This is a genomic window from Pseudomonas sp. PB103, assembly GCF_009764635.1.
Lineage (GTDB): Bacteria > Pseudomonadota > Gammaproteobacteria > Pseudomonadales > Pseudomonadaceae > Aquipseudomonas.
On sequence record NZ_RWIL01000002.1, the window covers coordinates 1 to 57,671 of the forward strand.

Annotated in this window: 42 protein-coding genes (1 of these 42 running past the window's edge); 28 read left to right on the forward strand and 14 right to left on the reverse strand. The window is 59.6% G+C overall.

Features of this window, described 5'->3' with window-relative positions:
* Positions 1-299 precede the first annotated feature (299 nt).
* The 5 genes from mrdA (at position 300) to EJA70_RS00100 (ending at position 7,942) form a co-directional block, all read left to right on the forward strand.
* Complete coding sequence (mrdA, locus tag EJA70_RS00080; RefSeq protein ID WP_008085945.1) at positions 300-2,192, forward strand: penicillin-binding protein 2; 1,893 nt, start codon at positions 300-302, stop codon at positions 2,190-2,192.
* Positions 2,193-2,360: 168 nt separating this feature from the next.
* Positions 2,361-4,265 carry a sigma-54-dependent Fis family transcriptional regulator gene (locus EJA70_RS00085; RefSeq protein ID WP_158828778.1) on the forward strand — a complete coding sequence of 635 codons (1,905 nt, stop codon included), beginning with the start codon at positions 2,361-2,363 and terminating at the stop codon, positions 4,263-4,265.
* Positions 4,265-5,983, forward strand: a complete 1,719-nt coding sequence (locus EJA70_RS00090) for an ABC transporter ATP-binding protein (protein WP_158828780.1) — start codon at positions 4,265-4,267, stop codon at positions 5,981-5,983. Before EJA70_RS00085 ends, EJA70_RS00090 begins: the two co-directional genes overlap by 1 nt.
* Positions 5,973-6,650 (forward strand): S8 family serine peptidase, encoded by a 678-nt coding sequence (locus tag EJA70_RS00095; RefSeq protein WP_158828782.1) that lies wholly within the window; start codon positions 5,973-5,975, stop codon positions 6,648-6,650. Before EJA70_RS00090 ends, EJA70_RS00095 begins: the two co-directional genes overlap by 11 nt.
* A complete protein-coding gene (locus EJA70_RS00100; protein ID WP_158828784.1) occupies positions 6,647-7,942 on the forward strand; it encodes a tryptophan 7-halogenase in 1,296 nt (431 codons plus the stop codon). Before EJA70_RS00095 ends, EJA70_RS00100 begins: the two co-directional genes overlap by 4 nt.
* Positions 7,943-8,076: 134 nt before the next feature.
* On the opposite strand, the gene EJA70_RS00105 is transcribed toward EJA70_RS00100, so the two are convergent.
* Together EJA70_RS00105 and EJA70_RS00110 are read right to left on the reverse strand one after the other, a co-directional pair.
* Positions 8,077-9,567 (reverse strand): aldehyde dehydrogenase, encoded by a 1,491-nt coding sequence (locus tag EJA70_RS00105; protein ID WP_158828786.1) that lies wholly within the window; start codon positions 9,565-9,567, stop codon positions 8,077-8,079.
* A gap of 226 nt (positions 9,568-9,793) precedes the next feature.
* Positions 9,794-10,534 carry a hypothetical protein gene (locus EJA70_RS00110; protein ID WP_158828788.1) on the reverse strand — a complete coding sequence of 247 codons (741 nt, stop codon included), beginning with the start codon at positions 10,532-10,534 and terminating at the stop codon, positions 9,794-9,796.
* 368 nt (positions 10,535-10,902) lie between these two features.
* On the opposite strand from EJA70_RS00110, the gene peaA reads away from it, so the two are divergent.
* The 4 genes from peaA (at position 10,903) to peaD (ending at position 15,469) form a co-directional block, all read left to right on the forward strand.
* On the forward strand, positions 10,903-12,483 hold the full coding sequence (gene peaA / locus EJA70_RS00115) for a quinohemoprotein amine dehydrogenase subunit alpha (RefSeq protein ID WP_158828790.1): 1,581 nt from the start codon (positions 10,903-10,905) through the stop codon (positions 12,481-12,483).
* Between the two features lie 82 nt (positions 12,484-12,565).
* Entirely contained in the window at positions 12,566-13,996 is a 1,431-nt protein-coding gene (gene peaB / locus EJA70_RS00120; RefSeq protein WP_158828792.1) for a quinohemoprotein amine dehydrogenase maturation protein, read from the forward strand.
* Between the two features lies 1 nt (position 13,997).
* The gene (qhpC, locus tag EJA70_RS00125) at positions 13,998-14,321 is read left to right on the forward strand and encodes a quinohemoprotein amine dehydrogenase subunit gamma (RefSeq protein ID WP_158828794.1); all 324 of its coding nucleotides are present in this window, start codon (positions 13,998-14,000) and stop codon (positions 14,319-14,321) included.
* A 29-nt stretch (positions 14,322-14,350) separates the two neighbouring features.
* Entirely contained in the window at positions 14,351-15,469 is a 1,119-nt protein-coding gene (peaD, locus tag EJA70_RS00130; protein WP_158828796.1) for a quinohemoprotein amine dehydrogenase subunit beta, read from the forward strand.
* A 139-nt stretch (positions 15,470-15,608) separates the two neighbouring features.
* Here peaD and EJA70_RS00135 read toward each other — a convergent pair whose 3' ends face one another.
* Positions 15,609-16,013, reverse strand: coding sequence for a lysozyme inhibitor LprI family protein (locus EJA70_RS00135; RefSeq protein WP_158828798.1), 405 nt, complete (start codon positions 16,011-16,013; stop codon positions 15,609-15,611).
* 57 nt (positions 16,014-16,070) lie between these two features.
* Positions 16,071-16,991, reverse strand: coding sequence for an ADP-ribosylglycohydrolase family protein (locus EJA70_RS00140; RefSeq protein WP_158828800.1), 921 nt, complete (start codon positions 16,989-16,991; stop codon positions 16,071-16,073).
* Between the two features lie 186 nt (positions 16,992-17,177).
* Here EJA70_RS00140 and EJA70_RS00145 point away from each other — a divergent pair, with 186 nt between their 5' ends.
* Together EJA70_RS00145 and EJA70_RS00150 are read left to right on the forward strand one after the other, a co-directional pair.
* Entirely contained in the window at positions 17,178-17,666 is a 489-nt protein-coding gene (locus EJA70_RS00145) for an SRPBCC family protein (protein WP_158828802.1), read from the forward strand.
* A 1-nt stretch (position 17,667) separates the two neighbouring features.
* Positions 17,668-18,468 carry an aminoglycoside phosphotransferase family protein gene (locus EJA70_RS00150; protein ID WP_371924486.1) on the forward strand — a complete coding sequence of 267 codons (801 nt, stop codon included), beginning with the start codon at positions 17,668-17,670 and terminating at the stop codon, positions 18,466-18,468.
* A gap of 339 nt (positions 18,469-18,807) precedes the next feature.
* Here the strand turns inward: EJA70_RS00150 and acnA are convergent, their stop codons facing one another.
* The gene (gene acnA, locus EJA70_RS00155) at positions 18,808-21,549 is read right to left on the reverse strand and encodes an aconitate hydratase AcnA (protein ID WP_158828806.1); all 2,742 of its coding nucleotides are present in this window, start codon (positions 21,547-21,549) and stop codon (positions 18,808-18,810) included.
* A 221-nt stretch (positions 21,550-21,770) separates the two neighbouring features.
* Between acnA and rlmM the strand changes: the two genes are divergently transcribed.
* Both rlmM and tusA read left to right on the forward strand, forming a co-directional pair.
* Positions 21,771-22,844: a 23S rRNA (cytidine(2498)-2'-O)-methyltransferase RlmM gene (gene rlmM / locus EJA70_RS00160; protein WP_008087427.1), complete on the forward strand. Its 1,074-nt coding sequence runs from the start codon at positions 21,771-21,773 to the stop codon at positions 22,842-22,844.
* 165 nt (positions 22,845-23,009) lie between these two features.
* Positions 23,010-23,258, forward strand: coding sequence for a sulfurtransferase TusA (tusA, locus tag EJA70_RS00165; protein ID WP_008089007.1), 249 nt, complete (start codon positions 23,010-23,012; stop codon positions 23,256-23,258).
* Positions 23,259-23,306: 48 nt separating this feature from the next.
* On the opposite strand, the gene EJA70_RS00170 is transcribed toward tusA, so the two are convergent.
* A complete protein-coding gene (locus EJA70_RS00170) occupies positions 23,307-24,716 on the reverse strand; it encodes an MATE family efflux transporter (RefSeq protein ID WP_008089009.1) in 1,410 nt (469 codons plus the stop codon).
* Between the two features lie 211 nt (positions 24,717-24,927).
* Between EJA70_RS00170 and pdxB the strand changes: the two genes are divergently transcribed.
* A complete protein-coding gene (gene pdxB, locus EJA70_RS00175; RefSeq protein WP_158828808.1) occupies positions 24,928-26,070 on the forward strand; it encodes a 4-phosphoerythronate dehydrogenase PdxB in 1,143 nt (380 codons plus the stop codon).
* Between the two features lie 184 nt (positions 26,071-26,254).
* On the opposite strand, the gene EJA70_RS00180 is transcribed toward pdxB, so the two are convergent.
* Complete coding sequence (locus EJA70_RS00180; RefSeq protein ID WP_158828810.1) at positions 26,255-26,434, reverse strand: PA1571 family protein; 180 nt, start codon at positions 26,432-26,434, stop codon at positions 26,255-26,257.
* 256 nt (positions 26,435-26,690) lie between these two features.
* On the opposite strand from EJA70_RS00180, the gene EJA70_RS00185 reads away from it, so the two are divergent.
* A complete protein-coding gene (locus EJA70_RS00185) occupies positions 26,691-28,475 on the forward strand; it encodes an ABC transporter transmembrane domain-containing protein (RefSeq protein WP_158828812.1) in 1,785 nt (594 codons plus the stop codon).
* Between the two features lie 154 nt (positions 28,476-28,629).
* Here the strand turns inward: EJA70_RS00185 and EJA70_RS00190 are convergent, their stop codons facing one another.
* Positions 28,630-30,558: a transglycosylase SLT domain-containing protein gene (locus EJA70_RS00190; protein WP_158828814.1), complete on the reverse strand. Its 1,929-nt coding sequence runs from the start codon at positions 30,556-30,558 to the stop codon at positions 28,630-28,632.
* 214 nt (positions 30,559-30,772) lie between these two features.
* Between EJA70_RS00190 and EJA70_RS00195 the strand changes: the two genes are divergently transcribed.
* Positions 30,773-32,695, forward strand: coding sequence for an ATP-binding cassette domain-containing protein (locus EJA70_RS00195; RefSeq protein WP_158828816.1), 1,923 nt, complete (start codon positions 30,773-30,775; stop codon positions 32,693-32,695).
* A 141-nt stretch (positions 32,696-32,836) separates the two neighbouring features.
* On the opposite strand, the gene EJA70_RS00200 is transcribed toward EJA70_RS00195, so the two are convergent.
* Positions 32,837-33,274, reverse strand: a complete 438-nt coding sequence (locus tag EJA70_RS00200) for a universal stress protein (protein ID WP_007910454.1) — start codon at positions 33,272-33,274, stop codon at positions 32,837-32,839.
* A gap of 103 nt (positions 33,275-33,377) precedes the next feature.
* On the opposite strand from EJA70_RS00200, the gene EJA70_RS00205 reads away from it, so the two are divergent.
* The 7 genes from EJA70_RS00205 (at position 33,378) to EJA70_RS00235 (ending at position 41,783) form a co-directional block, all read left to right on the forward strand.
* Positions 33,378-33,815, forward strand: coding sequence for a hypothetical protein (locus tag EJA70_RS00205; protein WP_158828818.1), 438 nt, complete (start codon positions 33,378-33,380; stop codon positions 33,813-33,815).
* Between the two features lie 522 nt (positions 33,816-34,337).
* Positions 34,338-36,485, forward strand: a complete 2,148-nt coding sequence (fadB, locus tag EJA70_RS00210; RefSeq protein WP_129394799.1) for a fatty acid oxidation complex subunit alpha FadB — start codon at positions 34,338-34,340, stop codon at positions 36,483-36,485.
* 32 nt (positions 36,486-36,517) lie between these two features.
* Entirely contained in the window at positions 36,518-37,693 is a 1,176-nt protein-coding gene (gene fadA, locus EJA70_RS00215) for an acetyl-CoA C-acyltransferase FadA (protein WP_158828820.1), read from the forward strand.
* Positions 37,694-37,792: 99 nt separating this feature from the next.
* Positions 37,793-38,029 carry a DUF1653 domain-containing protein gene (locus tag EJA70_RS00220; RefSeq protein ID WP_007910467.1) on the forward strand — a complete coding sequence of 79 codons (237 nt, stop codon included), beginning with the start codon at positions 37,793-37,795 and terminating at the stop codon, positions 38,027-38,029.
* A gap of 114 nt (positions 38,030-38,143) precedes the next feature.
* Entirely contained in the window at positions 38,144-40,774 is a 2,631-nt protein-coding gene (gene topA / locus EJA70_RS00225) for a type I DNA topoisomerase (RefSeq protein WP_158828822.1), read from the forward strand.
* A gap of 144 nt (positions 40,775-40,918) precedes the next feature.
* Positions 40,919-41,443 carry a DUF6586 family protein gene (locus EJA70_RS00230; RefSeq protein ID WP_158828824.1) on the forward strand — a complete coding sequence of 175 codons (525 nt, stop codon included), beginning with the start codon at positions 40,919-40,921 and terminating at the stop codon, positions 41,441-41,443.
* Positions 41,444-41,549: 106 nt separating this feature from the next.
* Positions 41,550-41,783 (forward strand): hypothetical protein, encoded by a 234-nt coding sequence (locus EJA70_RS00235; protein WP_008082203.1) that lies wholly within the window; start codon positions 41,550-41,552, stop codon positions 41,781-41,783.
* A 97-nt stretch (positions 41,784-41,880) separates the two neighbouring features.
* Here EJA70_RS00235 and sulA read toward each other — a convergent pair whose 3' ends face one another.
* Positions 41,881-42,354, reverse strand: a complete 474-nt coding sequence (gene sulA / locus EJA70_RS00240; RefSeq protein ID WP_158828825.1) for an SOS-induced cell division inhibitor SulA — start codon at positions 42,352-42,354, stop codon at positions 41,881-41,883.
* A gap of 10 nt (positions 42,355-42,364) precedes the next feature.
* Positions 42,365-42,973 carry a transcriptional repressor LexA gene (lexA, locus tag EJA70_RS00245; protein ID WP_008082195.1) on the reverse strand — a complete coding sequence of 203 codons (609 nt, stop codon included), beginning with the start codon at positions 42,971-42,973 and terminating at the stop codon, positions 42,365-42,367.
* Positions 42,974-43,202: 229 nt separating this feature from the next.
* On the opposite strand from lexA, the gene EJA70_RS00250 reads away from it, so the two are divergent.
* From EJA70_RS00250 to EJA70_RS00265, 4 genes are all read left to right on the forward strand, one after another.
* The gene (locus tag EJA70_RS00250; protein WP_007910473.1) at positions 43,203-43,910 is read left to right on the forward strand and encodes a TetR/AcrR family transcriptional regulator; all 708 of its coding nucleotides are present in this window, start codon (positions 43,203-43,205) and stop codon (positions 43,908-43,910) included.
* Between the two features lie 158 nt (positions 43,911-44,068).
* The gene (nagZ, locus tag EJA70_RS00255) at positions 44,069-45,079 is read left to right on the forward strand and encodes a beta-N-acetylhexosaminidase (RefSeq protein ID WP_158828827.1); all 1,011 of its coding nucleotides are present in this window, start codon (positions 44,069-44,071) and stop codon (positions 45,077-45,079) included.
* 12 nt (positions 45,080-45,091) lie between these two features.
* Positions 45,092-45,829: an S-methyl-5'-thioinosine phosphorylase gene (locus EJA70_RS00260; protein ID WP_158828829.1), complete on the forward strand. Its 738-nt coding sequence runs from the start codon at positions 45,092-45,094 to the stop codon at positions 45,827-45,829.
* 9 nt (positions 45,830-45,838) lie between these two features.
* Positions 45,839-49,132, forward strand: a complete 3,294-nt coding sequence (locus tag EJA70_RS00265) for a DEAD/DEAH box helicase (protein WP_158828831.1) — start codon at positions 45,839-45,841, stop codon at positions 49,130-49,132.
* 147 nt (positions 49,133-49,279) lie between these two features.
* On the opposite strand, the gene EJA70_RS00270 is transcribed toward EJA70_RS00265, so the two are convergent.
* The 3 genes from EJA70_RS00270 to mfd are packed head-to-tail and all read right to left on the reverse strand — an operon-like array spanning position 49,280 to position 56,008.
* Complete coding sequence (locus tag EJA70_RS00270) at positions 49,280-51,970, reverse strand: DEAD/DEAH box helicase (RefSeq protein WP_158828833.1); 2,691 nt, start codon at positions 51,968-51,970, stop codon at positions 49,280-49,282.
* Positions 51,971-51,981: 11 nt separating this feature from the next.
* Positions 51,982-52,548 carry a CsiV family protein gene (locus EJA70_RS00275; RefSeq protein WP_158828835.1) on the reverse strand — a complete coding sequence of 189 codons (567 nt, stop codon included), beginning with the start codon at positions 52,546-52,548 and terminating at the stop codon, positions 51,982-51,984.
* Positions 52,549-52,558: 10 nt separating this feature from the next.
* Positions 52,559-56,008: a transcription-repair coupling factor gene (mfd, locus tag EJA70_RS00280; RefSeq protein ID WP_158828837.1), complete on the reverse strand. Its 3,450-nt coding sequence runs from the start codon at positions 56,006-56,008 to the stop codon at positions 52,559-52,561.
* A 354-nt stretch (positions 56,009-56,362) separates the two neighbouring features.
* On the opposite strand from mfd, the gene EJA70_RS00285 reads away from it, so the two are divergent.
* A protein-coding gene (locus EJA70_RS00285; protein WP_008082184.1) for a glyceraldehyde-3-phosphate dehydrogenase crosses the window boundary here: on the forward strand, positions 56,363-57,671 show its 5' portion. 155 nt of this gene lie beyond the right edge of the window; 1,309 of the gene's 1,464 nt are visible here — the first part of the coding sequence; its start codon is at positions 56,363-56,365; the stop codon falls past the right edge of the window.

Consider the following 57,671-nt stretch of genomic DNA (forward strand, 5'->3'; position numbering starts at 1 on the left):
CGAACTCAGCAGTGAAACGATGCATCGCCGATGGTAGTGTGGGGTTTCCCCATGTGAGAGTAGGTCATCGTCAAGATTAAATTCCGAAACCCCAATTGCGAAAGCAGTTGGGGTTTTGTTTTGCCCGTAAGAAAAGTTTCAGCGACCACCGAACTACCCCAGCCGTCGCAAGCATTGCCATTGGGGAAAATCGTTCTGAAGTGACCGGGCAGTTTTTGGTATGGTGCAGCTCGTTTTTTAACGGACTGATGTCATGCCCACGGATCGGCACTCATTTATGTCAAAGAGTTGCTGTAGAAATGCCTGAACCTATCCCGATCAAGGATCACGAAAAAGAGACGCGCCTGGTCAACAAACGATTGATCGCCTGCGCCTTGTTCGTCTTCGCCATCAGCTGCGCGCTGGTTGTGCGCCTGTACATCCTGCAAGTGGTGGAATTCGATTACCACTCCACTATCTCTGAAAACAACCGCGTCCACGTCCTGCCGATTACCCCGACACGCGGCCTGATCTACGACCGTAACGGCGTATTGCTCGCTGATAACCGTCCCAGTTACAACCTGACTATCACCCGTGAGCGTGCGACCGACGTCAATCAGGAGCTGGACGAGGTCATCAATCTGCTGCACCTGCCTGCTGAAGATCGTTCGGTGTTCGACAAGGCCATGAAGCAATCCCGTCATCCGTTCACGCCGGTGACGTTGTTTTATGAACTGACGGAAGAGCAGATCGCCGTATTGGCGGTCAACGAGTTTCGCTTGCCAGGCCTCGACGTCGAGCCGCAGTTCGTCCGTCACTATCCGCTTGGCGCCCATTTCGCGCATTCGATCGGTTATGTCGGCCGGATCAACGAAAAAGAATCCAAGACCCTCGACTCGGTGGAATACCGCGGCACGCAATCCATCGGCAAAACCGGTATCGAACGCTTCTATGAAGCGCAGTTACACGGCCACGTTGGATACGAAGAGGTCGAGACCAACGCTCAGGGCCGCGTCTTGCGCGTGCTCAAGCACACCGATCCGGTGCCAGGGCAAAACATTGTTCTGAGTCTCGACGTCAAACTGCAAGAAGCCGCCGAGGCCGCCCTGGGTGACCGTCGTGGCTCGGTGGTAGCGCTCGACCCCTCCACCGGCGAAGTACTGGCCATGGTCAGCAACCCCAGCTTCGACCCGAACCTGTTCGTGACCGGCATCAGCTCCAAGGAGTACTCGGCGCTGCGTGACTCCATCGACCGACCGCTGTTCAACCGCGTGCTGCGTGGCCTATATGCGCCGGGCTCGACGATCAAGCCGGAAGTGGCGATTGCCGGCCTCGATGCGGGTGTCGTCACCCCGCAGACCCGCGTCTTCGATCCGGGTTACTACCAACTCCCGGACTTCGATCACAAATACCGTAACTGGAACCACAGCGGCGACGGCTGGGTGGATATGGACGCGGCGATCATGCGTTCCAACGACACCTATTTCTACGACTTGGCCCACAAGCTCGGCATCGATCGCCTGCACGACTACATGGCCATGTTCGGGCTCGGCGAGAAAGTCTCGCTGGACATGTTCGAAGAGTCGGCGGGCCTGATGCCGTCGCAGGCATGGAAACGCGCCACCCGCCGCCAGGCATGGTTCCCGGGCGAAACCGTCATCCTCGGCATCGGCCAGGGCTACATGCAGGTCACGCCACTGCAACTGGCCCAGGCCACCGCGCTGATCGCCAACAAAGGCGTATGGAACCGTCCGCACCTGGCCAAGACTGTCGACGGCGTCGCCCCGGTCGACGAGCATCCAATGCCGAACATCCTGCTCAAGGATCCGCGTGACTGGGAGCAGGTCAATCACGGTATGCAGATGGTGATGCACGACGCACGCGGCATTGCCCGGGCGGCAGCGGCGGGCGCGCAGTACCGCATCGCCGGCAAGAGCGGTACGGCGCAGGTGGTGGCGATCAAGCAGGGCGAGCGTTACAACCGCGAGAAAACCCTCGAGCGCCACCGCGACAACGCCTTGTTCGTTGGTTTCGCACCGGCCGAGCATCCGAAGATCGCGATTTCGGTGATGATCGAAAACGGCGAGGCCGGTGGCCGTGTGGCAGGTCCGGTGGTGCGGCAGATCATGGACGCCTGGCTACTCGATCAGGACGGCCATCTCAAGCCGCAATACGCAGCGCCGACCAAAGCGCCGGGTGACCCGCACGTTTAACCGTCATTTCTGGAAGAGTGAGCTTGCCAGCGATGAACGATGACGCGATCCACCTGCCGGAACCCCAGGCGCCCTACGGTGCTTGCCATCGCCCTGACGTTAACGTAAAGATTGCCGTCAGGGCGCTGAAATACTAAAAGCGCGAAGCGGACCGCTGCGGAGCGCTTGATGACTCTTATAAAAACAACCGATCCCAAGTCTCACCACGAAGCCCGCCTCGCTCGGGAAAAATTGCATCTGGACGGTCAGGTGCCCGACGGCGTGTTGCGTGCAGAGATCGACGCTTCGTGGCGGCGCAGCCTCGGCCACGGCGTGCACTTCAACGGCAAACACGAGCTGACGCTGGAATCCAGTGCCAGCCTCGACGTGTTGCTGGCGAGCAATCGCCTGCTGATCGACGCCGCCATTCCCGCCATCGACTACCTCGCCGAGCGTCAGGGCAAGGAAGGCCTGATCATCCTCGCCAACGCCGATGCGACCATCCTCGCCGTCGAAGGCCGGGCCGACCGGCTCAAGGGCAGCGGTCTGCAAGACATCACTCTCGGCGCCTGTTGGAGCGAAGCGGCGCGTGGCACCAATGCCCTTGGCACGGCGCTGGTCGAAGCGCGACCGACGCTGATTGATTGCGGCGAACACTATCTTGATCGCCTGACGGATTTTTCCTGCACCTCGGTGCCGATCCATTGCCCGCAAGGCGAGATTCTCGGTGTCCTCGATCTGACCCGCGAAGGCCCGCTTGGCCGCGTTCACGACAGCACCGCGCTGTTGAGCCTGGCAGTCAGCCAGATCGAAAGTCGGGTGTTCAACAACAGCTTCCCGGATCAGATTGTGTTGGCGTTTCACGGTCGCCGGCAGTACTTGGAATCGCCGTGGCAAGGCTTGCTCGCGGTCAGTCTCGGCGGGCAGATTCTCGCGGTCAGCGCGCAAGCCTGTCAGTTGCTGCGGGCCGAACGTTCGGCGCTGATCGGGCGTCGCTGTGAAGAGTTTCTCGGTGTCGACGGGGTGCAACTGCTCAGCCGATTGCAGCAGGGCGGAGTCGGCAGTCTGCAAACCGCCAAAGGTGAGTTTTTCTACAAAACCCTGCGTGCGCCGGCGCGCTCGGTCAATGTTGGTGGGCCACCGCGCAGCGTGGCGAAAGCCGTCAAACCTCCGCCGGATCTTGAAGCGCTGGCGGGCAGCAATGCCCGCTACGCCCGCGCCTTGCGCATGGCGCGCCAAGGCCTGGCCAACGAGCTGCCGGTGTTGCTGCTGGGCGAAACCGGTACCGGCAAGGAAGTCATCGCCCGCGCCCTGCACATGGTCGGCAGCCGCTGCGACAAGCCCTTTGTTGCGGTAAATTGCGCCGCGATTCCCGAAGGCCTGATCGAGTCGGAACTGTTCGGCTACCGCGAAGGCGCGTTCACCGGTTCGCGGCGCGGCGGCATGATCGGTCGACTGCAACAGGCCCACGGTGGCACGTTGTTTCTCGACGAGATTGGCGACATGCCGCTGGCGTTGCAGGCGCGACTGTTGCGCGTGTTGCAGGATCGCAAAGTGGCGCCGCTGGGAGCCGGTGAAGAGCAGGACATCGACGTTGCGCTGATCTGCGCCACCCACCGCGACCTGAAAATTCTGGTTGCCGAAAAGCAGTTTCGCGAAGACCTGTTCTACCGCGTCAACGGCATCAGCGTGATGCTTCCGGCCCTGCGCGAGCGTGATGATTTCGCCGCACTGGTCAGCCGTTTACTGAGCAAACTCGACGCGCCAGATGTAAAACTGCACGACGATCTCGACCGCTTGCTCGCCGGTTATCACTGGCCGGGCAACATCCGTCAACTGGAAATGGTCCTGCGCACAGCACTGGCCATGCGCGACCCCGGTGAAACCGTGCTGACCCTCGATCACCTGCCCGACAGCATGCTCGATGAACTGAGCGCCAGCGAAAAACCGGCTGCCGGGAGGATTCGCGAGAACGAACTGGAGATGATCCGCCAGTCACTCGACACGCATCAGGGCAACGTCTCGGCCGCTGCCGACGCCCTGGGCATCAGCCGCGCGACGCTGTATCGCAAACTCAAACAGTTGCGCTCGTGATGCAGCGCCTGATCGTAAGGCTGATCGACAGCCGTGACCCGGCAGCGCTGCAAGCGGCGTTGCGCTGGCTGTACGGTTTCGTCCGTCCGCAACGTCTGGCGATCGCCGGTTTGCTCGGGCTGTCGGTGTGCGCCTCGTTGTTGGTGCTGGTGCAGCCATGGCTAGTCAAACTGCTGATCGATGATGGTCTGCTGGCGCGCAACTTTCCGATGCTGGTGACGATCGCGGTGCTGATGATCACCGCCGGGTTGCTCGGCACGGCGTTGTCGGGCATTAACCGTTATCTGCACACGCGGTTGTCCGGGCGGATTCTGTTTGCCCTGCGTGATGATCTCTATCGACACCTGCAAACACTGTCGCCGAGCTTCTATGGGCAGCGGCGCATCGGCGACCTCATGTCGCGCCTGGATGGCGACGTGGCGGAGATTCAGCGCTTCGCCGTGGACTCGCTGTTCTCCGCCGTCTCCAGTGTGATCGGGCTGGTGGTGGCGATTGCCATGCTGTTCACTCTGTCATGGAAACTCTCGCTGCTGGCGCTGGTGCTGATCCCTCTCGACGTGTTGTGGCTGCGTTGGATGCGGCGCAAGGTCGAACGCGATGTGCGGCAGTTGCGCGAGCGTTCGGCGGACATGTCCTCGTTCATGGTCGAGACCTTGCCGGTGATGAAGTTCATTCAGTCGGCGGGCCAGCAGCAGCGCGAGGCGCGGCGTCTGGAGAACCTCGGGCGGGGCTACATGAATCAATTGCTGCGTTTGCAAGTCACCGAGTTTTTTACCCAGGCAGTGCCGGGCACGCTGACGTCGTTGTCGCGTGCCTGCGCGTTTTTGATCGGCGGTTACTGGGTGGTGCAGGGCACTTGGCAACTCGGCGCGCTGATCGCGTTTTCCACCTATCTGGGCATGGCGGTCGGGCCGGTGCAGAGCTTGCTGGGCCTGTACGTGGCGATTCAACGAATGACCGTCAGCCTCGGTCGGGTGATGGAATTGCGCGGCGAAGAGCCGACGGTGCGCTCGCCGGTTTCGCCGCAACCGTTGCCGGCCTCAGGCGAGTTGCGCTTCGACGATGTGCATTTTAGCCATCCGGGGCGGCCGAGCACCTTGAGTGGCATCGAAGCGACGATTCCCTATGGCTTGAAAGTCGCCCTGAGCGGCGGCTCCGGGGTCGGCAAATCAACCCTGATCGATCTGCTGCAACGGCATCACGATCCGCAGTCGGGTCGGGTGCTGCTCGGTGAGGTCGACCTGCGCGAACTGGACCTGTTCGAGCTGCGCCGGCGCATTGCGGTGGTCAGCCAGGACATCGTGCTGTTTCGTGGCAGCCTCGCCGATAACCTCGCCTACGCCGTGCCCGATGCCAGCCGAGAGGCGATTGCCGAAGTGGCACGGCTGGCGCAACTCGGCAGCCTGATCGCCTCACTACCCGAAGGCCTCGACAGTCCGTTGGGCGAGCGCGGTCAACAGTTGTCCGGTGGGCAAAAACAGCGCATCGCGATTGCCCGGGCGCTACTGCAGGATCCTTTGATCCTGGTGCTCGACGAAGCCACTTCGGCGGTCGATGAGGCCACCGAGCGAGAAGTCATTGAAGCGATCGACCGATTGTTCGCCGGGCGCACCCGGATCCTCATCAGCCACCGACCATCGACGCTGGCCGATGCGGACCTGCGCTTTGAATTGCTTGATGGCGTACTGACTTCGAAAACGGTGCTGCATGAAGCCTGAGTTGCGCATCGGCGTGGTCGACAGTGGGCATTCGGCAGCGCAGCGCGTGCAGGTGGTGGCCGGGCAGCGGTTCTCGTTGCTCGAGGATGGTCTGGCGCAAAGCGCTTTGCGTGACGACCCACTTGGCCATGGCAGCGCCGTAATTGAAGCGATCAGCCGTCGTGCGCCAGCGGCGCAGATTTGCCTGGCGCAGGTGTTTGATCAGCGCGGCGTGACCAGTGCCTTGCAGATCGCCGCGGCGATTGACTGGCTGCTGACGCAAGACGTTCGCTTGATCAACTTGAGCCTCGGTCTGCGCCAGGATCGCAGCCTGTTGCGCGAAGCGTGCGCGGCGGCGGTTGCGCGTGGTGTTCTGCTATGTGCGTCAAGTCCTGCGCAGGGCGCGGCGGTGTTTCCGGCAAATTACCCGCAAGTGTTGCGGGTGACCGGGGATGCGCGTTGCACGGAAGAACAATGGTCATGGCTCGACAGTGCTCAGGCGGATTTCGCCGCGTGTGTGCATGGCACCTATCCGGGGCAGTCCGGGGCCAGTCTCGGTTGTGCGGCATTGAGCGGGCACATTGCCGGGTTTTTGCTGGAGCATCCTCAGGCAAGTAATTTTGAGATCGTCGAATGGTTGCGACTGAACGCCCGTTATCGCGGGCCTGAACGGCGGCTTGAACCATGACTGCCATTGTCATTCTAGGCGCAGGCCCGGCGGGGGCTGCGGTGGCTTTGGGGCTGCGGCGGCTGGGTTATGCCGTCACGATGATCAGTGAGTGGCGGCGCTTTGCTGCGTTGGAAGGCGTTTCGCAACGCGTGCTGGAAGCCCTGCGAAGTGCCGGCCTGCACCCAGCGCTGGCGCAGGCAGTATTGCCTTCGCAGCGGCAGGTGAGCTGGAACGGTCAGCAGCATGCACAGAACATCGAATTTCTATTGGATCGCCCGACGTTTGATCGCGGTTTGCGTGAGGCTTTGCGCGAGGCCGGGGCTGAGCTGAGCGAAGCGCGCGTGTTGAGTGTGCAGTCCTCGGCGAGTGGGCATCGGATCGAACTCGATGGCGGCAAAACGTTGTACGCGGATTTCCTTGTGGAGGCACGTGGGCGGCAGGCGCCGGCCATTGGCAAAGGTCTGCGGGGGCCGGAGACGGTCAGCCTGCTCAATCGCTGGCAAGGCGCGCCGGGTATCACCGCCAGCGCGGTGGAAAGTCTTGAGGATGGTTGGGCGTGGATGGCGCGCCGGGCCGATGGGCAGTGTTATTGGCAATGGACGATAGACGTGGCCAGTGCTGATTTGCCGGGTAAGGCGCAGTTGCTGGATTACTGCCGGCAACATCGGCAGGCCTCTGAGTTTGCGCAGGCGTTTTTTCGCGACTGCGTTGAAACCGACCTGCAACTCCATGCCCGTAGCAGCACTGCGATTCTGGCGGCGCAGTTGTGCGGCGACAATTGGATTCGTGTCGGCGATGCGGCGATGGCGGTGGACCCGCTGTCGGGCAACGGGATTTTCCAGTCGTTGTCCTCGGCACTGCAGGCGCCGGTGGTCATCAACACGCTGCTGAGTAAACCCGAGCGCGTGGCGCTGGCGCAACGCTTTCATCAGCAGCGGGTCGAGCAGATGTTTTTGCGTTTTGCACGCATCGGTAGGGATTTTTACGCTGATGAACAGCGCTGGACCGAGCAGCCGTTCTGGCAGGCGCGGCGGCAGTGGCCGGATGCTGAAGTTGCGCATGCCGAGGCAGATTTTTCGACGTTGCGGATTGAGCGGATGCCGGTGTTGCGTGACGGCTTTGTTGATGAGACCGAGGTGGTGATTACGGCGGATCAGCCATTGGGCATCTGGCAGGTGCAGGGGGTAGAGGTGGCGCCGCTGGTGAGCCGGTTGCGGACGGAGTCGGCGGATAAGGTGTTGGCGGGCTTGAGTGAAGAGCAGGGGCGGGTGATCAGGGGATGGTTGCTGGCTCAGGGTTTCAGGCCTTGAGATTTTCTGCGTGAGGACTGGCCTCATCGCGGGCAAGCCGCTCCCACAGTCTCCGCGTGCTGCATAAATTCTGCGAACGCCGATAAACCTGTGGGAGCGGGCTTGCCCGCGATGAGGCCCTTGATGGCGCCGCCTTACAACTTGATCAACACCGACTTCAGCTCGGTGTAATGCTCAATCGCCGCATACCCCATTTCCCGGCCAACCCCGGACATCTTGTACCCGCCAAACGGCAGCGCCGGGTCCAGCGCGCTGTGGCAATTGACCCACACCGACCCCGATTTGATTCGCGGAATCATTCGGTGCACCGCCGCCAGATCATTCGACCAGATACTCGCGCCCAAGCCGTACGGACTGTCATTGGCCATGCGCAACGCATCGGCCTCGTCGTCAAACGGAATCGCCACCAGCACCGGGCCAAAAATCTCTTCCTGCACCAGTGAATGCTTTTGATCGACATCGACGATCACCGTCGGTTTGACAAAAAAGCCAGGCCCGAACTGCTCGCCACCGCAGGCGATGGTCGCGCCACTTTCGCGACCCATTTCGATGTAGTTGTAGACGCGTTCCTGCTGACGCGCGGAAATCAGCGGGCCCATTTCCACGCTCGGATCAAGGCCGTTGCCCAGCTTCATGGCGTTGGCGATGTCGCTGATATCGGCGACGACATTGTCGAAATGCCTGCGCTGCACATACAACCTGGAACCGGCGCAGCAGACCTGGCCCTGATTGAAGAAAATCGCGCTGGCGGCACCGGCTGCGGCGGTTTTCAGGTCGGCGTCGGCCATGACGATGGTCGGCGATTTGCCGCCCAGCTCGAGAGTCACGCGGGTCATCGAATCCATGGCGATCTTGCCGATCTGCTTGCCGACAGCAGTGGAGCCGGTGAAGGTCAATTTGTCGACCAAAGGGTTGTGCGTCAACGCCGAACCAGCGGTGATCCCCGTGCCGGTGACCACATTGAACACGCCCTCGGGGTAGCCTGCTTCAAGCACCAGTTCGGCCAGTTTCAGTGCGGTCAGCGGCGTTTCATCCGCCGGTTTGAGCACTACGGTGCAGCCGGTGGCCAGCGCCGGGCCGAGTTTCCAGCACGCCAGCAGTAGCGGGAAGTTCCAGGCAACGATGGCGCCGACCACACCGACCGCTTCACGGCGGATGAAGCTGTGGAACTGATCATCGGGCATCAGCGGTAGCGACACCTCAACGCTGGAACCTTCGATCTTGGTCGCCCAACCGGCCATGTAACGCAGAAAATCGATGGCCAGTTGCACGTCCATCAATTGCGCCACCGCTGCACTTTTGCCGTTGTTCAGACATTCCAGTTGCGCGAGCAGTTCGGCGTCGCGCTGCATCAGGTCGGCGAGTTTCCACAACAGGTTCTGCCGCTCGCGCGGGCGGGTGCGGCTCCAGGCGGAATCATCGAAGGCCTGACGTGCGGCGAGCACCGCGCGGTCGACATCGTCCGGCGTGGCGCGCGGCACCACGCACAACACTTCGCCGGTGGCCGGATTGTGCAGGGGCATGGTCTGGCCATCAGCGGCCTCGACCCAATCGCCACCAATCAGCATGCGCGGGGCGCGCTGAATAAATTCAGAGGTGGCGGGGAGCAGATACGGGAGGGACATGGCAAAGCCTCTTGTTGTTCGTGAGAACGAGACTTTCGCAATGGCTGTGCCAACTGCCCGACAAGGCCTTTCGGCCCCGTGTTGACGGGTGTTGCACGCAACCCCGGGCGGGTGAACGCTGCGGCTTTGTCGCAAATCGCGACGTAGAATGAGACGTCAGCGACGGGTGTCTAGCCCCGGCCGAATGACGCGACCGGAGCATGTTCGAATGTTGTGCTATCGACAATCAGACCTTTTCATCGATTCTTTTAGCGTTGAAGGCGGCCTCGCGGGCGGCGACGATCAGGGCATTCGATGCCGGTGTTCCCAGTTCACCTTTACGCCACAACTGATGAGAGAACAGCCCGTCGATGGCTTCAGCGCTTGGCGCGTTGCCCTTGGGTATAAACAGGGCTGCCAGATCAATGGTGTTGGCGAAGTTTTCTTTGGTCAGGTTGTACTTGCCCAGGTGGCTGCCGCCCCAGCCGGCATCGGCCGCAACCAGTTCGATGGATGTGTCGCGGTAACTGTTCGCCGCGGTTTTCAATGCGCCTGAGGCATTGAGCAGTGCGTTCAGTTGATCCATGTCCGAAGCGCTCAGTTCACTGTCGGGGTTCAGTGCCTTGAGGCTGCCATCGGCTTCAACGGTAAAGCCGAATTTTTTGTTGGCCAGGTCCGGAAAGGTATCGCTCAAGGCTGACTTGAATTCCTCGAACGCCATTTTCAGCGATTCAAAAGCGTTTCTGTGCTGCTCGGCGATTTGCGGGAAGTCAGCGGCCTGGGAGCGGCCGATAAAGACATTGACGGCTTCCAGGATCGGGCTGACTGCCTGGGCGTCATCGCTGGGATGGTAAACCGCCGCCGGATTGAGGTTGACCGAGGTTTTTTGCAGGTCTTCGCTGAGCGACTTCGTCGTCAACGTTTGCGCGGTTTTTTTAAGCTCCGCGGCTGATGGCTGGATAAAGGCAGAGTTAAAAGAGATTGCCATGTCGTCATTCCCTGATCGTTGGTTGTAAGCCATTTATCGGCGACCCGCACCCCGTCTTAAGTCATTGCGCGACATTAGACGTTACTGAATGTGTCAGAAAGCATGCATAAGTGTCGCCACCTATGCTTGTCTCAGACTGCAACAGTTGTCGCGAAATTGGACGCCCGCGCCTTGTGTCAAGGACGGTAAAGGGTAGTGAGGAGCGCGTAACGATTTGATTTAAAAGCTTATCGGCAAGCTGGCACGCTCCGTGTATTGCTCATCGCAGACGTTTCTCTTGCCTCCGCCTGCGTACCAGCGCCGACGGCAGAAACCATAAAAACGATAAGCCACAACAATAAGAAAGCACCGCGCGAGGTTCGACGTTGATGAAGAGAAGACTCCGATCAGGCATGAGCGCCAGCCTGCTGGCCGTGGCCGCTTGCGTGGCCCTGCATTCGCCGCACAGCCTGGCTGCCCGCGATGCCCAGACCATCCTTAAAGAGACCTGTCAGGGCTGTCACACGCCTGAGGCCGACAGCGCCCTGAGCCGCATCAGCCACCAGCGCAAAACTCCGGAAGGCTGGCTGATGAGTATCGCCCGCATGCAGACCATGCACGGTCTGCAGATCAGCGATGACGACCGCCGCACCCTGGTCAAATACCTGGCTGACACCCAAGGCCTGGCACCAAGTGAAACCGATGGTGTGCGTTATGCGCTGGAACGCCGGTTGAACACGGTCGAGCAGTTCGATGAGAAAACCAGCCAGATGTGCGGCCGCTGCCACTCCGGCGCGCGGGTTGCGTTGCAACGGCGTCCGGCGCAGGAGTGGGAACGTTTGGTCAACTTCCATCTCGGCCAATGGCCGTCGCTGGAATATCAGGCGCTGGCGCGTGATCGCGACTGGTTCGATATCGCCCGCAAAGAGATGGTGCCGCTGCTGGCCAAGCGTTATCCGCTGGACAACCCGGCATGGCAGAAGTGGCTGAAAACCGCGCCGAAAGCCCAAGCGTTGGTGGGGGACTGGAGCTTCAGCGGTCACCTGCCGGGTAAGGGTGAACTGGCCGGTGTGATGAGCGTGACCGCCGATGGCAACGACACCTTCAAAGTCGGCGTCAAAGGCCAATATGCCGATGGCAGCGCCTTCAATGGCGACGGCAGCGCGATCCTCTACAGCGGCTACGAATGGCGCGGCAATGTCACCGTCGACGGCGTAACCATGCGCCAGGTGTTCGCCGCCCAAGGCAATGCCATGCAGGGGCGCATGTTCGACGCCGAGCACGATGAACGCGGTCTCGACTTCGTCGCCGCCAAACAAGGCTCGCAGCGGTTACTCGCCGTGCAGCCGGGTTACGTGAAGGCCGGCAGCGAAACCGAAGTAACGCTGATCGGCAGCGGTCTGAGCGGTAAGCCGAACTTCGGCAAAGGCGTTGAAGTGGTCGAGGTGCTCGAGCAAAACGCTGAGCGCATCAAGGTCAAAGTCAAAGCCGCTGCCAATGCCAAACCCGGTCTGCGCGCCGTCACCATTGGTGCGTTGAAAGGCCCGAGCTTGTCGGTCTACAGCAAGATTGCCTCGGTCAAAGTGGTGCCGGAATTCTCCGTGGCGCGCATCGGCGAGGGCGGTGGTTCGACGCCGAAAGTCCACGGCCGTTTCGACGCCGAAGCCTGGGGCAAGGGCGCCGATGGCAAGCCGTATCGCATCGGCGTGTTCCCGGCGCAGTGGAAGGTCGAAGCCTTCGACGACCGTGCCAAAGAGGACGAAGACGTCAAGTTCGCCGGCACCATGCAGGCCGACGCGGGTGTGTTCACACCGGGCGATGCCGGGCCGAATCCAGCGCGCAAAATGTCCACCAACAATGCCGGCAACCTCAAGGTCATCGCCGCCGTCGACGATGCGGGGAAATCCCTCACCGGCGAAGGCCATCTGATCGTCACCGTGCAACGCTGGAACAACCCACCCATTCCTTGAGTTGCCTTGAACGGACACGCTTCAGACACTTTTTGGAATGACCGCAAGCCTCGCCAAGCGGGGCCTGCACAGGAGGTTTGCAATGGGCGCTATCTTGAATCTGGTCGAACGTAATCTGCACGAAGTACACGTCGACGCTGACCGCATGCTGTTCCACATACCCAGCAGTTCGCTGTTTGCCAGCGATGAACTGACCGGCACCATCATCGACACGTTGCGCGGCCCCGGCTGTTCTTCGGAAGACCTGATCGAGCGCCTCGCCGCACGTTTCAATGGTGAGGAAATCAATGAGACCCTGCGCGAGCTGATCTCGCTGGAACTGGTCAGCGATGGCTCGCCACTGACCCCGGACATCGCGGTCAAACGCGTCGAGCGCACGGCGATCAACACCGTGGTGCTCAACGTCAACACCGGCTGCAACCTGAGCTGCACCTATTGCTATAAGGAAGACCTCGACAAACCGTCCGCCGGCAAGAAAATGGACGTCGAAACCGCCATCGCTTCGGTGGAAATGCTTCTGCGTGAATCGCCGGATGAAGAGCGTTTCACCGTGGTGTTTTTCGGTGGTGAACCGCTGAGCAATCGCAAGCTGATCGAGTACATGGTCGACTATTGCGAGAAGCGTTTCAGCGAGGCGGGCAAGTTTGTCGAATTCGTCATGACCACCAACGCAACGCTGCTGACCGAAGACACCGTCGATTACCTCAACGCCCACCGTTTTGGTTTGTCGGTGAGCATCGACGGGCCGAAAACCGTGCACGACCGCAACCGCATCACCGTGGGCGGGCAGGGCACCTACGACGTGGTGCGGCGCAAGGCCGAGATGCTCTTGTCGCGCTACAACAGCCGTCCGGTTGGTGCGCGCGTGACGCTGACCACCGGCGTCACCGACGTCGAAACCATTTGGGATCACCTGTTCAACGAGCTGGGTTTTGCCGAGGTTGGTTTTGCCCCGGTCACGTCCGGTGATATCAGCAGCTTCAACCTCAGCAGTGACGAACTGATCGAAGTGTTTGCCAGCATGAAACGCCTCGGCCGACGTTATCTGGAAGCGGCGCTGGAGCACCGCAACATCGGCTTTTCCAACCTGCACCAGTTGATCACCGACATCCACGAAGGCCACAAAAAGGCCCTGCCGTGCGGGGCGGGGCTGAAGATGCTGGCGGTCGATCACAAGGGCGAACTTAACCTGTGCCACCGCTTTACCGGCTCAACGCTGCCGACTTTCGGCAATGTGCACAGCGGCGTGAAGCAGGTCGAGTTGAACGACTTTCTGTCCCAGCGTCTGGATCGCACCAACACCGGTTGTGAGGATTGCCAGATCCGCAACCTTTGCTCCGGCGGTTGCTACCACGAGAGTTACGCACGCTACGGCGACCCGACTCACCCGACGTATCACTACTGCGAACTGATGCGTGACTGGGTCGACTTTGGCATCGAGGTCTACACCCGGATCATGGCCAATAACCCTGCGTTTATCAGCAGCTACATCACTCCGCGCAAGGCTCACTGATATGAAACATCTCAAGGCAATCAATAACAAAGCGTTGAAGCTCGATCAGGCCGCGGCGCAAAACCGCATCGAAGAAGTGGTGGCGATGAGTTCGGTGGCGGGCTGCGCATCGACCACTGACCCGGGTTGGGAAATCGATGCGTTTGGCGGCGTGTCGTCGCTGTGCCAGCCGATGGAAGCAGACCTCTATGGTTGCTCCGACCCGTGCTGGTGGCCGGCGCAGGTGCCGGACATGATGAGCACCTACCCGGACTGGAACAAGGATGCCCAGGCGTCCAACGACAACTGGCGCAACCTCGGCACGGTCTTCCCGAAAGACAAGTGATCGCCCCGGACAAGAAGAAGGATTCCAGTATGCGTAGCACCAAAGCCTGCGGCCTGGCCGCGTTCGCCGCGCTGAGCGTCTGCTCGTTCAGTGTTCTGGCCGATGAAAACACCGCGCTGCAAGACGGTCACGAATACATGGTGACCACCAATTACCCGAACAACCTGCATGTTCTCGATCTGGCCACTGACAGCCTGTACAAGACCTGCAAGATGCCCGACGCCTTCGGCCCCGGCACCGTGCAGCTGTCGCCGGATCGCAAGACTGCGTATGTGTTGAACAACCATTACGCCGATGTTTACGGTGTCGAGTTGGACAGCTGCAAACAGGTGTTCCACGCCAGCATCACCCAGCAACCGGGAGAGAAGGCGCGCTCGATGTTTGCGTTTACCATCAGCCATGATGGCAAGGAGCTGTACACCATTGCTAACCCGACACAGATGCTCAACGACCGTTATGAGGTGAAACAGCCGCGTCTGGATGTCTACGCGACCGATGCCGGGATGAGCGCCAAGCCTGTGCGCAGTTTTCCGGCGCCGCGCCAATTGACCATCATGCAAAGTGGCGATGACGGCACGCTCTATGTCGCTGGCGCCGATGTGTATAAGGTCGATGTGCAGAACGGCAAGTTCGATGTGCTGATCCCCAGTCGTCACTGGAAACGCGCGAACTACAGCGCGCCGGACGTGCTGTATGTGTGGAACCAGCAGACGTATCGCCATGACTTCTCGCTGCTCTACACCGCAGCAAAATTCAAGGACAAGAAGCAGGACCCGGCGACCGCCGAGTATCTGTACGGGCTGTTCAGCATCGACCTGAAAACCGGCAAGACCGAGACCACCGATTTCGGCCCGTTGACCGAAATCTACTTCAGCGGCATGCGCTCACCGAAGGACCCGAATCTGATGTTCGGGGTGCTCAACCGCTTGGCCAAGTACGACATCAAGCAGAAAAAGCTGATCCAGGCGGCGACGCTGGAACATTCCTACTACTGCATTTCGTTCAACAAGGACGGCAGCAAGATCTATCTGGCCGGGACGTTCAATGACGTGGCGATTTTTGATGCCGAGACGATGAAACAGGTCGGGAGCATCAAGTTGCCTGGGGGGGATATGGCGATCACCACGGCGCAGATTTTTGTCCGGTAAGTCGCGGTGTCGGGGCTGACGCCATCGCTGGCAAGCCAGGTCCCACAGGGGCTCGGTGGTTCACACAATAATTGGAATCACTGAAATACCTGTGGGAGCTGGCTTGCCAGCGATGAGGCCCTGAAAGGCTGCGAAAAACTCAGGCCCCGGGCACCGGGCAACTCATGTCACCTTCCTCACACTTCAAATACTGTTTCAGCGCCTCAACCCGCACCTTGGTCACCCCGGTCAGGCAACTGCTGTAAACCCACGGATACACACTCCCGCCCGTCACCGTTGACGATGAAAACTTGCACTCGGCATCACGAAATCCGACCCACGCCCGCTGCGCACTGACCAGCAGCTTCTTGCCGTCCGGGTTGTCCTTCAAGCGCCCGGTGATCTGCTGATACAGCGTGTTCAATTCCTTGTCCGCTGCTTTGAAGTCTTGCCCGGCGCACTGGTTCATCGTCGCCTGATCGCTGGCGTTGGCGCAGTCGACGGCAGCGTGGGCGAAAGGCATGAACAGCAGTGGCGACAGGGCCAGGAGCGAACGTGGGGACATGGGGGATTCTCTCTATGTCGAAAGGAAGTGCCAGGCAGTGTAGCGAATCAGCCGCCGCTATTCAGGGACGCGCAATCTGGAGGCCTCAAGCAGACGATCTGCAGTCGCCGCAATTTCGGCGCCGTCATGCAACCTGTCCAGCCAGTGCTCGGGGATACCACGGACGCCGTAATAAGCGCCAGCCAGTTGACCGGTGATTGCGGCGGTGGTGTCGGCGTCATCGCCCAGATTGGCGGCCAAGAGGATTGCGGCGGCGAAACTGTCGGTCTGCTGAAAGCACCACAGCGCCGCTTCCAGCGACTGCACGCTGTAACCGCTGCCTTTGATGTCCGCTTCGGACTTGCCGAGGTAATCCCCGCGAGCAATGGCCGCGACTTTGGGTTGTGAGAAATTCGCAGAGGGCAGTTGGCGCAACTCTGCCTTGGTTGCGCCTTCAAGCGCTCTGGCGATCAGCCCGGCCAGCAATTGGCAGCACTCGATGGCCTCAGGGGCGGCGTGGGTGGTTCGCGAACTGTCGGCGGCGAACTGGCGGATCTGCCGGGCGTCGGGAAAGTAGTACAAGACCACCGGCACCAGGCGCATCAGCGAACCGTTGCCGGCGCTGTAGGGGTCGGTCGAGCCGGCGAAGGGCTCTGCGGTTTGCTGGTAATGCGCGAGCGCCTGACTGACGGTCATGCCGATGTCGAAACACTCACCGGTCGAACTCAGATAACCCCACTGCCACCAGTTGAGGTAACGGCCCATCTGATCGACGGCATTGAAGCCGTTTTTGCTCAGCAGGCTTTCCGCCAGGCACAGCGCCATCGAGGTGTCATCGGTCCATTGCCCTGGCTTGAGGTGGAACGGGCCGCCACCGACCATATCGGTCAATGGTTGGAATGATCCCCGCGGCTTGAACTCTACTGTAGTGCCGACCGCGTCACCGCAGGCCAGGCCGAGCAGGGCGCCGCGATAACGTTCGGCGAGGGAGGGCAGCATGGGTCGTCCTTGTCTGGTTCGATTTCGCTGGAAAAGGTAACAGTTTCGCTGCTTGAACGGGGGCTGAATCCATTCATTCAGCGGTGCGCAAATGCAGCCGGATGTTTCTCTTTTGCACCGGTTTGATACAACTTCACATTGGACATGTGGTCATACAGGCCTAGTGTTCAAAACAGGAGGTGACGTATGAAACCAGTACCCAATAGTTTCGAACGCAAAATCACGCTCAAGGCACCGCGCTCGCATGTCTGGCGTGCATTGGTCGATGCCGAGGCGTTCGGCCAGTGGTTCGGCGTGGCGCTGGAGGGCAGGCGATTCATTGCGGGCGAATGGACGCAAGGGCAAGTCACCTATCCCGGTTATGAACACGTGCTGTGGAATGTGCTGATCGAGCGGGTCGAGCCGCAGCAGTTGTTTTCGTTTCGCTGGCATCCGTATGCGGTCAATCCGAAGATCGACTATTCCAAAGAGCCGACCACGCTGGTCAAGTTCGAATTACAGGATTACGAAGGCGGCACACTGCTCAAGGTGTCCGAGTCAGGCTTCGCGCATATCCCCGATGTTCGCCAGAAAGAGGCTTATTTTATGGACAGCCGAGGCTGGGAGGAGCAACTGAACCGGCTCGAACAGTTTCTCGCCGAGAGCGCCAAGGCCCGTGAGCGTGACGGTGGCTGATATTTTCGAAGCCTGGCTGAAACGCTGGTCACTGCTGCCGGACGGCGCACCCATCATCACGCCGGGCAGCCATCTGCTGCCGGTACGCCAGGGGGATACCCCAGCGATGCTCAAAGTGGCGATGGATATCGACGAGCAGCACGGCAACCGGTTGATGGCCTGGTGGAACGGCGACGGTGCCGCGCAGGTGCTGGCGCATCACGAGCATGGCTTGCTGATGGCGCGCGCCATGGGGCGGCGTTCGCTGATGCACATGGCGCTGAATGGCGAGGACGACGAGGCCAGCCGGATTTTGTGTGCAGCGCTGGCGCGCTTGCATGCACAGCGTGAAACACCGCCTCCGCCGCTGGTTGAGTTGAGCCCCTGGTTTGCCTCCCTGCGCAGCGCGGCGGCGCAGCATGGCGGCCTCTATGCACTGAGCCTGCAAACCGCTGAACACTTGCTCGCCAACCCGCAGGATGTGGTGGTACTGCATGGTGATATGCACCACGACAACGTACTGGATTTCGGCGCGTGCGGCTGGCTGGCCATCGACCCGAAACGGGTCAGGGGCGAGCGCGGTTTTGATTACGCCAACCTGATCTGCAATCCGGACCTGTCGACTGCCACTGATCCCCAGCGTTTTCGCCGGCAACTCGAAGTGATCAGCGAAGCCGCCGGACTCGATCGCCGAAGACTGCTGCAATGGGTGCTGGCGTTCGCCGGTTTGTCTGCAGCGTGGTTTCTGGAGGATGACGCCCTGGAACAGGCCTCAGGGCAGCTGAAAGTCGCGCAGATCGCGGCGTCCATGCTCGATGCCTGACAGGCCTAGGGGTTTTCGGAAGGTCTTCTATGGCGAATGTCTTACACGCGATGGTAGCTATGTCGACTATTGCTGATTGGATCCGACACGTAATCTACACCCATCAACTGAGACACAGGGAGTGTTTCAGGATCACGGATGATCGACCATATGCAAGGATCGCTGCCGACAGGGAGTCGATAATGGTCTTGGGAAAAACCCGCTTCGGCGGGTTTTTTTTCGCCCAGAGAAAAGTACACCCAGCTGTAGGAGCTGCCGCAGGCTGCGATCTTTTGATCTTGTTTTTAAGATCAGGATCAGAAGATCGCAGCCTGCGGCAGCTCCTACAGGGTGAATGCGTTATGAGGCGATCAGCTGGCGCAGGACGTAATGCAAGATCCCGCCCGACTTGAAGTACTCCACCTCGTTCAACGTGTCGATCCGGCACAGCACTTCGATTTTCTCCTGACGCCCATCCTCACGGCTGATCACCAGCGGCAAGTTCATCCGTGGGGTCAGTTCGACTCCGGTCAAACCCTGGATCTCGAAAGTCTCCTTGCCGGTCAGGTTGAGGCTCTTGCGGTTCTGATCGAGCTTGAACTGCAGCGGCAACACGCCCATGCCCACCAGGTTGGAACGGTGAATCCGCTCAAAACTCTCGGCGATCACCGCTTTCACGCCCAGCAAATTGGTGCCCTTGGCCGCCCAGTCACGGCTGGAACCGGTGCCGTATTCCTGCCCGGCAACCACCACCAGCGGCGTGCCCGATTGCTGATATTTCATGGCCGCGTCGTAGATCGCCAGTTTTTCGCCGGTCGGCATGTAAATCGTGTTACCACCTTCCTCGCCGCCGAGCATTTCGTTACGAATACGGATGTTGGCGAACGTGCCGCGCATCATCACTTCGTGGTTGCCGCGCCGTGAGCCGTAAGAGTTGAAGTCCCGTGGTTCCACGCCTTTTTCGCGCAAGTAACGCCCGGCCGGGCTGTCAGCCTTGATGTTGCCGGCGGGGGAGATGTGGTCAGTGGTCACCGAATCGCCGAGCAAGGCCAGAACCCGCGCGCCTGTGACATCTTTGATTTGCGGCAACGGCCCGGAAATATCGTCGAAAAACGGTGGGTGCTGAATGTAAGTGGAGTCGTCCTGCCACACATAAGTCGCCGCTTGCGGCACCTCGATGGCCTGCCACTGTTCATCGCCAGCGAACACCTCGGCGTATTCCTTGTGAAACATCGCCGTGCTGACCTGATTCACCGCATCGGCGATCTCTTTACTCGATGGCCAGATATCGCGCAGATACACCGGATTGCCTTGCTTGTCCTCGCCCAGCGGTTCACTGCTGATGTCGCTGCGTACGCTGCCAGCCAAGGCATACGCGACCACCAGCGGCGGTGAGGCCAGCCAGTTGGTTTTCACCAGTGGATGCACACGGCCTTCAAAGTTGCGGTTGCCGGACAGCACCGACGCCACGGTGAGGTCGGCTTTCTGAATGGCTTTTTCGATCGGCTCGGGCAGCGGCCCGGAGTTGCCGATGCAGGTGGTGCAGCCATAACCGACCAATGAAAAACCGAGCTGGTCGAGGTATTGCGTCAATCCTGCAGCCTTGTAGTAATCGGTCACCACTTTCGAGCCCGGTGCCAGTGAACTCTTTACCCACGGCTTGCGCGTCAGGCCTTTCTCCACGGCTTTTTTCGCCAACAGACCTGCCGCCATCATCACACTCGGGTTGGAGGTGTTGGTGCAGGAAGTGATGGCGGCGATGACCACGGCGCCGTTTTTCAGGCGATAGGTGTGGCCTTCGTATTCGTATTCGGTTTCGCCGACCAGATCGGCATTACCCACGGCGACGCCGCCACCGCCCTCACTTTCCAGGCGTCCTTCTTCTTTGCTGGTGGGTTTGAATTGCAGGTCGATGAAGTCGCTGAAGGCTTGCGGCACATTCGGCAGCGACACGCGATCCTGCGGGCGTTTTGGCCCGGCCAGGCTCGCTTCGACGCTGCCCATGTCCAGCGCCAGGCTATCGGTGAACACCGGTTCCTGACCGGGCAAACGCCACAGGCCTTGAGCCTTGGTGTAGGCCTCGACCAGTTTCACCGTTTCTGGCGGGCGACCCGACAGGCGCAGGTATTCCAGCGTCACGTCGTCGACCGGGAAGAAACCGCACGTCGCGCCGTATTCCGGGGCCATGTTGGCGATAGTTGCGCGATCAGCCAGTGGCAGATCGGCGAGGCCGTCACCGTAGAACTCGACGAATTTGCCCACCACGCCTTTCTTGCGCAGCATCTGCGTAACCGTCAGCACCAGGTCGGTGGCGGTGATGCCTTCCTTGAGTTTGCCGGTGAGTTTGAAACCGATCACTTCCGGAATCAGCATCGACACCGGTTGCCCGAGCATCGCCGCTTCCGCCTCGATCCCGCCGACGCCCCAGCCGAGTACGCCGAGGCCGTTGATCATGGTGGTGTGGGAGTCGGTGCCGACCAATGTGTCCGGGAAGGCATAGGTGCGGCCGTCTTCATCCTTTGTCCACACGGTGCGGCCGAGGTATTCAAGGTTGACCTGATGGCAAATGCCGGTGCCCGGCGGTACGACGCTGAAGTTATCGAAGGCGCTCTGGCCCCAACGCAGGAAGGCATAACGTTCGCCGTTACGCTGCATTTCGATGTCGACGTTTTGCTCGAAAGCGCTGGGCGTGGCGAACTTGTCGACCATCACCGAATGGTCTATCACCAGATCCACCGGTGACAGCGGGTTGATCCGTTGCGGGTCACCGCCGGCCTTGGCCATCGCCGCGCGCATGGCAGCGAGGTCGACCACGGCGGGCACCCCGGTAAAGTCTTGCATCAAGACGCGGGCCGGGCGGTACTGGATTTCCCGATCGGAGCGACGCTCCTTGAGCCACGCGGCAATCGCCTTGAGGTCAGCGCCGGTGACGGTTTTTTCATCTTCCCAGCGCAGCAGGTTTTCCAGCAGGACTTTCAGCGACATTGGCAGCTTGTCGAGATCGCCCAGGCTTTTGGCGGCATCCGGCAGGCTGAAATAATGGTAGGTCTTGTCGTCGATTTGCAGTGTTTTAAGGGTCTTCAGACTATCGAGGGACGGCATTACGATCACTCCTTTGAATCCGCACGGCTACGGATCGGGGGACGAATAGAGCTTTAAACCTAGCCCTGTTTTAGGTAGCTGGCTAATAACTGGACTCTATGAGCGGAACCAAGGTTCCGACATCGGCTATCATGCGCCGGTTTTCGTGACAGGCTTTGCTGCAACGCAAGGTCTGGACATCGCGCAGGGGCCGAATGATCGCCCGCTGCCCAGGAGTAAGAATGAACACCCTATTCATGCATTGCCGGCCAGGTTTCGAAGGCGAAGTCTGTTCGGAGATTTCCGACCTCGCCGCCCAACTCAACGTGGCTGGCTACGCCAAGGCCAAAGCGGCCACCGCCTGCGCCGAGTTTGTCTGCACCGAAGAAGACGGCGCCGAGCGTCTGATGCGCGGTCAGCGTTTTGCCGAACTGATCTTCCCGCGCCAATGGGCGCGCGGCGTCTTCATTGATCTGCCGGAAACCGACCGCATCAGCGTGATCCTCGCGCACATGGCCGAGTTCCCGGTGTGCGGCAGCCTGTGGCTGGAAGTCGTCGACACCAATGACGGCAAGGAACTGTCGAACTTCTGCAAGAAATTCGAAGGCCCGCTGCGCAAGGCGCTCACCGGCGCCGGCAAACTGGTCGATGACGCCAGCAAGCCGCGTCTGCTGCTGACGTTCAAAAGTGGTCGTGAAGTGTTTCTCGGTATGGCTGACGCGGGTAACTCGGCGATGTGGCCAATGGGCATTCCGCGCCTGAAGTTTCCGCGCGAAGCGCCGAGCCGCTCGACCTTGAAGCTGGAAGAGGCGTGGCACCACTTCATCCCGCGTGATCAGTGGGAAGACCGCCTGCACAGCGACATGACCGGCGTTGACCTTGGCGCCGCACCGGGCGGCTGGACCTGGCAATTGGTCAATCGCGGCATGCTGGTGACCGCGATCGACAACGGCCCGATGGCGGAAAGCCTGATGGACACCGGTCTGGTGCAGCACTTGATGGCGGACGGTTTTACCTTCAAGCCCAAGCAACCGGTGGACTGGATGGTCTGCGACATCGTCGAGAAGCCGGCGCGCAACGCGGCGATGCTCGAAGAGTGGATTGGTGAGGGGCATTGCCGCGAGGCAGTGGTCAATCTGAAGTTGCCGATGAAGCAGCGTTATGCCGAAGTGAAGCGCTTGCTCGAACGTATTGCCGATGGCTTCAAGGCGCGCGGGATCAAAGTCGATATCGGCTGCAAACAGCTCTATCACGACCGCGAGGAAGTGACCTGCCACCTGCGCCGACACGATATCAAAAAAACAAAATCCCGCTAAAACACTGCAAAACCCTGTAGGAGCTGCCGCAGGCTGCGATCTTTTGATGTTGTCTTTCTGAAAGATCAAGATCAAAAGATCGCAGCCTTCGGCAGCTCCTACAGGGGAGTGTGGTGTAACGCCCCGGCAATGCGCGACAATGCCGGCCAGTTTCAGGAGTGAATCATGAGTGAAATGATCGATACCCCGGTCGACGGCACGCTCGATGCCACCGGCCTTAATTGCCCGGAACCGGTGATGATGCTGCACCAGCACATCCGTGACCTGGTGCCCGGCGGCCTGCTCAAGGTGATCGCCACCGACCCGTCGACCCGCCGCGACATTCCCAAGTTCTGTGTGTTTCTCGACCACGAACTGGTGGGCCAGCACGAAGAGGCCGGGACTTATCTGTACTGGATTCGCAAAAAGTCCTGAGTCAGGGCAAAAAAAGACCTGCATTTGCAGGTCTTTTTTTATGGGCGATCAGCCCGCCGAACGGCTTATCCGAATACGCTTGCGCGCGCTGCGCGTCAGGCGGATCGACAGCATCAGCGCCGCACAGCTCAGGCCGACAATCAAACCCTGCCACAAGCCGCTCGGGCCGCGTGGCTCGCCGAGCCAGTCGGTCAGACCGAGGGCGTAACCCACCGGCAGACCAATGCCCCAATAGGCGAACAGCGTCAGAATCATCGTCACCCGAGTGTCCTGATAACCGCGCAGCGCGCCGGCGGCAGTGACCTGAATCGCGTCGGAAAACTGAAATAGCGCCGAGTACACAATCAGCATCGCCGCAATGTGAATCACCGTCGGGTCAGCGGTGTAGATCGCCGCAATCGGCTCACGCAGTAACAGCATCATGCTCGCCGACAGGCAGGCGTAAGCCAGCGCAGTGCCCATGCCGACGCCGGCCGCAAAGCGTGCTTCACGCGGTTCTTCACGGCCCAGGGCCTGACCGACACGCACAGTAACCGCCATGCCCAGCGAATACGGAATCATGAACACCAGCGAGCTGACATTCAGCGCAATCTGATGCCCGGCCACGACAGTGGCGCCCAAGCTACCGATCAGCAGGGCGATCACCGCGAAAATACTCGATTCGGCAAACACCGCGATGCCGATCGGCAGACCGATCGACAGCAGGCGCTTGATCACCGCCCATTGCGGCCAGTCGAAACGGCTGAAAATTTCGCTCGAGCGATACGCCGGGGCCCAGCGCTCATAACCAGCCAGACCCAGCGCCATCACCCACATCACAATCGCCGTGGCCCAGCCGCAGCCAACGCCGCCCATGGCCGGTACGCCGAAGTGGCCATAAATGAACACGTAGTTCAGCGGGATGTTCAGCGCCAGACCGCACAGGCCCAACACCATCGCCGGGCGGGTACGGCCGATGCCGTCACTGGTGCAGCGCAGCACGTGATAGAACGCCACCGCCGGCAAGCCGCTGGCGATGCCGTGCAAGTACTGCATGCACGGGCCGATCAGCTCCGGATCGACCTTCATCAGGTGCAGTACCGGCTCGGCGGCGACCAGCATCGCGGTAGCAATCAAGCCGACCACCAGCGCCAGCCACAACGCCTGACGCACGATCGGGCCGATTTCGCTGTGGGTGCCGGCGCCGAAGCGCTGGGCGACTTTCGGCGTGGTTGCCAGCAGGGTGCCGGTCATCAACAGGAACACCGGTACCCAGATCGAGTTGCCCAGCGCCACGGCCGCCAGATCCTTGGGCCCGACGCGCCCGGCCATCACCGCATCGACGAAGCCCATGGCCGTGGTCGCCAGCTGCGCGATGATGATCGGCAGCGCCAGGGCGAGCAGGTTCTTGAACTCCAGACGAATCCGCGCGGGGCGGGTGAGGGAGGCGGCGAGGGGTTGGTCAGTTACGGAATTCACAGGCAAAGCGTCCACAGAGATTGATGCGCAGGGCGGCGCATTCTACGCCGCTGACGGCTTGGTCAGGAAAAATCCTCTGTTGCGCATTTGTAATCTGTAGGCGCTGCCGCAGGCTGCGATCTTTTGATCTTGTTTTTAAGATCAGGATCAAAAGATCGCAGCCTGCGGCAGCTCCTACAGTTAGACTGCCGATTCGCCCAAGGAGCCCCCTATGCTGATTGTTGCCGACGAAAATATTCCGCTGCTCGACGCTTTTTTTGCCGGTTTCGGCGAGATCCGCCGGGTGCCGGGCCGTTCCATCGACCGTGCGACGGTCGAGCAGGCCGACGTGCTGCTTGTGCGTTCGGTGACCCAGGTCAACCGGGCGCTGCTTGCGGGCAGCAAGGTCCGATTCGTCGGCACCTGCACCATCGGTACCGATCATCTGGATCTCGATTACTTTAATGAAGCCGGCATCACCTGGTCGAGTGCCCCCGGCTGCAACGCCCGTGGCGTGGTCGATTACGTGCTGGGCAGCCTGATGACGCTTGCCGAAATCGAGGGCGTCGATCTGACTCAACGCACCTACGGCGTTGTCGGTGCCGGCGAGGTCGGCGGTCGGCTGATCAAGGTTCTGCAAGGTCTGGGCTGGAACGTCAAAGTCTGCGATCCGCCGCGTCAAGCTGCCGAGGGCAGCGATTTCGTCAGCCTCGAACAGATCATCGAGCAGTGCGACGTGATCAGTCTGCACACGCCGTTGACCCGCAGCGGTGATGGCGCGACCTGGCATTTGTTCGATCAGCAGCGTTTGCAGCAACTCAAGCCCGGCACCTGGCTGATCAACGCCGCGCGTGGCCCGGTGGTCGATAACGCTGCGCTGCGCAATGTGCTGCTGGAGCGTGAAGACCTGCAAGCGGTGCTAGATGTCTGGGAAGCCGAACCTGAAGTCGACGTCGCGCTGGCTGAGCTTTGCGTTTTGGCTACGCCGCACATCGCCGGTTACAGCCTCGATGGCAAACAGCGCGGCACGGCGCAGATCTATCAGGCGTACTGTGAATTTATCGGTCAGCCCGCGAGCATCCTGCTCAGTGACTTGCTGCCAGCACCGTGGTTGTCGGAAGTTTCCCTGCACGGCGAGAGCGATCCGGCCTGGGCGCTGGCGATGTTGTGCCGTGGCGTGTACGACCCGCGCCGCGATGATGCGGATTTTCGTCGTAGTCTCGTAGGCAATGTGGCTGAGCAGCGTGCGGCGTTTGATGTGTTGCGCAAGCAGTATCCGGTGCGGCGCGAGATCGAAGGACTGAAAGTGCGGATCGAAGGCGAATCAACGGCGTTGCAGCAGATTGTGGCGGCACTCGGCGCGGTGGCTGTTTAAAGACCGAGGTGGCTTCATCGCTGGCAAGCCAGCTCCCACAGGTTTCGCGGGTGTACTCGGACTTTGAGCACGACGAAAATCCTGTGGGAGCTGGCTTGCCAGCGATCGCTCCAACGCAAAGCTCAAGTGTTCAGACATAAAAAACCCGGCCAAAAAGGGCCGGGTCAGGAAGACGGTGGCTATATCACTCTTGTTCGGCAGGCTTGACCAATCGCTTGTCCAGTTCGCGGCAAGCGTCCTGGATCATGTCTTCAGTGATCGGTACTTCGCGGCCCTGTTCATCAATAATCGAGCAACCCAGAGTCTGGCCGGGTTTGGTGCGGATCACTTCAATCTTGTCATCGCTGCTGTGTTGCAAGGACATGGCCTGTCTCCTCATCAGGTTGTGTACTCAGGTTAAAACCGCCACGTGACCGGGCTGTGACAACTCCCTGCGGTCTGTCGACAGCGGCATCTCCACTCAAACAGAAATGACCGCTGGTCTCAACCGAGACCTTAGACCGATAGCAACTATGGCCTAGTCTTTGGGGGCATATTTAACCTGACTCATTGTGATTTACAGAGTTCCACCCCATAGAAGGTTTAGGCTAGCCCTTTCATCAACACGGATGTGTACCTGAATGACCCCGAAGTTTTCCTCACGGCACCGTCGCGCCCTGCGCCTGACCAGTCGATTTCTGGCCCCTTACCGCTGGCAAGTCATTGGTGCGCTGCTGGCGTTGATCGTCACCGCTGCCGTCACATTGTCGATGGGGCAGGGCATCAAATTGTTGGTCGATCGGGGCTTCATGACCCAGTCGCCGCATCAGCTCAACCAGAGCATTGGCATCTTCATGTTGATGGTGCTGGGCCTGGCGGTGGGCACGTTCGCGCGGTTTTACTGGGTGTCATGGATCGGCGAACGTTGCGTGGCTGACATTCGCCGCGAGGTGTTCAACCATCTGGTTTATCTGCACCCCGGCTTTTACGAGAACAACCGCAGTTCGGAGATTCAGTCACGGCTGACAGCCGACACGACACTGTTGCAATCGGTGATCGGTTCGTCGCTGTCGATGTTCTTGCGCAACCTGCTGATGGTCATCGGCGGCGTCATCCTGCTGTTCGTCACCAATGCAAAACTCACCAGCATCGTGGTGATTGCCTTGCCGTTCGTGGTTGCACCGATCCTGATTTTCGGCCGCCGCGTACGCAACCTGTCGCGGTTGAGCCAGGACCGGGTCGCCGATATCGGCAGCTATGTGTCCGAAACCCTTGGCCAGATCAAAACCGTACAGGCCTACAACCATCAGGTGCAGGACGAGCGGCGTTTTGCGTCTACGGTCGAGGAGGCTTTCGACACGGCGCGCAAACGCATCTTCCAGCGCTCGTGGATGATCACCATGGTTATCGTGCTGGTGCTGGGCGCGGTGGCGGTGATGTTGTGGGTCGGCGGCATGGACGTGATTGCCGGGCGAATCACCGGTGGCGAACTGGCCGCGTTTGTCTTTTACAGCCTGATCGTCGGCAGCGCGATCGGCACCCTGAGTGAAGTGATTGGCGAACTGCAACGCGCGGCGGGCGCAGCCGAACGGATTGCAGAGTTACTCGGTTCGCAAAACATCATCCAGCCACCTGCCACGGGGCTGGTGACCTTGCCGGAGCGTGTCACGGGTGAACTGCAGTTGCAGGATGTACGGTTTTCCTACCCATCGCGTCCGGAAAGTTACGCGGTCAACGGTTTGAATCTGACGATACGGGCCGGTGAGACACTGGCATTGGTAGGGCCGTCCGGTGCTGGCAAGTCCACGGTGTACGACCTGCTGTTGCGTTTTTACGACCCGCTGGAAGGGCAGATCCTCATCGATGGCGTGCCGCTGACCCGTCTTGATCCGCTGGATCTGCGTCGCCACTTTGCGTTGGTGTCTCAGTCGCCTGCGCTGTTTTTCGGCAGCGTTGAAGAGAATATTCGTTACGGCAATCCCGGAGCGACCCTGGAGCAGGTCAAGGACGCTGCAAAAATTGCTCACGCTCACGACTTCATCGAAAAGATGCCCAATGGTTACCAGACCCATCTGGGCGACGGCGGGCTGGGCCTTTCGGGTGGCCAGCGCCAACGCCTGGCGATTGCCCGCGCGTTGCTCGTCGACGCACCGATCCTGCTGCTGGACGAAGCCACCAGCGCCCTCGATGCTCAGAGCGAACACCTGATTCAGGAAGCCCTGCCGAGCTTGATGCAGAACCGCACCACGCTGGTCATCGCACATCGCCTGGCTACCGTGAAAAACGCCGACCGGATCGCGGTGATGGATCAGGGACAACTTGTTGCTATCGGCACCCATCAGGAACTGATTGCCAGCAATCCGCTGTACGCGCGGTTGGCGGCGTTGCAGTTCAATGATGGAAAAGTCACGGCTGATCAACTCTGATGGGCACTGCTTGCATCGGCGGATGATCGGTCTATAGGCACCTGTAGGAGCTGCCGCAGGCTGCGAACTTTTGAATTAAAAATGCCCGCATGAAAATGCGGGCATTTTTTTTAAGCAGGATCAAAAGATCGCAGCCTGCGGCAGCTCCTACAGGTCATTGATCATCGAAGTAACGCTCGTGCCAATCCACCAGCGGCTGTGGTGAGTTGAGTTTCTGACCGTAGATCACCGAGTACGACAGCACGTTCTGCACATACTGGCGGGTTTCGTCGAACGGGATGCTTTCCACCCAGACGTCGAAACTCAGGTGGTCAGCGCCACGCAGCCATTGACGCACTCGACCCGGGCCGGCGTTGTAGGCGGCGGAGGCGAGGACGCGGTTGCCGTTGAACTGGCTGTGAACCTGGCTCAGGTAGGCGGCGCCGAGCTGGATGTTCTTGTCCGGATCGAGCACCTGCTGCGGCGAGGCCAGCGGGATGCTGAATTTGCGCGCGGTTTCCTTGGCGGTGGCAGGCATCAGTTGCATCAGGCCGCTGGCACCGACGCCGGAGCGGGCGTCGTCCATGAACGCGCTTTCCTGACGGGTGATGGCAAACACCCAGCTCGAATGCAGGCCGCGAACCTTGGCTTCACGCACGAGGGTGTCGCGGTGGGCCATCGGGAAACGAATGTCCAGATCGTCCCAGTATTGCGCCTGGCTGATGGTGCGAATCGCCGGGAAGTACCATTTCAGGTCATAAGCCAGTTTCGCCTGGGCAACCATTTCGTCGCGGTTGAAGTGACGGCTGACGTGGTACCACTCGCGGCGCCCATCAACGATCTGCCCACGGGCATGGAATTCCAGCGCGCGGCGAACGCCAGGGGTGTTGCGCACTTTGTTGATCAGCGCCTGGCTGAGCACCAGTGGCTTGTTGTTCAACGAGTATGGCGATTGCGAACGATCGGCGGCGAGGAAACCGTAGAAATCACGTTCGCGCGCCAGATTTTTGTACAGGGTCTGCGCTTCCGGGTTCTGCGGTTGCGCGAGCTCCAGGCTGCGTGCCTGCCAGTAGCGCCAGCGGTTGGTGGTGGCCAGATCCTGCGGCAGACGTTTGGTCAGTTGATAGGCATCATCCCAACGAGCCAGACGCAGGAGCAGGCGCAAACGCCATTCGGAGACGGTGTTGTCACGCAGCTCCGGGTCGTATTTGGTCATCACGTCCAGCGCGCGGCTGTCGAAACGCCGGGCCAGGGTCAGGCCGATTTCACGGGCGATCGCAACTTTCTCATCACGGGAGAAATGCATGCTGCTGGCATAACCGTCGAGCAGGGCCATGGCCTTGTCCGGATCCTGACGGGCGAGGCGGCGCAGGCCGAGGCTGACCACATCAGACATTGGCTCATCGGCCGGGGTGAAGCGCGACGGCTGGTTGAGCAACTCGGGTTTCTGTGCGACATCGACCAGCAAACGACCGCGCGGGGCGAGGGTGGTCAGGCCGTTAACGAGGCTGTTGGCCAGCGGATAGTTGCGCGCCTGAGCGGCGAGTTTGGTGCGCTCCCAGCGTTTCTGTTCAGTCAGTTGGCCGTCAGCGGCCCAAATGCCGAACAGCGCGTCACACGCGGCGGGCTGCGATTTACCGGTCAGCCAGAGCTTGTCGGCGTTGGCATAGCCCTCGGCTTTCTTGTTGTGAGTGATCTGGTACTGCGCATTCAGGCAGTCCAGTTCGGTGAAGTTGAGTTTCGGGTCGTAATACTTGACGAAAGTTGCCCAATCGCCACGGTCGGCCAGCCAGCGCAACCAGCGCAGCTTCATCCAGTTGGCCTGGGGCAGGTCACCGTGCTCGGCGAGGAATTTTTCGATTTCCTCGTTGCTTGCGCTTTTCAGGCGCGCGGTCAATTCGTCGTAAGCCAGATACGGTTCCAGCGGGTAATCGGCCAGCGCCTGGCTGTAACGGAAATACGGGCCGGTATCACCCTTGGCCAGGGCGCGCTTGGCTTCATCGTAATACTGGCGTTGGGTGGACAGGTCCACCGCCTGGGCGGATTGAACGGCAGCGGCGGAAAGTAGCAAACAGGACAAAACACTGAAAAGGCGACTGCGCATGAGACATCCGGGCAGAGAAATCATGACAAGTGCCGACACGAATCAGCACTGAATTGTCTGTAGCTTAGCCTTTTGCCAGCAAGCGGCGAAAGCTTTGCCGGCCTCACAGCACAAGTTCGCAACAAATGTTGTGCAGAGTGCTTCGACAGACAAATTGCCGGCCTGTTGAAGCCCTAACTCAGGTAGAATGCGCGCCCGGTTTTTGGAGAAGCTCATGACCCTGCTCAAATTCAGCGATGTGTCCCTTGCGTTCGGCGCTATGCCGTTGTTGGACAAGGTATCCTGGCAGATCGCCCGTGGTGAGCGGGTGTGCATCATCGGCCGCAACGGCACAGGCAAGTCCAGCATGATGAAACTGGTCAAGGGCGATCAAAAGCCTGATGACGGCTCTGTGTGGCGTGCTCCCGGTCTGAAAATCGGCGAATTGCCGCAAGAATTGCCAGTGGCCGACGATCGGACAGTGTTCGATGTGGTCGCTGAAGGCCTTGATGGCGTGGGCGCGTTGCTCGCCGAATACCATCACCTTGCGCAGAACTGCGTCACTGAAGAAGACCTGAACAAGCTGATGCACGTTCAGCAAGACCTCGAAGCCCGTGACGGCTGGCGCTTGCAGACTCTGGTCGACAGCACCCTGAGCCGCCTGCAACTGCCGGCCGACAAGACCCTCGCCCAGTTGTCCGGCGGCTGGCGTCGTCGCGTGCTGCTGGCGCAGGCGCTGGTGTCCGAGCCGGATCTGCTGCTGCTCGACGAACCGACCAACCACCTGGACATCGGTGCGATTGCCTGGCTCGAAGAAGCGCTGAAAGATTTCCAGGGCGCCGTGCTGTTCATCACGCACGACCGTTCTTTCCTGCAAAACCTCGCCACGCGCATCCTCGAGCTGGATCGCGGCGGCCTGATCGACTGGAACGGCGACTACGCCAGTTTCCTCGTGCACAAAGAAGCCGCGCTGGCCGCTGAAGAAACCGCCAACGCGCTGTTCGACAAGAAACTGGCCCAGGAAGAAGTCTGGATCCGCCAGGGCATCAAGGCGCGCCGCACCCGTAACGAAGGCCGCGTCCGCGCCCTGAAAGCCTTGCGCGTCGAGCGTAGTGAACGTCGTGAGCGCACCGGCAAGGCCAACATTCAGCTGGACACTGCCGACAAGTCCGGCAAGCAGGTGATGGTCCTCGAGAACGTGAGTTTCGCTCACCCGGGCGGCCCGTTCCTGATCAAGGATTTCTCGATGGTGCTGACGCGCGGCGACCGTATTGGTTTGCTCGGCGCCAACGGTACCGGCAAGACCACGCTGCTGAAACTGATGCTCAGCGGTCTGCAACCGACCAGCGGCAAAGTGGAAGAGGGCACGCGGATCGACGTGGCCTACTTCGACCAGTTGCGTCACCAGTTGGACCTGGAAAAAACCGTTATCGACAACGTCGCCGAAGGTCGCGATTTCATCGATATCGACGGTCAGAGCCGCCACGTGTTGAGTTACCTCGGCGACTTCCTGTTCAGCCCGCAGCGTGCCCGCACGCCGGTCAAGGCGCTGTCGGGTGGTGAGCGTGCGCGTCTGCTGCTGGCGAAACTGTTCAGCAAGCCGGCCAACCTGCTGGTCCTCGACGAACCGACCAACGACCTCGACGTGGAAACGCTGGAGCTGCTCGAAGAAGTGCTGCTGACCTTCAATGGCACCGTGCTGATGGTCAGTCACGACCGGGCATTCCTCGACAACGTGGTTACCAGCACGCTGGTCTTCGAAGGCGAAGGCAAAGTGCGTGAATACGTCGGCGGCTATCAGGACTGGATCCGTCAGGGCGGCTCGCCGCGCCTGCTGGGCGTGACTGAAAGCAAATCCGGTAAAGCTGACCTGAATTCGGCTGTAGTGACCGCTGAGCCGGCTGCGGTAGCTGAACCTGCCGTTGCCGCCCCGGCGGCCAAAAAGAAGCTGAGCTATAAGCTGCAGCGCGAGCTGGAAGCGTTGCCGGGCGATATCGATGCCAAGGAACAGCAGATCGCTGCCGTGGAAGCTGAAATGGCTGACGCCGGCTTCTATCAGCGTCCTGCGGCTGAGACTGCCAAGGTGATTGCATCGCTTGAGCAGTTGCAGGCTGAGCTGGATGCTTTGATGGAGCGTTGGGCTGAGCTGGATGCCTGATTGATCCGGCAATAAAAAAGCCCGGCCTCATTTGCGTGAGGCCGGGCTTTTTGTAGGAGCTGCCGAAGGCTGCGAGCTTTTGATCTTGTTTTTAAAACCAACGTCAAAAGATCGCAGCCTTCGGCAGCTCCTACACAAGGGTTAGCGTTTGACCAGGTGCACGGCAAGGACATCGCAAGGTGCGCCGTGCAGCACGTCATTCGCAGTGGAGCCGAGCAACAGCGCCAGACCATGACGACCATGGCTGCCGACCACGATCAGATCGCACGCTTGTTCCTTGGCGAAATGATGGATTTCCTGGCGTGGCTGGCCGTAGGTCAGGTGGCAATTGGCGCCTTCGAGTTCGGAATACTTGAGCTTCAGGCGCTCCAGGCGCTCCTTGGCCTGATCGAACTGCTGTTGTTGCAGTTGTGACAGATCCATCGGCACGTCGCCGCCAAACGCCATGGCCATTGGCTCGACGATATGCACCAGCGACAGCTTGGCGCCATTGCTCACGGAAAGCTCGCGGGCGCGGTGAATCACAGGGTCGCACTCTTCAGTCAAATCTACAGCGACCAGGATGTGGTGATAGGGCATGAGGTGCTCCTCCTGAGGTTTCAATATTGTTAAGTATGGCTGGTTTCAAGCGCATTGGTTCCAAAGTGACACAATGCGCTCACCAAGAATGGGGAGTAGAGATATGACGGTCTGGTTGGTGGTGTCAATCCTGTTGGTGGTTTTAAGTCCGCTGGCATGGTTGCGCCCATCGCGCGCGCAAAGCGGCCGTATTGCCCTGCGCATGGAGGCGCGGCGCATTGGCCTGGCCATGCAATTGGCGCCTCAGGAATGGCCGCACTGGCTGTCGCAAGAGCCGCCGAGCCCGTGTGCGCAATACCATCGCCCGCGGCGTAGCAAGCAACCCGCGTGCTGGACTTACTGGCAGAAATCGCCGGGTGTGTGGGTCAATCAATGGCAGGAGGTCTGCGAATATCGCGCGCTGCTCAATCATTTCGAAAAGTTGCCGGGCAACGTTTTCAAAGTTGAGGCGGATGCGCAGATGATTGCCTTGTATTGGGGCGAGAAGGGCGAAGCCACGGTATTGCAAGATATCGACGCCACGCTGAAAGCGCTGGCATGACGCGCGGACTTTTCCCACTGCAACGGTGGGGAACGTCCGGCAGACGCGCAATAAAAAGCCCGACATGATTCATCGGGCGGGGTTGGCCAGGCAGGCCGGTAATTCTTTGCTGATGTGCCGGGTGCATTGAGTGCATTTCCCTGTAGTCCAGCCAGCGTAGCCCGTTAAACAGGGCTCGGCGCCAATTAGGGCGAATTTTCTAACTATTGATTCTATGAATGGCTTCACATGCAGACGCGTGTTGCTGGTCTTCGTGGTACGGAAATGACCGCAAAGTCGCATTTCAACCCGCATTTTGGGCGATTGACAATTGTCGGAAATTCCGTGAAGGTGACGTACCCAAATCAAACGGGCGTATGAATTGAGCGTTTGTCTTACTGACCGCTCCTACAGAATCCCGACTATCGCGTTGGCGGGTGTGCCGGGTGGATTGGCGTTAGCATCGACGAAAAAGCGTCCTGCCGAGCCATTCGCCTGCGTCCGACGTGTACTGTTCAGCTTCCATATCGTGGAGATCAGTTGATGATTTACGAAGGTAAAGCCATCACGGTTAAAGCTCTTGAAAGTGGCATCGTCGAATTGAAATTCGACCTCAAGGGTGAGTCCGTCAACAAGTTCAACCGTCTAACCCTGAACGAACTGCGTCAGGCCGTAGACACCATCAAGGCAGATGCTTCGATCAAGGGCGTGATCGTCAGCAGTGGCAAGGACGTGTTCATCGTCGGCGCCGACATCACTGAATTTGTCGAGAACTTCAAGCTGCCGGATGCCGAGCTGGTTGCTGGCAATCTCGAAGCCAACAAGATCTTCAGCGATTTCGAAGACCTCAACGTTCCGACCGTAGCGGCCATCAATGGCATCGCCCTGGGCGGCGGTCTGGAAATGTGCCTCGCAGCTGACTATCGCGTCATGTCCACCAAGGCCAAGATCGGTCTGCCGGAAGTCAAACTGGGCATCTACCCAGGCTTCGGCGGCACCGTGCGTCTGCCGCGCCTTATCGGTGTTGACAACGCTATCGAGTGGATTGCCTCCGGCAAGGAAAACCGCCCTGAAGACGCGCTGAAAGTAAGCGCCGTCGACGCTGTGGTTGCTCCAGAGAAGCTGCAGGAAGCTGCCCTTGAACTGATCAAACGCGCCATCTCCGGCGAGTTCGATTACAAGGCCAAGCGTCAGCCGAAACTTGAAAAAATCAAGTTGAACGCCATTGAGCAAATGATGGCTTTCGAAACCGCCAAAGGTTTTGTCGCCGGTCAAGCTGGCCCGAACTATCCGGCGCCGGTTGAAGCGATCAAGACCATCCAGAAAGCCGCGAACTTCGGTCGTGACAAGGCGCTGGAAGTCGAAGCCGCCGGTTTCGTCAAGCTGGCCAAGACTTCTGCCGCGCAGAGCTTGATCGGTCTGTTCCTGAACGATCAGGAACTGAAGAAAAAGGCCAAGGCCTACGACGAAATCGCCAAAGACGTGAAGCAGGCTGCCGTACTCGGCGCCGGCATCATGGGTGGCGGTATCGCTTATCAGTCGGCCTCCAAAGGTACGCCGATCCTGATGAAGGACATCAACGAGCACGGCATCGAACAGGGTCTGGCCGAAGCCGCCAAACTGCTGGTTGGCCGCGTTGATAAAGGTCGCATGACCGCTGCGAAAATGGCTGAAGTGCTCAACGCCATTCGTCCAACCCTTTCCTACGGCGACTTCGGTCACGTTGATCTGGTGGTCGAAGCTGTTGTCGAGAACCCGAAGGTCAAGCAAGCCGTACTGGCGGAAGTCGAAGGTCAGGTCAAAGAGGACACCATCCTTGCGTCCAACACCTCGACCATTTCCATCAGCCTGCTGGCAAAAGCCCTCAAGCGTCCGGAAAACTTCGTCGGCATGCACTTCTTCAACCCGGTGCACATGATGCCGCTGGTGGAAGTGATCCGTGGCGAGAAGTCGAGTGAACTGGCTGTTGCCACCACCGTTGCCTACGCCAAGAAAATGGGCAAGAACCCGATCGTCGTCAACGACTGCCCGGGCTTCCTGGTCAACCGCGTTCTGTTCCCGTACTTCGGCGGTTTCGCCAAGCTGGTCAGCGCCGGTGTGGACTTTGTCCGTATCGACAAGGTCATGGAAAAATTCGGCTGGCCGATGGGCCCGGCGTACCTGATGGACGTGGTCGGTATCGACACCGGTCACCACGGTCGTGACGTGATGGCTGAAGGCTTCCCGGACCGCATGAAGGATGACCGCCGTTCGGCCATCGACGTGCTGTACGAAGCCAAGCGCCTGGGTCAGAAGAACGGCAAGGGCTTCTACGCCTACGAGGCCGACAAGAAAGGCAAGCAGAAGAAAGTCGCCGATCCGTCGGTGCTGGAAGTGCTCAAGCCGATCGTTTACGAGCAGCGCGAAGTCACTGACGAAGACATCATCAACTGGATGATGATCCCGCTGTGCCTGGAAACCGTGCGTTGCCTGGAAGACGGCATCGTTGAAACCGCCGCTGAAGCCGACATGGGTCTGGTCTACGGTATCGGTTTCCCTCCATTCCGTGGCGGTGCACTGCGCTACATCGATTCGATCGGTGTTGCCGAGTTCGTTGCCCTGGCTGACCAGTACGCTGATTTGGGCGCGCTGTACCACCCGACCGCGAAACTGCGTGAAATGGCCAAAACCGGCCAACGGTTCTTCGGTTAAGCGTCCCAACTTTTGAGCGAGAGTGAAATTTTATGAGCTTGAATCCAAGAGACGTCGTGATTGTCGACTTCGGTCGTACTCCGATGGGCCGCTCCAAGGGCGGCATGCACCGCAACACCCGTGCCGAAGACATGTCGGCGCACCTGATCAGCAAACTGCTGGAACGCAACGTCAAGGTTGATCCGAACGAAGTCGAAGACGTGATCTGGGGCTGCGTAAACCAGACCCTGGAGCAGGGCTGGAACATCGCGCGCATGGCGTCGCTGATGACGCAGATCCCGCACACTGCTGCCGGTCAGACCGTCAGCCGTCTGTGTGGCTCGTCGATGAGCGCACTGCACACGGCCGCGCAAGCGATCATGACCGGTAACGGTGACGTGTTCGTGGTTGGCGGCGTCGAGCATATGGGCCACGTGAGCATGATGCACGGTGTCGATCCGAACCCGCACATGTCGCTGTACGCGGCAAAAGCCTCGGGCATGATGGGTCTGACCGCTGAAATGTTGGGCAAAATGCACGGCATCACTCGCGAGCAGCAAGACGCTTTCGGCGTGCGTTCCCACCAGTTGGCTCACAAGGCCACCGTGGAAGGCAAGTTCAAAGACGAAATCATCCCGATGCAGGGCTACGACGAGAATGGTTTCCTGAAACTGTTCGACTACGACGAAACCATTCGTCCGGAAACCACCCTGGAAAGTCTGGCGGCCCTCAAGCCTGCCTTCAATCCAAAGGGCGGCACCGTGACTGCCGGTACTTCGTCGCAGATCACTGACGGTGCTTCGTGCATGATCGTGATGTCGGCGCAGCGTGCGCAGGACCTGGGTATCCAGCCAATGGCGGTTATCCGTTCGATGGCAGTGGCGGGTGTGGATCCGGCAATCATGGGCTATGGTCCAGTTCCGGCGACACAAAAAGCCCTGAAGCGTGCGGGCCTTGGCATCAACGATATCGACTTCTTCGAGCTCAACGAAGCTTTCGCTGCACAGGCTCTGCCAGTGCTGAAAGATCTGAAAGTGCTCGACAAGATGAACGAGAAGGTTAACCTGCACGGCGGCGCGATCGCCCTGGGTCACCCGTTCGGTTGTTCCGGTGCCCGTATTTCCGGCACCTTGCTGAACGTGATGAAGCAGAATAGCGGCACCCTCGGGGTAGCCACTATGTGCATTGGTCTCGGCCAAGGCATCTCCACCGTCTTCGAACGCGTTTAAGCGTCTCGTTGATGGAAGCCGGGGCCAAGTGCCCCGGTTTTTGTTTTTGTGGATTTATTTTTGTTTTTATTTTGAAAAAATTTGAGTGAGGGCCAAAACATGCCGATACAACCTGGGCTCTACCAACATTACAAAGGTCCGCAGTACCGTGTTTTCAGTGTCGCAAGGCATTCGGAAACCGAAGAAGAAGTGGTCTTTTACCAAGCCCTGTATGGCGATTACGGATTTTGGGTGCGCCCTCTGAGCATGTTTCTCGAGTCGGTCGAGGTTGACGGCGAGCAGGTGCCACGCTTTGCTTTGGTGCAAGCCGAACCGAGCCTTTTTTCCAAGGCATAAGGCGAGTGCGCACAGAACCCTGTGCTTGACCTCACCTTGTATCAACTATATATAGCGGTGCCGCGTCAGGCGCCAACCGCCTTTCACTTCTAGAATTCAGGAATTTTCTGATCCATGGGCAAATCGCTGGTCATTGTGGAATCCCCGGCTAAGGCCAAGACCATCAACAAGTATCTGGGTAACCAATACGTGGTGAAGTCGAGTATCGGCCATATCCGAGACCTGCCCACCAGCGGTTCGGCTAGCGCCAGCAAAGAGCCAGCCGCCAAGCGCGGCAAGGCTGCTGCGGGCGAAGGTCCGGTGCTCTCGCCGAAAGAGAAAGCGCGCAAGCAGCTGGTCTCGCGTATGGGTGTCGATCCCGATCATGGCTGGAAAGCCAAGTACGAGATCCTCCCGGGCAAAGAGAAGGTCATCGAAGAGCTGCGCCGGCTCGCCAAAGATGCTGACACCATCTATCTCGCAACCGACTTGGATCGCGAGGGGGAAGCCATTGCCTGGCACCTGCGCGAAGCCATCGGTGGTGACGACAGCCGCTACAAGCGTGTGGTGTTCAACGAAATCACCAAGAAGGCGATTCAGGAAGCGTTCTCCAAGCCGGGCGAGCTGGACATCGATCGTGTCAACGCTCAGCAGGCGCGGCGCTTCCTCGACCGCGTTGTCGGTTACATGGTCTCGCCGCTGCTGTGGGCGAAGATCGCCCGGGGCCTGTCCGCCGGTCGCGTGCAATCGGTTGCCGTGAAACTGGTCGTGGAGCGTGAGCGCGAAATTCGAGCGTTCAACCCGGAAGAGTACTGGGAAGTGCATGCCGATCTCGGCACCACCAAAGGCTCGACCGTGCGTTTCGAAGTCGCCCGCGAGAAAGGCGAAGCCTTCAAGCCGCTGAACGAAACCCAGGCCATGGCCGCGCTGGAGAAACTCAAGTCTTCCAGCTACAGCATCGTCAAGCGCGAAGACAAACCGACCAGCAGCAAACCGTCGGCGCCGTTCATCACGTCCACTTTGCAACAGGCTGCGAGCAACCGCTTGGGCTTTGGCGTAAAGAAAACCATGATGATGGCCCAGCGTTTGTACGAAGCTGGCTACATCACTTATATGCGTACCGACTCGACCAATCTCTCGGCCGATGCCGTGACGATGGCGCGTGCTTATATCGAAGACGAGTTCGGCAAGAAGTATCTGCCGGAAACGCCAAACGTCTACAGCAGCAAGGAAGGCGCACAAGAGGCTCACGAAGCGATTCGTCCGTCCGACGCCAACACCATTCCAAGCAAGCTGGCAGGCATGGAGCGTGATGCAGAGCGTCTCTATGAGCTGATCTGGCGCCAATTCCTCGCTTGCCAGATGCTGCCGGCGCAATACTTGTCGACCACTGTCAGCGTCGGTGCTGGTGACTTCGAGCTGCGTGCCAAGGGCCGCATCCTCAAGTTCGATGGTTACACCCGTGTGATGCCGCAGATTGCCAAGCCTGGCGATGACGACGTTCTACCTGATATGGCGCAGGGCGACGTGATGAAGCTGATCAAGCTTGATCCGTCGCAGCACTTCACCAAGCCGCCGGCGCGTTACTCGGAAGCCAGTTTGGTGAAAGAAATGGAAAAACGTGGCATCGGTCGTCCTTCGACCTATGCAGCGATCATTTCGACCATTCAGGATCGCGGTTACGTGACCCTGCACAACCGTCGTTTCTATTCGGAAAAGATGGGCGATATCGTTACCGAGCGTCTGTCGGAGAGCTTCTCAAACCTCATGGACTATGGCTTCACCGCCGGCATGGAAGAGAACCTCGATGACGTCGCACAGGGCGAGCGCGACTGGAAAAGCGTGCTGGACGAATTCTACGGCGACTTCAAAAAGAAACTCGAAGTAGCCGAGAACCCGGAAAACGGCATGCGTGCCAACCAGCCGGTGATGACCGATATTCCGTGCACGACCTGCGGTCGTCCGATGCAGATACGTACTGCGTCGACCGGCGTGTTCCTCGGTTGCTCGGGCTACAGTCTGCCGCCGAAAGAGCGCTGCAAGGCCACCGTCAACCTGGTGCCGGGCGACGAGATCGCTGCGGACGACGAGGGCGAATCGGAATCGCTGGTGCTGCGCGGCAAGCACCGTTGCCCGATCTGCAGCACGGCGATGGACGCTTACCTGCTCGACGAAAAGCGCAAGCTGCACATCTGTGGTAACAACCCGGATTGCGCCGGCTACGAAATCGAAGAAGGCAGCTATCGCATCAAGGGCTACGAAGGTCCGAGCCTGGAATGCGACAAGTGCGGCAGCGAGATGCAACTCAAGACCGGCCGATTCGGCAAGTTCTTCGGTTGCACCAACCCTGAGTGCAAGAACACCCGCAAACTGCTGAAGAGCGGTGACGCGGCGCCGCCGAAGATGGATCCGGTGAAGATGCCTGAGCTGAAATGCGAAAAGGTCAACGACACCTACATCCTGCGCGACGGTGCATCCGGTCTTTTCCTGGCGGCGAGCCAGTTCCCGAAAAACCGCGAGACCCGTGCTCCGCTGGTGATCGAGATTGTGCCGCACAAGGACGAAATCGATCCGAAGTACCACTTCCTCTGCGACGCTCCGAAGAAGGATCCTGATGGTCTGCCAGCGGTCATCCGCTACAGCCGCAAGACCAAGGAGCAATACGTGCAGACCGAAGTCGACGGCAAGCCTACCGGTTGGAAGGCTTACTACGACGGCGGCAAGTGGACCGTTGAAGACAAGCGCGCAAAAGCCAAGGCTGAGTAAGCGTTAGTCCGGCACTGAAAAGGCCGCATGCGAACCCTCGGGTTTTCATGCGGCCTTTTGGTTTTCTGCTTGCGGTGGGATCGGCTGATCCACGACACTGTCCGGCCTGTGTGAAGCAATTATTTCGTTGTGGAGAGCGCCGTCATGGCTCACGAACTCTATACCCGTACCAATCAGAAGATCTATTTCGCCGGCCTGTCGCTGGAAGCCCTGGCTCGTGCTGAAGAGGGGCGGGCGATGAATTCCCTGGCGCTGATTCAGGCCGGTCGTGAATCGGCGTTGTTTCACCTCTACGGCGCTCTGTTGGGGCTTTGCCATGAGATCGCGGGCTTCTATCGTCTGCCCCAAGCCAGCGCGCCCCGGGCTGAGGCGCTGCTGACGCGTGAAGTGCTGGAGTCGATTGCGATTCCCGAGCTGGCCGAAATGATTGAACTGGCGGGTAACTCGGAAACCTGGCTGGCAAAACTGCTGGCTGCACATTCAGCGCTGTTTCAACCTCCGCGGGTGCCGCACAAGCCCAAGGGCGATGTGACACAGCCACTGATTCAGGCGATTAATCTGGACGAGGAAGAGGCGCCAGACGAGTTGAGTCGGGAGGAGTTGGAGAGCTGGCGGCAGAACCTCAAAGGCTTGGCGCTGCGTTTTCGCGAGGGGCTGAACGAGTGCTGAGGATGATTGACACGGTGGCAATCTGAAACATGCTGCTGGTCAAGATCCCGAGCGAAGCCTGAATGATGTCTATATAATCCCTGCCTTTCGTGGAGAACAGACCTATATGCCAACGTCCTTTCTAGAAATTGTCGAGTTACCAGACGGCCGAATCGAACTGCGCAGGGCTGAGGACGAAGGTTCTTTGGTGACTCTGGATTTCTCCGAGGATGCCAAGACTTTCCTTCAAGGTCAGCACGTGGAAATCGCCAAGGCGATGTTGAGCGTCGGCGTGCAGATGGCAGGCCGGATGATCGAAGGTGAGTTTGATAAGGAAGAGGGGCCGCGGGTTCTTCACTGATCCCCGCCTGCATTTCGTTTTTATCGTTACCGCTTCAGATCGGCTTCTCTGTCCCTGGAGAAGCCCTGCGCTTCACACGGCGCACGTTACTCGTCAATCAACCCAATCGAATGTTCAAGCTCTGAGCGTCGCCTGTGCGTGCAGCGCTGATCAACTGTTGCCGTGAACCTGCGTTCAGCGGGTTGAGCCAGGTCACCACCGTGTGGCTGCGGCCCAGGCGTAATGCCTCGCACGCCAGTTGTTGAGCGCTTTGAGTGCCGCGCGGTTGCAACAGCAAGATGCGCTCGCGGTTCAGGCCAGCATCGCGCAACCAGGTTTGAGTCAAGCTGGCCGGTGGCGCAATCAGCGTCAGCCAGCGAGCATCCTGGTCCTCGCTCAGTTCGCGAAGGATCGGGGCAAGCAGGTTCAGGCAGTTCCCCGCCGCACCCCGCAGTGACAGCTCACTGAATACTTCAGGTTCGGCACTCCACGGGCGCTCGACCACTTCTTTGAGGGTCGGCGCCATCGGTTGTGCCAGAAACGCTTCGAATAAAGGCAGTTGTGTTTGCTGGGGTGTGTGTGGGAACTGCATAGAGCCTCCTTTAGCGGCGGATAACGCCGACACTCAAGCCTTCGATCACCAGTTCCTGATCTTTCAGGTCGACTTCGATAGGGGCGAACTCAGGGTTTTCGGCCATCAGCCAGACCTTGCTGCCTTCGCGCTTGAAGCGTTTGACGGTCACTTCGTCGCCGATACGTGCAACGACAACCTGACCATTTCGCGCTTCGCGGGTGGTGTGGACGGCAAGAAGGTCGCCATCGAAAATGCCGATGTCCTTCATGCTCATGCCGTGCACGCGCAACAGGTAGTCGGCACGAGGGTGGAAGAAGGTTGGGTTGATGTTGCAGGACTCTTCGATGTGCTGCTGGGCGAGAATCGGTGCACCGGCAGCCACACGGCCGATGATCGGCAGGGTTGAGTCATCAGCCTTGGCTTCAAAGCCAGGGATGCGAATGCCGCGAGAGGCGCCGGGAGTCATCTCGATGGCACCCTTGCGAGCCAGTGCCTTGAGGTGTTCTTCGGCCGCGTTCGGCGACTTGAAGCCCAGTTCCTGAGCGATTTCTGCGCGGGTCGGCGGGTAGCCGTTGTCTTCGAGGCAACGTTTGATAAAGGCCAGAATCTCGGCTTGGCGTGGCGTCAGCTTTAGCATATTGATCGCTCTGTCTTTTTATACAGTGACTGGGATTATATACAGTGAAGCGGTCTTGGCAATGCCCGTTTTTTTGCACGCCGCCAGACGGTCGGCAGGTGCGCTTATTAATGCGGCGGGCATGTGTGGTTAAATAGCTGACCGACCATTCCCAAAACGAACCGGCAGGCTTGACAACGCACAGGCTGAAACGTATGTTTCAAACAAGTGTTTGTCAGGCGGAGTAGCCATGGCCCAGTCGGAAACCGTTGAACGCATTCTTGATGCTGCCGAGCAGTTGTTCGCGGAGAAAGGTTTCGCTGAAACCTCATTGCGTTTGATCACCAGCAAGGCTGGCGTCAACCTGGCAGCAGTGAACTATCACTTCGGCTCGAAGAAAGCCCTTATTCAGGCGGTGTTCTCACGCTTCCTCGGGCCGTTCTGCATCAGCCTCGATAAGGAACTGGAGCGCCGTCAGGCCAAGCCTGAAAACAAGCCAACCCTCGAAGAACTGCTGGAAATCCTCGTCGAGCAAGCGCTCGTGGTGCAGCCACGCAGCGGCAACGATCTGTCGATCTTCATGCGTCTGCTCGGCCTCGCGTTCAGCCAGAGTCAGGGCCACTTGCGCCGGTATCTGGAAGACATGTACGGCAAGGTGTTCCGTCGCTACATGCTGCTGGTCAACGAAGCAGCGCCACGGATTCCGCCGATCGAGCTGTTCTGGCGCGTGCACTTCATGCTCGGTGCTGCCGCGTTCAGCATGTCCGGCATCAAGGCATTGCGCGCGATTGCCGAGACCGATTTCGGCGTCAACACTTCCATCGAACAAGTCATGCGCCTGATGGTGCCGTTCCTCGCCGCAGGCATGCGCGCCGAAACCGGCGTTACTGACGCGGCGATGGCGACGGCGCAGTTGCGCCCGCGTAGCAAATCGACACCGGTTGCCGCCAAGGTTTAACCGTACACGGGTGGGCGCGGCAGCTTGTATCCGCTAAGCTAGCCGCCCATGCCGACTCTCGTTGTGAACCCGATCTCGATAGAAATTGCCGACCTGCCGAGCCTTGCTCACGGTAGCGATTTGCTGCGGATCGGGTTTTTCGTTTTCAAGGAATCTCTATGACTGCTGGCCTGCAAGGCTCGTTGATGGTGGACGTCGCCGGTACCTGGCTGACGGCTGAAGATCGCCAATTATTGCGTCAGCCCGAGGTGGGCGGCCTGATCATTTTCGCGCGCAATATCGAACATCCACGTCAGGTGCGTGAGCTCAGCGCGGCGATCCGCGCGATTCGCCCGGACTTGCTGCTGGCGGTGGATCAAGAGGGCGGTCGCGTGCAGCGCTTGCGCCAAGGCTTCGTACGCCTGCCGGCGATGCGCGCTATCGCCGATAACCCGAATGCCGAATACCTCGCCGAGCAGTGCGGCTGGATCATGGCCACTGAAGTGCTGGCGGTCGGTCTCGACCTGAGCTTCGCCCCGGTGCTTGACCTGGACTACCAGCGCAGCGCCGTGGTGGGCACCCGTTCATTTGAAGGTGATCCAGAGCGTGCCGCACTGCTCGCGGGAGCCTTTATCCGGGGCATGAACAGCGCCGGCATGGCCGCCACCGGCAAGCATTTCCCCGGTCACGGCTGGGCTGAGGCCGATTCGCACGTGGCGATCCCGAATGACGAGCGCAGCCTCGATGAGATCCGTGCCAACGACCTCGTGCCGTTCGCCAAACTCAGTAAACAACTGGCCGCGATCATGCCAGCGCACGTCATCTATCCACAGGTTGATTCGCAGCCCGCCGGTTTCTCCCGGCGCTGGTTGCAGGACATCCTGCGCGGCGAATTGCAGTTCGATGGCGTGATCTTCAGCGATGACCTGTCGATGGCCGGCGCCCATGTGGTCGGCGACGCCGCCAGCCGCATCGAAGCCGCACTGACTGCCGGTTGCGACATGGGCCTGGTGTGCAATGATCGCGCTGCTGCCGAACTGGCCCTGAGCGCCGCGCAACGCATGAAGGTCAAGCCATCCGCGCGAATTGCGCGCATGCGTGGTCAGGCGATTGCCAGCACCGAATATCGCCAGGATCCGCGCTGGCTCACCGCTGTCGGCGCGCTCAAAGACGCTCAACTGATCGATTAAGGATTTTTCGCTATGACGGTTTACGCAATCATCGGTGGCACCGGCCTGACCCAGCTCGAAGGCTTGACCATCCGCCAGTCGCTGGCGGTGGACACGCCCTACGGCGCGCCCTCGGCCGACGTACAGATTGGCGAATACGCCGGCAAGGAAGTGCTGTTCCTCGCCCGTCACGGCCATCCGCATCGCTTCCCGCCGCACAAGGTCAACTACCGCGCCAACCTGTGGGCGCTGAAGCAAGCGGGTGCCGAAGCGATTATCGCAGTGAATGCCGTGGGCGGGATTCATCCGGCGATGGGCACCGGTCATTTCTGCGTCCCACATCAGATCGTCGACTACACCAGCGGTCGCGAGCACACCTATTTCGCCGATGATCTGGAGCACGTCACCCATATCGACTTCAGCTTTCCCTACAGCGAACCGCTGCGTCAGCAATTGATCGCCGCCGTGGCTGCTGAAGGTTGCGAGTTCAGCGATCAAGGCGTTTACGCCTGCACCCAAGGCCCGCGACTGGAAACGGTCGCCGAGATCGTGCGTCTGGAACGTGATGGCTGCGACATCGTCGGCATGACCGGCATGCCGGAAGCGGCATTGGCCCGCGAGCTGGATCTGGATTACGCCTGTCTGGCGCTGGTGGTGAACCCTGCGGCGGGCAAGACCACCGAAGTGATCACCATGGCCGAGATCGAACAGGCGCTGCATGACGGCATGGGCAAGGTGAAGTCGGCATTGGCGCGGGTGTTGGCCAGCTAAGGGCCGCCAATGAGCATTTTCATCGAACAGCTCAAGTCATTGGCCTGGACTCAGGAATTCACTAGCACCGCGCTGGCCAAGGCTCGGGCTTATGCCGCCGAGGACCGGGTAGAGATCATCGAGATCGATGACAGAAAGATCGAGGCGTTTTGCGTCGGTTCGCAAGATCAGGCGTATGAACAAACCATTTACCTGTCTGAAGATCGGCTAGGTTCCGTCTATTTGCGTTGCCTGTGCACCTGTCCTGTCGCTATCGACTGCAAGCATTGCGCTGCGGTGCTTTATCACCTGCAGGGCAGTGATCATAGTGCGTCTGAAAGTGACGCACAGATCCCGTTGGGTCGGGCGCTGGAAAATTGGCTTTCGACCATTCCCGTGCCGGCCAAACCTGCTGAAGAAGGCGCGCAAACCGCAGGCACGCGCCTGTTTTACAAGCTCAAGCCAACGCCTGTGAGCGGTAAGTGGCTGCTCGATATTTTCAAGGTTTCCCAGCTCAAGAGCGGCGAGTTACGCGAAGTCAAACCGATGTATTCGCTAGCGGAAATGCTTATGCGTCAGCCCGGCTACCTGTCCGAGCTGGATCTGCACGTTGCCAGGCTGCTGGTTGCCATGCACTCTCACCACGCCTATTACAGCGGCTATCCGCTGGAAGGCAGCAGCGGCGCCGAACTGCTGGAAATGCTCCTGCGCACCTCGCGGCTGTTCCTCGATTTCGAGGATCTGCGACCGTTGGTGCCGGGCGCGAAGCGCATCGGTCAGTTCGCCTGGGCCGAGCAGGCCGACGGCGGTTTCCGCGCGCAGTGGAGCAGTGCCGAGGCTGCGCAGGAAACTGTGCTGGCGCTGGAGCCGCTTTATTACCTGGATCGTGAACAGCGGCAGATTGGCCCTCTGTTCAATGAGCTGGAAGAAAAACTGGCCAGCCATTTGACTCTGGCGCCGGACATTCCGGCGCGTCAGGCCATGCAGTTCAGCCATCGCATGAGCGCCGCGACGAGAATCCCGCCGCCACACCAACTGACCGAACGAATCATCGACGACGTACTACCGCAGCCACAACTGACTCTCGTCAGCGGTCGGGAGCGCTCGCGCTGGGAATACGTTCTGGAGCACCGCGCTGCCCTGGTGTTTACCTACAACGGCCGGCCGACGGTGGATCGCAACCCGGAAGTAATGATCCTCAACGGTACCGAAACCCAGCGCATTCAACGCCAGCCTGCGGTGGAAAAGAAACTGCGCCAGATCCTGCAAAAGCTCGGTTTCAAAAAAGCCACGCGCAAGAGCTCGCTGGATCGTCCCGGCGAGATGTTCACGTTGCCGGATGATTCCGCCTGGCTCGGGTTTATGCACGAAGGGCTTGCCACGTTGCGCGCCTCGAACTGGGAAGTGGAGATGAGTCCCGGCTTTCATTTCAATGTGCAACCGGTTGAGCATTGGTACGCCGAGGTCGAAGAAGAGGCTGGGCATCAGTGGTTTGACTTGCAGTTGGGTATCGTCGTCAATGGCCAGCGCTACAGTTTGCTACCGATCCTTCTGCACTTGTTGCGCACCCAGCCGCGCTTGCTTGATCCGGTCAATCTGGCACAACGCAGCGATGACGAAAAACTCCTGATCGAACTGAAGCCCAGCGGCTTTGGTGACTCTTCGGGCGCCAAGGTCGCGCTGCCGCTGAGTCGGGTCAAACCGCTGATGGCCACGCTGGGCGAGTTGTACTTGGGCGGTCATCAGGGCGATGCACTGCGCTTGAGTGTCCCGGACGCCGCGCGCTTGAGTATGCTCGATGGCGTGCCGCTGGATTGGCAGGGGGGCGAGCGGCTGCGCACCTTCGCCAAGCGATTGCAGAATTCCAGTCACACCCACGTCGTTGCGCCGGCCGGTCTTAACGCGCAATTGCGCCCGTATCAGCTCGAAGGCCTGAACTGGATGCAGACCCTGCGCGAGCTTGAGGTCGGCGGCATTCTGGGCGATGACATGGGGCTGGGCAAAACCCTGCAAACCCTGGCGCATCTGCTTACGGAAAAACACGCCGGTCGCCTTGATTGCCCGGCTCTTGCGGTGATGCCGACCAGCCTGATTCCCAACTGGCTCGACGAGGCCGAGCGTTTCACCCCGCAGTTGAGAGTATTAGCGCTGCACGGCACTGGGCGGCAAAAGGATTTCGCTAATCTGGCCGAGTACGATCTGGTGCTGACCACTTACGCGTTGCTGCCGAGGGATCTCGAGGTTCTGCAGCCGCAGCTGTGGAGCGTGCTGATTCTCGACGAAGCGCAGAACATCAAAAATCCGATCAGCAAAGCGGCGCAAGCCGCGCGTGATCTGCAAGCCCGCCAGCGCTTGTGCCTGAGCGGCACGCCATTGGAAAACCACTTGGGCGAGCTGTGGTCGCAGTTTCATTTCCTCATGCCCGGTTGGCTTGGCGACAGCAAATCCTTCAATCGCGATTACCGCACGCCAATCGAAAAGCACGGCAATGTTCAGCGCATGCAGCACCTGACAGCGCGCATCAAACCCTTTTTACTGCGCCGCAAAAAGGATCAGGTCGCCACCGAACTGCCGCCGAAAACCGAAATCGTGCATTGGGTCGATCTCAGCGACGGCCAGCGCGATGTCTATGAAACCGTTCGCGTGGCGATGGACAAAAAAGTCCGCGACGAAATTGCCCGCAGTGGCGTGGCGCGCAGTCAGATCATCATTCTCGATGCCTTGCTCAAGCTGCGGCAGGTCTGTTGCGACTTGCGCCTGATCAAGATGCCGCTGACGGCGAAGGCACTGCGCTCCGGCAGTGGCAAGTTGGTCAGCCTGATGGAGATGCTCGAAGAGCTGCTCGGCGAAGGTCGCAGGATCCTGCTGTTCTCGCAGTTCACCTCGATGCTGGCCTTGATCGAGGAAGAACTGCAGCAACGTGACATTGCCTATTCGCTGCTGACCGGTGACACCACGGATCGACGCACGCCGGTGAAGGACTTTCAGGGCGGCAAGGTGCCGTTGTTTCTGATCAGTCTCAAGGCCGGGGGTACTGGTTTGAATCTGACCGCAGCGGACACGGTGATCCACTTCGACCCTTGGTGGAACCCCGCAGTGGAGAATCAGGCGACGGATCGTGCGTATCGAATCGGGCAAAACAATCCGGTGTTCGTTTACAAGCTGATCGCTCGCGGCACGGTAGAGGAGAAAATCCAGGCGTTGCAGCAGGAGAAAGCAGCGTTGGCCGGGGCGGTGCTTGAAGGTGGGACGACGGGCGGCTGGAAGCTGGAGCAGAGTGACATCGAAGCGCTGTTTGCGCCGTTGCCTGTTTCCAAGGGCTGAGCCTAAGAATTAGAGCAATAGCTGATGGCCTCATCGCTGGCAAGCCAGCTCCCACAGGGTTGTGAGTCGTACACAAAACTGTGTTCCAACTCGATACCTGTGGGAGCTGGCTTGCCAGCGATGGCTATCTAACAGGCGACGCAGGTCTCAACGCTTGTCGAGCTTGTCCGGCAACGGCGCAAACAACGCTTCAATATCATCACTCTGCAACTTCCAGTCCCCAGCCTTGCGCCCATCCAGCACGCCCGCTGCCAGGTCGGATTTTTCCTTTTGCAGGTGCTGAATCTTCTCTTCTACCGTGCCTCGGGCAATCATTTTGTAAACGAATACCGGCTTCTCCTGACCAATCCGGTACGCCCGATCCGTCGCCTGATTCTCGGTCGCCGGGTTCCACCACGGGTCGTAGTGAATCACCGTGTCCGCTTCCGTCAGGTTCAAGCCCACGCCACCAGCCTTCAGGCTTATCAGAAAAATCTGACGCTTGCCGCTCTGGAATTCCTTCACCGGTGTACGCCGATCGCGGGTCTGGCCGGTCAACAGCGCGTAGGAAACGTTGCGTTTTTTCAGTTCGTCTTCGATCAATGACAGCATCGAGGTGAATTGCGAGAACAGCAGAATCCGCCGTCCTTCCTCGAACAACTCCTCAAGCATCTCCATCAAGCTGTCGAGCTTGCCGGACGTGCTGCCGCGAGCGGGCAGGGTGGCGTCGTTGACCAGGCGCAAATCACAGCAAACCTGACGCAGCTTCAACAGCGCCTCAAGAATGATGATCTGACTGCGCGCCACGCCTTTGCGGGTGATTTCGTCGCGGACTTTCTTGTCCATCGCCAAACGCATGGTTTCGTATACATCGCGTTGCGCTTCGTTGAGATCGACCCAATGGATGATCTCGGTTTTCGGTGGCAACTCAGTGGCGACCTGTTCTTTGGTACGACGCAGCAGAAACGGTTTTATCCTACCGTTAAGGTGCTGAAGTCTGACTTCACTGCCGCGCTTTTCAATCGGCACACGGTAATCGGCGTTGAAGCTTTTGACGTCGCCGAGCCAGCCCGGCAGCAGGAAGTGAAACAGCGACCACAGCTCACCGAGGTGGTTTTCCAGGGGCGTACCGCTGAGGCACAGGCGCTGACGTGCATTAAGCTCGCGCGCGGCTTGAGCGGCTTTGCTGTTCGGATTTTTGATGTACTGCGCCTCATCCAGCACCAATACGTGCAGCGGCTGCTTGGCCAGACGTTCGACGTCCTTGGGCAGCAGCGCGTAGGTGGTGAGGATCAGGTCGAAATCGGCCAGATTATCGAAATGTTTTTTACGAGTGGCGCCGTACAGCGCGACCACTTTCAGCTGCGGGGTGAAGTGTGCCGCCTCATCCAGCCAGTTCGGAATCAGACTGGTCGGCATCACCACCATGCAAGGGCGATCGAGGCGCCCGGCGATTTTCTCACTGAGAATATGCGCCAGGGTCTGTAGGGTTTTACCCAAACCCATGTCATCCGCAAGAATCCCGCCGACTTCCAGTTGCCGCAGCGACTGCATCCAGCTCAAGCCTTCAAGCTGATACGGTCGCAGCGTCGCATTCAGGCCTTGTGGCGCTTCCACGCTGAAGTCACGAATGTCGCGCAGGCGTTGGGCGAACGTGCGGATCTGCTCGCCGCCCTCCCACAGCAGCGGCAGGCCTTCCAGAGAATTGAGTCGTGTGGCGTCGGCCTTGCTCAGGCGCAGGGTGGTTTCGCCCGGTTCCTGCAAATAAAACTCGCCGAGCGTCATCAATACCGGTTTTAACCGGCCGAGCGGCAAGGCCACCTGCAGCGGCCCGTGCTCAAGGTTGCGTTGCGGCACGTTGACCAGAATCAGCTCGTCATCGCGACGGCGCGCAAGGCGTTCCGGGTTGAGGATTTCCGCGTGCGAGCGCATCAGATTGAGCAGGATCGGCAGCAGGCTCAGACGTTCACCATTGACGATGATCCCCAGCTCCAGATCGAACCAGTCACGCTCCGGCGCCTGCTCGACCGTGGCGTACCAGTCATCCACGGCAGTCAGATCAAAGCCGAACTCTTCGTCGATCTGCAATTCCCAGCCTTGTGTGCGCAGCTTCGGCAGGTCATTGAGGGTAAACGTCAGCCAGGCGCTGTCATTGACCATCTCGTACAGCTCGCCCGCGCTTTCCGGCAGCGCTTTGCTCTGCCGCGTGGCGATACGAAAGCCGAGGATTCTTAACTGTTCGCGGTAGGACTGTTCGACTTCCGGATGACGTTTTATCCGCAGGGTCTGGGTTTCCTGACGGATCAGGATGTCGCTGTTCTTCTGCCCGCTGACGTACTCATCCAGATAGCTGAACGACAGCGCCGCGCGGTGCTGAATATAACGCTGCATCTTGCCGTTGCGCGGTTCGAACGCGCTGAACTCGACGCTGGCCAGCCACAGACGCGGCATCGGCTGCACGTTGTCGACCAGCACTTGCGGCGGTGCTTTCGGACCACGGTTTTCCAGCACGGCTTGAAGTTTCTCCAACAGCTCGGCGTCTTTGGCAGCGGCGGGGTAGTCGAGGGTTTCCTGCACTTTCAGCAACACCGCTGCGCAGTGTTTGCAGTTGCTGCGCACCGGGCAGGTACAGCCGGCATCGACCAGCAGCAAAGTGCCTTTGGCTGACTCGCGAAGATGAATCGTTTGACGGTAAACGTTACCGCCAGAGCCTTCGCAGCTGGCGGTGATCGTTGCATCGCCGACCTGGGCGATACGTACCCGGTTTTCCAGGGCGTAGCGACGGCCACGCTCCAGGCTCTGTTCCTTGAATCGGCTGACCCAGGAGGGCGCCAACGGTTTACTCAGCGGCGGGTTCATAAGGACTTCGATCAGTCCGGAATCGCTTCAGGCGCTTCCCGTGGCGCAGGTGCGGTCAGGGAAGTGATCTTGATCAGCAGCGCCAGATGGCCGTTGTCGAGATAGTTGAGTTGGCCGTTCTTGGTGTGGCTGTCCTGTTTCAGGCGTTCACTGGCGGTGACCAGGCCATTGGTGTCGATCTGGTTGACCCAGAAATCGGCCGCGACGTCGGTGAAGCGGCCGAGCTTCATCTCCAGCGTACCCTCGATCGGGAACTGGCCGTATTGCTCCTGACCGTCGCTGACCGCGACTTTCGCCGGTGCTTCGCCGAGGGTTTGCTGCCAGGCCTTGTGCATCAGCACGCTGTAATCGCCGCTGGCGGTGAGTTTTGTGACAACGTCATTCAATGCCGGCGTGCGCTGGCTGTCATCGGCCAGGCGCTGGGCGCCAGCGGCCCAGTCTTCCGGCGCGGCACGGCTGACGATGGCCGGCACGGCGTTCTGGCGCACCAAAATCATTTCGACCTGATACAGGTCATCGGCGAAAACCGAAGGTGCTACCAGGGTGAGTAGCAAAGTCAGCGAGCGAAACAGGCGCATGCGGCGTCCTTTAAACAGATTTCGGGAGGAGGCGCTCAAACAGCGCCTCTACAGTATTAAAGCGCTCTTCCGGGCGTTCCATCGGCACCTGGAACTTGAACATCGTGGCACCTTCGAATTTGTAGCGTTTTGGCTGGCTCTGGATCAGTTTGATCAGCGTCATCGGATCGACCGGCGTCTGCGCTTCGAACTCGATGCGCCCACCTTGCGGGCCGCCATCGACCTTTTTGATGCCCAACTGCTCAGCCTGCAACTTCAAGGCTGTGATGCGCACCAGATTTTTCGTCGGTTCCGGCAACAAGCCGAAACGGTCGATCATCTCGACTTGCAGATCCTTCAGGCCTTCCTCATCGGTCGCCGAAGCAATTCGCTTGTACAGAATCAGACGGGCGTGAACGTCCGGCAGATAATCTTCCGGAATCAGCGCCGGCACGCGCAGATTGACCTCCGGGCCACCGCCGAGCGGTTGATCGAGGTTCGGTTGCTCGCCCTTGCGGATCGACTTCACCGCGCGCTCGAGCATCTCCATGTACAGCGTGAAACCCACGGCCTGAATCTGCCCGCTCTGGCCATCGCCGAGCAGTTCGCCGGCACCACGGATTTCCAGGTCGTTGGTGGCCAGTACGAAACCGGCGCCGAGATCCTGAGTGTTGGCGATCGCCTCCAGACGCTTTTCCGCGTCCGAAGTGATTTGCTGGCGCGGCGGCGTCAGCAAGTAGGCATACGCCTGGTGGTGACTGCGACCGACACGACCACGCAACTGGTGCAGTTGCGCAAGGCCGAATTTGTCAGCGCGCTCGATGATAATGGTGTTGGCGCTCGGCACGTCGATGCCGGTCTCGATGATGGTCGAAGCGATCAGCACGTTGAAACGCTTGTGATAAAAGTCGCTCATCACCTGTTCGAGTTCGCGCTCGCGCATCTGCCCGTGACCGATGCCGATACGTGCTTCCGGCACCAGTTCGGCGAGGTCGGCGGCGCATTTCTCGATGGTTTTCACATCGTTGTGCAAGTAATAAACCTGACCGCCGCGCAGCAGTTCACGGAGCAGGGCCTCTTTGACCGTGCTCTTGTTCTGCTCCATGACGAAGGTGCGCACCGACAGGCGTCGCGCCGGTGGCGTGGCGATGATCGACAGGTCGCGCATGCCCGACACCGCCATGTTCAGCGTGCGCGGAATCGGCGTGGCGGTCAGTGTGAGGATGTCGACTTCGCTGCGCAGGGCTTTGAGCTGTTCTTTCTGGCGCACACCGAAGCGGTGTTCTTCGTCGATGATCACCAGCCCGAGATTTTTGATTTTTACGTCATCGGACAGCAGTTTGTGCGTGCCGATGACGATGTCGATCTTGCCTTCCGCCAGATCGGCGATCGCTGCGTTCACTTCTTTGGCCGATTTGAAGCGGCTCATCACTTCCACGCTCACCGGCCAGTCGGCGAAGCGGTCGCGGAAGCTGTTGTAGTGTTGCTGGGCGAGCAGGGTGGTCGGCACCAGAATCGCCACTTGGCGGCCACCGTGGACGGCGATGAACGCCGCGCGCATGGCCACTTCGGTCTTGCCGAAACCGACGTCGCCGCAGACCAGGCGATCCATCGGTTTCGGCGCGAGCATGTCGGCGCGCACGGCTTCGATGGTGGTTTGTTGATCCGGGGTTTCTTCGAACGGGAATCCGGCGCTGAATGTCGCGTAATCGGCTTTCGGGTCGGCGAACGCATAACCTTCGCGAGCGGCGCGGCGGGCGTAGATGTCGAGCAATTCAGCAGCGACGTCACGCACTTGTTCGGCGGCTTTGCGTTTGGCTTTCTGCCAGGTTTCCGAGCCGAGACGGTGCAGCGGCGCTAGTGCATCGTCGCTGCCGGTGTAGCGCGCGATCAGATGCAGGTTGGCCACCGGCACGTAGAGCTTGGCGTTTTCGGCGTACTCGAGGGTAAGGAATTCGGCGGCCTGATCGTCGATTTCCAGAATGGTCAGGCCGAGATAGCGACCGACACCGTGATCGATGTGCACCACCGGCGCGCCTTCGCGCAACTCGGTAAGGTTCTTGATCACTGCATCGTTGTTGCCGTCGGCACGTTTCTCGCGGCGACGACGCTGCATCACGCGTTGGCCGAACAGCGGACTTTCAGCGACCAGCGCCAGCGCCGGATCGTCGAGCATCAGGCCTTCGTCGAGCGGGGCAATGGTGATTGCCAGACGATCCTTGCTCGCGACGAAGTCCGGCCAGCTGTCGACGGTCTTCGGCCGCAGCTTCAGACGTTCGAGTAACTCCAGCAGCACTTCGCGACGGCCCGCGGATTCAGCAGTGAACAGCACGCGCCCGGGGAACTCATCGAGGAAGCCAGCCAGCGCTGCCAGCGGTTGCGTGGCTTTTGCTTCGATTGCCAGATTCGGCAAGGCTTGCGCCGGGAAGCGCTCGCGACCGGCGCCGGTCTCGACGTCTTGCTGACTGGCAACCACTCGCGGCCAGCTCTTCAGGCGGGCGAAGCAGTCTTCCACCGGCAGGAACAATTCAGCGGGTGGCAATAAAGGACGCGATGGATCGACGCGGCGCTCTTCATAACGATTGCGCACGTCGTTCCAGAAATTCTCCGCCGCTTGCTCGATGCCCGGCAGCGAGAACACTTGCGTGTCCTGCGGCAGGTAATCGAACAGGGTCGAGGTTTCGTCGAAGAACAGCGGCAGGTAGTACTCGATACCGGCCGGAGTAATCCCGCTGCTCAGATCCTGAAAGATCGGGCAGCGCCGGAAGTCGACGTCGAAACGCTCGCGAAAGCGCGCCTTGAAGCGGGTCACCGCGTCTTTCTGCAACGGGAATTCACGCGCCGGCAGCAGCTTGACCGAGTCGACCTTGTCGATGGAGCGCTGGTTTTCCGGGTCGAAGGTGCGCAGGGTTTCGATTTCGTCATCGAACAGGTCGATGCGATAGGGCAACTTGCTGCCCATCGGGAACAGGTCGATCAGCGCGCCGCGTACAGTGAATTCGCCGTGCTCATACACCGTGTCGACGTAGCGATAGCCGCTGGCTTCGAGGCGCGCGCGCATCTGTTCAACGTCGAGCTTCTGCCCGACATCCAGTACCAGGCTGCTGCCGAGCAGGAATTTGGTCGGCGCCAGACGATGCAGGGCCGTGGTGATCGGCACCACCAGCACGCCATGTTCCAGTTCCGGCAGCCTATACAGGCTGGCGATGCGCTGGGAAATGATGTCCTGATGCGGCGAAAACAGGTCGTAGGGCAGGGTTTCCCAGTCGGGGAAATGCAGAACGGGCAAATCCGGGGCGAAGAAACTCAGCTCCTGTTCCAGTCGTTCAGCACTCTGGCTGTCGGCGGTCAGTAGCAGGGTGAAGCGCTTGGCAGCGCTGGCAGCCTCGGCAATCGCCAGGCTGAGGGCAGCGCCGGGCAAATTGCCCCAATGCTGTTTACCTGCCTCGGCAGGGAGTTGCGGTAGACGCAGAACGGGCACGGAAGGTTGAGCTCCAGGCTTTGCGACAAAGTCGGTAATTGTAGCGGCGTCCGGTGTCGCCTGTCAGTTGCAGACTGTGTCTATCTTCGCTGTTTCGGCGAAATGTAGTGGTAACCATAAAAAGCAGGCGTTTTTTAGCGATTATGTAGTGCCAAAATTGGCTCGTGTTACGGAGGGTTACAGACATCGTCTAACAGTCGACGAAAAATTGACAGCGCTGGAAGCCGCGTATTTACTGGGCTGGCGCGAGGCGTGATTTTTTTGAAAGGAATTTTGTTACTGGTTTCGCGACAAGCGCGCATTGCTGAATGAGGTTGTGGGCGGCATAATGTAGCCCCTTTTTTCTGCCCCTACATGTGGAAGGTTACCGTGACTCAGAAGCCCGACCAGTGTCTTGGTGAATGGATCGACCGTGAAGCACTCGCAGAAGCGATGATTCCGCTTATCGGTCAGCTCTACCGCAATAACAACGTGGTGAGCTCGATCTATGGCCGCAGCCTGATCAACCAGTCTGTCATCGCGATTCTCAAAGCTCACCGCTTTGCGCGCCACCGTTCTTCCGACGACAGCGAACTCTCCGTCCACGAAACATTCCCACTGCTCAAAGCCATGAGCGAGCTCAAGCTCGGCGCGGCTTCGGTAGATCTGGGCAAGTTGGCGTTCAAATTCCGCAACGAAGGCAATGGCCGCAGCGCCGAGCAATTCGTTCGTGAAGAAATGGCTGATGTGGTTGGCCAGCAAAACGCTTCCGCACGTAAAGGCACCGACGTTGTGCTGTACGGCTTCGGTCGTATCGGCCGTCTGCTGGCGCGCATCCTGATCGAGAAAACCGGTGGTGGCGACGGTCTGCGTCTGCGTGCCATCGTCGTGCGTAAAGGCGCCGACAACGACCTGACCAAACGCGCCAGTCTGCTGCGTCGCGATTCGGTACACGGTTCGTTCAACGGCACCATCACCATCGACGAAGAAAACAACACCATCACCGCCAATGGTAACCTGATCCAGGTGATCTACGCGAAGAACCCGACTGAAGTGGATTACACCCAGTACGGCATCAAAGACGCGCTGCTGGTGGACAACACCGGTGTATGGCGTGACGCTGATGGCCTGGGCCAGCACTTGCAGTGCCCGGGTATCGACCGCGTTGTTCTGACCGCGCCTGGCAAAGGCAAGCTGAAGAACATCGTTCACGGTATCAACCACGGTGAAATCACCGCTGATGACAAGATCGTCTCCGCCGCTTCCTGCACCACCAACGCCATCGTGCCGGTGCTGAAAGCTGTGAATGACAAGTTCGGCATCATCAACGGTCACGTCGAAACCGTTCACTCGTACACCAACGACCAGAACCTGATCGACAACTTCCACAAAGGCGATCGCCGTGGTCGTAGCGCCGCGCTGAACATGGTGATCACTGAGACCGGTGCTGCCACCGCTGCTGCCAAGGCCCTGCCTGAGCTGGCCGGCAAGCTGACCGGTAACGCGATCCGTGTTCCAACGCCGAACGTGTCGATGGCCATTCTCAACCTCAACCTTGAGAAAGCCGCCACCCGTGAAGAGATGAACGAGTACCTGCGCTACATGGCGCTGCACTCCGATCTGCACAAGCAAATCGACTTCGTTAACTCGCAGGAAGTGGTTTCGACTGACTTCGTGGGCTCGC

Coding starts and splice junctions, on each gene's coding strand:
- mrdA (WP_008085945.1), top strand. CDS start 300: ATGCCTGAACCTATCCCGATCAAGGATCACGAAAAAGAGACGCGCCTG.
- EJA70_RS00085 (WP_158828778.1), top strand. CDS start 2,361: ATGACTCTTATAAAAACAACCGATCCCAAGTCTCACCACGAAGCCCGC.
- EJA70_RS00090 (WP_158828780.1), top strand. CDS start 4,265: ATGCAGCGCCTGATCGTAAGGCTGATCGACAGCCGTGACCCGGCAGCG.
- EJA70_RS00095 (WP_158828782.1), top strand. CDS start 5,973: ATGAAGCCTGAGTTGCGCATCGGCGTGGTCGACAGTGGGCATTCGGCA.
- EJA70_RS00100 (WP_158828784.1), top strand. CDS start 6,647: ATGACTGCCATTGTCATTCTAGGCGCAGGCCCGGCGGGGGCTGCGGTG.
- EJA70_RS00105 (WP_158828786.1), bottom strand. CDS start 9,567: ATGTCCCTCCCGTATCTGCTCCCCGCCACCTCTGAATTTATTCAGCGC.
- EJA70_RS00110 (WP_158828788.1), bottom strand. CDS start 10,534: ATGGCAATCTCTTTTAACTCTGCCTTTATCCAGCCATCAGCCGCGGAG.
- peaA (WP_158828790.1), top strand. CDS start 10,903: ATGAAGAGAAGACTCCGATCAGGCATGAGCGCCAGCCTGCTGGCCGTG.
- peaB (WP_158828792.1), top strand. CDS start 12,566: ATGGGCGCTATCTTGAATCTGGTCGAACGTAATCTGCACGAAGTACAC.
- qhpC (WP_158828794.1), top strand. CDS start 13,998: ATGAAACATCTCAAGGCAATCAATAACAAAGCGTTGAAGCTCGATCAG.
- peaD (WP_158828796.1), top strand. CDS start 14,351: ATGCGTAGCACCAAAGCCTGCGGCCTGGCCGCGTTCGCCGCGCTGAGC.
- EJA70_RS00135 (WP_158828798.1), bottom strand. CDS start 16,013: ATGTCCCCACGTTCGCTCCTGGCCCTGTCGCCACTGCTGTTCATGCCT.
- EJA70_RS00140 (WP_158828800.1), bottom strand. CDS start 16,991: ATGCTGCCCTCCCTCGCCGAACGTTATCGCGGCGCCCTGCTCGGCCTG.
- EJA70_RS00145 (WP_158828802.1), top strand. CDS start 17,178: ATGAAACCAGTACCCAATAGTTTCGAACGCAAAATCACGCTCAAGGCA.
- acnA (WP_158828806.1), bottom strand. CDS start 21,549: ATGCCGTCCCTCGATAGTCTGAAGACCCTTAAAACACTGCAAATCGAC.
- rlmM (WP_008087427.1), top strand. CDS start 21,771: ATGAACACCCTATTCATGCATTGCCGGCCAGGTTTCGAAGGCGAAGTC.
- tusA (WP_008089007.1), top strand. CDS start 23,010: ATGAGTGAAATGATCGATACCCCGGTCGACGGCACGCTCGATGCCACC.
- pdxB (WP_158828808.1), top strand. CDS start 24,928: ATGCTGATTGTTGCCGACGAAAATATTCCGCTGCTCGACGCTTTTTTT.
- EJA70_RS00180 (WP_158828810.1), bottom strand. CDS start 26,434: ATGTCCTTGCAACACAGCAGCGATGACAAGATTGAAGTGATCCGCACC.
- EJA70_RS00185 (WP_158828812.1), top strand. CDS start 26,691: ATGACCCCGAAGTTTTCCTCACGGCACCGTCGCGCCCTGCGCCTGACC.
- EJA70_RS00190 (WP_158828814.1), bottom strand. CDS start 30,558: ATGCGCAGTCGCCTTTTCAGTGTTTTGTCCTGTTTGCTACTTTCCGCC.
- EJA70_RS00195 (WP_158828816.1), top strand. CDS start 30,773: ATGACCCTGCTCAAATTCAGCGATGTGTCCCTTGCGTTCGGCGCTATG.
- EJA70_RS00200 (WP_007910454.1), bottom strand. CDS start 33,274: ATGCCCTATCACCACATCCTGGTCGCTGTAGATTTGACTGAAGAGTGC.
- EJA70_RS00205 (WP_158828818.1), top strand. CDS start 33,378: ATGACGGTCTGGTTGGTGGTGTCAATCCTGTTGGTGGTTTTAAGTCCG.
- fadB (WP_129394799.1), top strand. CDS start 34,338: ATGATTTACGAAGGTAAAGCCATCACGGTTAAAGCTCTTGAAAGTGGC.
- fadA (WP_158828820.1), top strand. CDS start 36,518: ATGAGCTTGAATCCAAGAGACGTCGTGATTGTCGACTTCGGTCGTACT.
- EJA70_RS00220 (WP_007910467.1), top strand. CDS start 37,793: ATGCCGATACAACCTGGGCTCTACCAACATTACAAAGGTCCGCAGTAC.
- topA (WP_158828822.1), top strand. CDS start 38,144: ATGGGCAAATCGCTGGTCATTGTGGAATCCCCGGCTAAGGCCAAGACC.
- EJA70_RS00230 (WP_158828824.1), top strand. CDS start 40,919: ATGGCTCACGAACTCTATACCCGTACCAATCAGAAGATCTATTTCGCC.
- EJA70_RS00235 (WP_008082203.1), top strand. CDS start 41,550: ATGCCAACGTCCTTTCTAGAAATTGTCGAGTTACCAGACGGCCGAATC.
- sulA (WP_158828825.1), bottom strand. CDS start 42,354: ATGCAGTTCCCACACACACCCCAGCAAACACAACTGCCTTTATTCGAA.
- lexA (WP_008082195.1), bottom strand. CDS start 42,973: ATGCTAAAGCTGACGCCACGCCAAGCCGAGATTCTGGCCTTTATCAAA.
- EJA70_RS00250 (WP_007910473.1), top strand. CDS start 43,203: ATGGCCCAGTCGGAAACCGTTGAACGCATTCTTGATGCTGCCGAGCAG.
- nagZ (WP_158828827.1), top strand. CDS start 44,069: ATGACTGCTGGCCTGCAAGGCTCGTTGATGGTGGACGTCGCCGGTACC.
- EJA70_RS00260 (WP_158828829.1), top strand. CDS start 45,092: ATGACGGTTTACGCAATCATCGGTGGCACCGGCCTGACCCAGCTCGAA.
- EJA70_RS00265 (WP_158828831.1), top strand. CDS start 45,839: ATGAGCATTTTCATCGAACAGCTCAAGTCATTGGCCTGGACTCAGGAA.
- EJA70_RS00270 (WP_158828833.1), bottom strand. CDS start 51,970: ATGAACCCGCCGCTGAGTAAACCGTTGGCGCCCTCCTGGGTCAGCCGA.
- EJA70_RS00275 (WP_158828835.1), bottom strand. CDS start 52,548: ATGCGCCTGTTTCGCTCGCTGACTTTGCTACTCACCCTGGTAGCACCT.